General features: G+C 37.0%; 39 protein-coding genes and 2 pseudogenes (1 of these 41 running past the window's edge). 27 read left to right on the top strand and 14 right to left on the bottom strand.

What is annotated here, in order from left to right; translation table 11 throughout:
• The first annotated feature begins 236 nt into the window (after window positions 1-236).
• Window positions 237-656 (top strand): nucleoside-diphosphate kinase, encoded by a 420-nt coding sequence (locus tag AXA65_RS09410; protein ID WP_063969854.1) that lies wholly within the window; start codon window positions 237-239, stop codon window positions 654-656.
• Between the two features lie 91 nt (window positions 657-747).
• Here the strand turns inward: AXA65_RS09410 and AXA65_RS09405 are convergent, their stop codons facing one another.
• The 4 genes from AXA65_RS09405 to AXA65_RS09390 form a co-directional block, all read right to left on the bottom strand.
• Window positions 748-1,269 carry a class I SAM-dependent methyltransferase gene (locus AXA65_RS09405; protein ID WP_086048144.1) on the bottom strand — a complete coding sequence of 174 codons (522 nt, stop codon included), beginning with the start codon at window positions 1,267-1,269 and terminating at the stop codon, window positions 748-750.
• Between the two features lie 243 nt (window positions 1,270-1,512).
• On the bottom strand, window positions 1,513-2,163 hold the full coding sequence (gene rpe, locus AXA65_RS09400; protein ID WP_063969853.1) for a ribulose-phosphate 3-epimerase: 651 nt from the start codon (window positions 2,161-2,163) through the stop codon (window positions 1,513-1,515).
• 20 nt (window positions 2,164-2,183) lie between these two features.
• On the bottom strand, window positions 2,184-2,483 hold the full coding sequence (locus AXA65_RS09395) for a hypothetical protein (RefSeq protein ID WP_063969852.1): 300 nt from the start codon (window positions 2,481-2,483) through the stop codon (window positions 2,184-2,186).
• 1 nt (window position 2,484) lies between these two features.
• Entirely contained in the window at window positions 2,485-3,561 is a 1,077-nt protein-coding gene (locus AXA65_RS09390; protein WP_063969851.1) for a M42 family metallopeptidase, read from the bottom strand.
• A 57-nt stretch (window positions 3,562-3,618) separates the two neighbouring features.
• Here AXA65_RS09390 and AXA65_RS09385 point away from each other — a divergent pair, with 57 nt between their 5' ends.
• Window positions 3,619-4,323 (top strand): DUF4294 domain-containing protein, encoded by a 705-nt coding sequence (locus tag AXA65_RS09385; RefSeq protein ID WP_063969850.1) that lies wholly within the window; start codon window positions 3,619-3,621, stop codon window positions 4,321-4,323.
• 66 nt (window positions 4,324-4,389) lie between these two features.
• On the opposite strand, the gene AXA65_RS09380 is transcribed toward AXA65_RS09385, so the two are convergent.
• The 4 genes and pseudogenes from AXA65_RS09380 to AXA65_RS09365 form a co-directional block, all read right to left on the bottom strand.
• A complete protein-coding gene (locus AXA65_RS09380; protein WP_063969849.1) occupies window positions 4,390-4,872 on the bottom strand; it encodes a SixA phosphatase family protein in 483 nt (160 codons plus the stop codon).
• A gap of 133 nt (window positions 4,873-5,005) precedes the next feature.
• A pseudogene (locus tag AXA65_RS09375) lies at window positions 5,006-7,267 on the bottom strand (GH92 family glycosyl hydrolase).
• Window positions 7,268-7,443: 176 nt separating this feature from the next.
• Window positions 7,444-8,898 carry a sigma 54-interacting transcriptional regulator gene (locus tag AXA65_RS09370; RefSeq protein ID WP_063969848.1) on the bottom strand — a complete coding sequence of 485 codons (1,455 nt, stop codon included), beginning with the start codon at window positions 8,896-8,898 and terminating at the stop codon, window positions 7,444-7,446.
• A 9-nt stretch (window positions 8,899-8,907) separates the two neighbouring features.
• Window positions 8,908-10,050, bottom strand: a complete 1,143-nt coding sequence (locus AXA65_RS09365) for a vWA domain-containing protein (protein ID WP_063969847.1) — start codon at window positions 10,048-10,050, stop codon at window positions 8,908-8,910.
• A 126-nt stretch (window positions 10,051-10,176) separates the two neighbouring features.
• On the opposite strand from AXA65_RS09365, the gene AXA65_RS09360 reads away from it, so the two are divergent.
• The 4 genes from AXA65_RS09360 to AXA65_RS09345 all read left to right on the top strand — a co-directional run bounded on the left by AXA65_RS09360 (window position 10,177) and on the right by AXA65_RS09345 (window position 13,458).
• Window positions 10,177-10,410 (top strand): hypothetical protein, encoded by a 234-nt coding sequence (locus AXA65_RS09360; protein WP_063969846.1) that lies wholly within the window; start codon window positions 10,177-10,179, stop codon window positions 10,408-10,410.
• A 24-nt stretch (window positions 10,411-10,434) separates the two neighbouring features.
• On the top strand, window positions 10,435-11,733 hold the full coding sequence (locus tag AXA65_RS09355) for a cryptochrome/photolyase family protein (protein WP_063969845.1): 1,299 nt from the start codon (window positions 10,435-10,437) through the stop codon (window positions 11,731-11,733).
• Window positions 11,734-11,743: 10 nt separating this feature from the next.
• Complete coding sequence (locus AXA65_RS09350; RefSeq protein ID WP_063969844.1) at window positions 11,744-13,177, top strand: SDR family oxidoreductase; 1,434 nt, start codon at window positions 11,744-11,746, stop codon at window positions 13,175-13,177.
• A gap of 104 nt (window positions 13,178-13,281) precedes the next feature.
• The gene (locus AXA65_RS09345; RefSeq protein ID WP_063969843.1) at window positions 13,282-13,458 is read left to right on the top strand and encodes a histone H1; all 177 of its coding nucleotides are present in this window, start codon (window positions 13,282-13,284) and stop codon (window positions 13,456-13,458) included.
• Between the two features lie 57 nt (window positions 13,459-13,515).
• On the opposite strand, the gene AXA65_RS09340 is transcribed toward AXA65_RS09345, so the two are convergent.
• Together AXA65_RS09340 and AXA65_RS09335 are read right to left on the bottom strand one after the other, a co-directional pair.
• A complete protein-coding gene (locus AXA65_RS09340; protein ID WP_063969842.1) occupies window positions 13,516-14,583 on the bottom strand; it encodes an SDR family oxidoreductase in 1,068 nt (355 codons plus the stop codon).
• A 109-nt stretch (window positions 14,584-14,692) separates the two neighbouring features.
• Window positions 14,693-15,271 carry a Crp/Fnr family transcriptional regulator gene (locus AXA65_RS09335; protein WP_063969841.1) on the bottom strand — a complete coding sequence of 193 codons (579 nt, stop codon included), beginning with the start codon at window positions 15,269-15,271 and terminating at the stop codon, window positions 14,693-14,695.
• A gap of 411 nt (window positions 15,272-15,682) precedes the next feature.
• Here AXA65_RS09335 and gndA point away from each other — a divergent pair, with 411 nt between their 5' ends.
• The 4 genes from gndA (at window position 15,683) to tssD (ending at window position 20,089) form a co-directional block, all read left to right on the top strand.
• On the top strand, window positions 15,683-17,104 hold the full coding sequence (gndA, locus tag AXA65_RS09330; RefSeq protein ID WP_063969840.1) for an NADP-dependent phosphogluconate dehydrogenase: 1,422 nt from the start codon (window positions 15,683-15,685) through the stop codon (window positions 17,102-17,104).
• Window positions 17,105-17,112: 8 nt separating this feature from the next.
• A complete protein-coding gene (zwf, locus tag AXA65_RS09325; protein ID WP_063969860.1) occupies window positions 17,113-18,597 on the top strand; it encodes a glucose-6-phosphate dehydrogenase in 1,485 nt (494 codons plus the stop codon).
• Window positions 18,598-18,622: 25 nt separating this feature from the next.
• Complete coding sequence (gene pgl / locus AXA65_RS09320; RefSeq protein ID WP_063969839.1) at window positions 18,623-19,342, top strand: 6-phosphogluconolactonase; 720 nt, start codon at window positions 18,623-18,625, stop codon at window positions 19,340-19,342.
• A gap of 339 nt (window positions 19,343-19,681) precedes the next feature.
• Complete coding sequence (tssD, locus tag AXA65_RS09315; protein ID WP_063969838.1) at window positions 19,682-20,089, top strand: type VI secretion system tube protein TssD; 408 nt, start codon at window positions 19,682-19,684, stop codon at window positions 20,087-20,089.
• 90 nt (window positions 20,090-20,179) lie between these two features.
• Here the strand turns inward: tssD and AXA65_RS09310 are convergent, their stop codons facing one another.
• Together AXA65_RS09310 and AXA65_RS09305 are read right to left on the bottom strand one after the other, a co-directional pair.
• Window positions 20,180-21,049 (bottom strand): tetratricopeptide repeat protein, encoded by an 870-nt coding sequence (locus tag AXA65_RS09310; RefSeq protein ID WP_063969837.1) that lies wholly within the window; start codon window positions 21,047-21,049, stop codon window positions 20,180-20,182.
• A gap of 8 nt (window positions 21,050-21,057) precedes the next feature.
• Window positions 21,058-21,546 carry a DUF3828 domain-containing protein gene (locus tag AXA65_RS09305; protein ID WP_063969836.1) on the bottom strand — a complete coding sequence of 163 codons (489 nt, stop codon included), beginning with the start codon at window positions 21,544-21,546 and terminating at the stop codon, window positions 21,058-21,060.
• 686 nt (window positions 21,547-22,232) lie between these two features.
• On the opposite strand from AXA65_RS09305, the gene AXA65_RS09300 reads away from it, so the two are divergent.
• Window positions 22,233-22,877: an AraC family ligand binding domain-containing protein gene (locus AXA65_RS09300; RefSeq protein WP_063969835.1), complete on the top strand. Its 645-nt coding sequence runs from the start codon at window positions 22,233-22,235 to the stop codon at window positions 22,875-22,877.
• A gap of 375 nt (window positions 22,878-23,252) precedes the next feature.
• Here AXA65_RS09300 and AXA65_RS19895 read toward each other — a convergent pair whose 3' ends face one another.
• Both AXA65_RS19895 and AXA65_RS19890 read right to left on the bottom strand, forming a co-directional pair.
• Window positions 23,253-23,672, bottom strand: coding sequence for a T9SS type A sorting domain-containing protein (locus AXA65_RS19895; protein WP_063969834.1), 420 nt, complete (start codon window positions 23,670-23,672; stop codon window positions 23,253-23,255).
• A gap of 14 nt (window positions 23,673-23,686) precedes the next feature.
• Window positions 23,687-24,505, bottom strand: a complete 819-nt coding sequence (locus AXA65_RS19890; RefSeq protein ID WP_063969833.1) for a hypothetical protein — start codon at window positions 24,503-24,505, stop codon at window positions 23,687-23,689.
• A 335-nt stretch (window positions 24,506-24,840) separates the two neighbouring features.
• Here AXA65_RS19890 and AXA65_RS09285 point away from each other — a divergent pair, with 335 nt between their 5' ends.
• The 16 genes and pseudogenes from AXA65_RS09285 to AXA65_RS09220 form a co-directional block, all read left to right on the top strand.
• The gene (locus AXA65_RS09285; protein WP_228391658.1) at window positions 24,841-27,606 is read left to right on the top strand and encodes a substrate-binding domain-containing protein; all 2,766 of its coding nucleotides are present in this window, start codon (window positions 24,841-24,843) and stop codon (window positions 27,604-27,606) included.
• A 688-nt stretch (window positions 27,607-28,294) separates the two neighbouring features.
• Entirely contained in the window at window positions 28,295-29,608 is a 1,314-nt protein-coding gene (locus tag AXA65_RS09280; protein ID WP_063969832.1) for a sugar porter family MFS transporter, read from the top strand.
• A 295-nt stretch (window positions 29,609-29,903) separates the two neighbouring features.
• The gene (locus tag AXA65_RS09275; protein WP_063969831.1) at window positions 29,904-31,460 is read left to right on the top strand and encodes a glycoside hydrolase family 32 protein; all 1,557 of its coding nucleotides are present in this window, start codon (window positions 29,904-29,906) and stop codon (window positions 31,458-31,460) included.
• A 12-nt stretch (window positions 31,461-31,472) separates the two neighbouring features.
• Window positions 31,473-34,580 (top strand): SusC/RagA family TonB-linked outer membrane protein, encoded by a 3,108-nt coding sequence (locus AXA65_RS09270; RefSeq protein WP_063969830.1) that lies wholly within the window; start codon window positions 31,473-31,475, stop codon window positions 34,578-34,580.
• 18 nt (window positions 34,581-34,598) lie between these two features.
• Window positions 34,599-36,296, top strand: a complete 1,698-nt coding sequence (locus AXA65_RS09265; protein ID WP_063969829.1) for a RagB/SusD family nutrient uptake outer membrane protein — start codon at window positions 34,599-34,601, stop codon at window positions 36,294-36,296.
• 12 nt (window positions 36,297-36,308) lie between these two features.
• On the top strand, window positions 36,309-36,638 hold the full coding sequence (locus tag AXA65_RS09260; protein ID WP_063969828.1) for a DUF4975 domain-containing protein: 330 nt from the start codon (window positions 36,309-36,311) through the stop codon (window positions 36,636-36,638).
• A gap of 4 nt (window positions 36,639-36,642) precedes the next feature.
• Window positions 36,643-37,551: a carbohydrate kinase family protein gene (locus tag AXA65_RS09255; protein WP_063969827.1), complete on the top strand. Its 909-nt coding sequence runs from the start codon at window positions 36,643-36,645 to the stop codon at window positions 37,549-37,551.
• A 254-nt stretch (window positions 37,552-37,805) separates the two neighbouring features.
• Window positions 37,806-38,513: a hypothetical protein gene (locus tag AXA65_RS09250; protein WP_063969826.1), complete on the top strand. Its 708-nt coding sequence runs from the start codon at window positions 37,806-37,808 to the stop codon at window positions 38,511-38,513.
• Window positions 38,514-38,635: 122 nt separating this feature from the next.
• Entirely contained in the window at window positions 38,636-39,037 is a 402-nt protein-coding gene (locus AXA65_RS20190) for a hypothetical protein (protein ID WP_228391657.1), read from the top strand.
• Window positions 39,028-39,378: pseudogene (locus AXA65_RS20185) on the top strand (DUF4280 domain-containing protein); the annotation flags it as partial. The gene AXA65_RS20190 and the pseudogene AXA65_RS20185, both read left to right, overlap by 10 nt.
• Before the next feature lie 15 nt (window positions 39,379-39,393).
• Window positions 39,394-41,688: a M23 family metallopeptidase gene (locus AXA65_RS09240; protein ID WP_063969825.1), complete on the top strand. Its 2,295-nt coding sequence runs from the start codon at window positions 39,394-39,396 to the stop codon at window positions 41,686-41,688.
• A 2-nt stretch (window positions 41,689-41,690) separates the two neighbouring features.
• Window positions 41,691-42,455, top strand: coding sequence for a hypothetical protein (locus tag AXA65_RS09235; protein WP_063969824.1), 765 nt, complete (start codon window positions 41,691-41,693; stop codon window positions 42,453-42,455).
• 57 nt (window positions 42,456-42,512) lie between these two features.
• Window positions 42,513-42,734, top strand: coding sequence for a hypothetical protein (locus AXA65_RS09230; protein ID WP_063969823.1), 222 nt, complete (start codon window positions 42,513-42,515; stop codon window positions 42,732-42,734).
• Window positions 42,731-42,907 carry a hypothetical protein gene (locus AXA65_RS19885; protein ID WP_165596589.1) on the top strand — a complete coding sequence of 59 codons (177 nt, stop codon included), beginning with the start codon at window positions 42,731-42,733 and terminating at the stop codon, window positions 42,905-42,907. Before AXA65_RS09230 ends, AXA65_RS19885 begins: the two co-directional genes overlap by 4 nt.
• A gap of 9 nt (window positions 42,908-42,916) precedes the next feature.
• Window positions 42,917-43,783, top strand: a complete 867-nt coding sequence (locus AXA65_RS09225) for a hypothetical protein (protein WP_063969822.1) — start codon at window positions 42,917-42,919, stop codon at window positions 43,781-43,783.
• A gap of 14 nt (window positions 43,784-43,797) precedes the next feature.
• A protein-coding gene (locus tag AXA65_RS09220) for an N-acetylmuramoyl-L-alanine amidase (RefSeq protein ID WP_063969821.1) crosses the window boundary here: on the top strand, window positions 43,798-44,042 show its start. 487 nt of this gene lie beyond the right edge of the window; only the first 245 of its 732 coding nucleotides appear in the window; its start codon is at window positions 43,798-43,800; its stop codon lies beyond the right edge, outside the window.

Raw genomic sequence — 44,042 nt, 5'->3', positions numbered from 1 at the left:
GGTTTTGATCTTGATCCGTTTTTTTATTTCAAAATATTGAGGTACAAAAACAAAAAACCCTGCCGAAGCAGGGTAAAAACTAATAACCATGAAAACTCAAATTAAACATGAGAATCGAATATTAAGTAGCAAACTGTGTGCCAAAAAATATCTTTTCCCAGAAAAGAATTTCCGAGAGCAAATGTAACAAAAAAATATTGTAAATTTGCACTTCTTTAAAAATAAAATTAAAAATAATGTCAGGAAAAATCACATTTACCATGATCAAGCCAGATGCAGTTGCAGACGGACACATTGGGGCGATCCTTGGAAAGATCAGTGAAGCTGGTTTTAAAATCAAAGCTTTGAAATTGACGCAACTTACTGTTGCTGATGCCAAAAAATTCTACGAAGTACATTCTGAAAGACCTTTCTATGGAGAGTTGGTTGACTTCATGTCTTCTGGTCCGATCGTAGCTGCGGTTTTGGAGAAAGATAATGCAGTTGCAGATTTCAGAACTACAATTGGAGCTACAAATCCTGCTGAAGCGGCTGAAGGTACTATCAGAAAGCTTTTCGCAAAAAGTATCGGAGAAAATGCAGTTCACGGTTCTGATTCAGACGAGAACGCCTTGATCGAAGCACAATTCCATTTTTCTGGAAGAGAGATCTTCTAATTTCTTCTGAAAATTAAATAAAAAATAGGCTATCACTTTTGATAGCCTATTTTTATTTGTATAAATAATAGATTTCGGGATTTTGAACCGTTCATTTTTTTCTCGCAATAAAAATCATATCGGTCAAAAACGTTCCGTCAGGTTCTGGATAATCTTTTCGGTCAATTTTTAATATCTTAAATCCGTTATTTATTAATTCAGTCTTTATATGATCTTCCTGATGGTAATACACATATACTTCCTTTCCATCGTTGAAGCTTGTTGTTTCATAACCCGATTTGCTGTAGTCATCCTCCATTGTACTGATATAAATGATCCCGTTGCTATTCAGTTTTTCACTTGATGATCTGATTAATTTTGAGCTGTCTTCTCTGTTCAAATAAGGCATACAAAACCCAATGACTACACCGTCGAATGTATTTGTAAGTTCATCGATCTTCAGCGCATCTTTGACGATGAAGTGTGCGTTTGGAACATTGAGCTTTGCTCTTTCTATCATATTGGGAGCTAAGTCAATTCCTGTTATTTTTAAATCCTTTCTGATCTTTAAAAAATATTTGGTTATGTTTCCTGGTCTGCAACCAATATCTAAAACTTCGCTATTTGCGTTCAATAATGAGCAGAAAAGATCGTACGTATCATTAAATCCATTTCCATAAACTTGTTCTCGTAGTTCAGGGCCACTTCATTGTAGGTTTTTATGGTTTTGTTGTAATTTTCCATTGGGTTATTTTCTGTATCAAATATTTTCTAAACTGTCAATAGCCCCGATAGTAGCGGCATCCTTTTTTTTGCTGAGGGAAAAGCCTTGGAAAAAAAAGATATAGCGGATAGCGGGATCAAGCTCCAAATAATTTTATAACTTCAATAACTCGATTGTTCTTTCTGGATCTGGGGAAGAAAAAACGGCATTTCCTGCAACCAGAACGTCTGCGCCAGCGTCAAATAACTTGGAAGCATTGTCAAGATTCACGCCGCCATCAACTTCGATCAAAGCGGTGGAATTGTTGCTTAGGATCAGATCTTTGGTCTCGCTGATCTTTTTGTACGTGTTCTCGATGAATTTCTGTCCGCCGAATCCTGGGTTGACGCTCATCAATAAAACCAAATCTACGTCTGCAATAATGTCTTCCAACATCAAAACCGGAGTTGCAGGATTGAGGACAACGCCCGCTTTTGCGCCTTTGCTTTGGATCAGATTGATAGTTCTGTGAAGGTGAACGCAGGCTTCGTAATGCACGGAAACGAGATCTGCTCCCAAATCGATGAATTCCTCGACATATTTTTCCGGTTCGACAATCATCAAATGAACATCTACGAATTTCTTCGCATGTTGCTGAACGGTTTTCATCACCGGGAATCCGAACGAGATGTTTGGGACAAATCTGCCGTCCATCACATCTACGTGAAGCCAGTCTGCCTGGGAATTGTTGAGCATCTCGATGTCTCTCTGGAGATTTCCAAAATCTGCGGAAAGTAGGGATGGTGCAATAAGTTTTGTTTTCATTTTTACTTTTCTTTTTATTTCTAGAATGGATCTGCAACCAAGAAATAATAAAGGAATATGCTTCCAAATATTATCACTTCTAGGATTGTTAATTTTATATTGTTTATCAGTCTAACTAATAATCTGTCAATTAGAAGTAATCCTAATGGAACGATACTGAAAATTGCCAGCATTTCAATGATCATATTATCTGCAGAACCAACCTTTGGCGGAATTACTAATTTATAAACACTTAAAACGATTAAAAAAATAAAAAATAATGCGGTTGAAGTGGATATGAAAGTTGGTTTGCGGGTCAAATGATATATTAAACTGTCCATCTTAATGATACTTAAGCTTCATATCTGGTTTGATCTTTTGCAAGGTTTCGTAGATCAGTTTGATGACGTTGCTCACGTCTTCTTTTGAAACCATTTCTACGGTTGTGTGCATGTATCTCAAAGGCAATGAGATCAAAGCACTTGGAACCCCACCGTTGGAATGCGCAAATGCATCTGTGTCAGTTCCTGTTGCTCTGCTGGCTGCTGCTCTTTGGAAAGGGATCTCTTTGGTTTTAGCGGTGTCGATGATCAATTCACGGATGGTGTGATGCACGCTTGGTGCAAAGAAAACAACTGGTCCGTCGCCGCATTTTTGATCGCCTTCTTTTTTCTTTTCGATCATTGGTGTTGTGGTGTCGTGGGTCACGTCTGTCACAATGGCAATGTTCGGTTTGATGGTGTCAGCGATCATGTCTGCACCGTAAAGTCCCACTTCTTCCTGTACAGAATTGGTGATGTACAGTCCAAACGGTAATTTCTTTTTGCTCTCTTTCAATAATCTTGCAACTTCGGCAATCATAAAGCCACCGATTCTGTTGTCCAAAGCGCGGCAAACGAAATATCGGTCATTCAGTTCAAAAAACTCGTCTGGATAAGTGATCATGCAGCCAACGAAAATTCCCAATTCTTCAACTTCCTTTTTGGTAGTTGCACCACAATCGATGAAGATATTTTCGATCTTTGGAACTGGTTCATTTGCATTGGCGCTTCTGGTATGAATTGCCGGCCATCCGAATACGCCTTTTATTATACCTTTTTCACCATGGATATTCACCACTTTGGAAGGCGCGATGGTCTGGTCTGATCCACCGTTTCTGATCACGTAGATCAACCCATCATCTGTAATATAGTTGACATACCATGAGATCTCATCGGCGTGAGCTTCTATCACCACTTTGAAGTCAGCTTCTGGATTGATGATGCCGTAAGCCGTTCCATAGTGATCGACCTCGATTTTGTCAACATAAGGTTTGATGTAATCCATCCAGACTTTTTGTCCGTTGTGTTCATAACCTGTTGGCGAAGCGGTGTTTAAATATTGTTCTAAAAACTTAATTGATTTCTTTTCGAATTTCATATCTATTGGGAATGATTTTTGATATTAATCTTTGTTAATTTTGATGACGTAAAAGTAATGATTTTTCATAAATTGGTGCCGATTGTTTTCCTGTTTGTAAGCGGATTTTGTTTTTCGCAACAAGACACTTTGCAGGTAAAATCCTTCGATGAGATTCCTAAGAGCAAATTACAAAAAGATGAATTTGGAAACGAGTATTTCTATGATGAAGCTCAAAAAGCCAAAATTTATAAGATCAATGGTGAACAGGTCATCGTGATGGACGAGTTGACTTTGCGAGCCAATCCACATTTTAACAATCAGCTGGATAGAAATTTTTATTTTTTCCTTAATAAAAAACTGAACAGAGTGTATCCTCTTTTTTTAGATGCATTAGAACAATATCGTGACATTCAAAAAGAAAGTGCGAACATGAAAGGTGCTGACAGAAGCCGATACATGAAGCAGAGACAGACCGAGCTGGCTGCCAGTTACGAAAAGCAACTTCGTCAACTTACGACAACAGAAGGGCAGGTCTTTGCAAAACTGATGAGTCGTGCTACCGGAAAGACGGTCTATGAGATCATCAAAGAATTGCGAGGTGGCTGGAGCGCTTTTTGGTGGAATGTGAAAGGAAATATTGCGGATGTCAGTCTGAAAACCCCTTATGATCCACACAAATTCAGGGATGACCTTTTTATAGAATCTTTGTTACAATCTAACTGGAATCTTGGTTATCTAAAACCTTACGAAGGAGCAAGCGAGTTTAAGATTAAAAAATAAGATCACAATAAAAAAAAGCCTCCTAGATATCTGGGAGGTTTTACATTTTCAATTAAAATAGCAAATCTATTTAGCAAAATTTTTTGGGGAATAGAAATATAGAAACTTCTTGTTTGCTGTGGCAAAATCACTCCAATTATCACAGTCTATTTCGTACCCTACAACGCCTGACGTTGGTAAGTTAACAATTTCGTCTGTCAATGAGTTTGCAAAATTGGAGATTCCATTGTTATGGGAAAATAGAGCAACAGAATTGATAGCGTTATCCAACCCGAAAATAAGATTCTCGAAGTTGCGTTCTCTTGGATTGTACAAGCCAGCGTCTGTCGAATATGGTCTTTCAAAAACCTCCGAAAACAATTCACAAGTATGCAAAGCCCGTCTGGCCGGACTGGAAATGAAATTTTCTATCACAATCGATTTATCCTTTAACAAACGTGCCATCTTAGGAGCGTTGATCAATCCCAACTCATTGAGTGGACGGTCGAAATCCTCCACATCCACTGGCCAATCGCTCTTGGCATGTCTCACAAGTAAAAGTGTTTTCATTTGTTTTTTTTTAATTATTTTTTATGTTCAGATGGAACACCAAAGAAAGTGTTTCATTAACAAATGATTAATAATAAATTAAAATTAGTAAAAAAAAATTACTTCGTATCTCTTATTGATATAAATTTATATGTCATTTCTCATAAGTGCTGATGGAGAAGGGCGCATCAGAATCCGATATTCCTCTTTTGAGATTGGGTTTTTCTGTCATTTCAAACTTTAGTTTTGCACCTCTTAGCAGCTCAAAATGATCTAACCAATTTTTTGAATGATCTTTCCCATTCAGCTTCAGCTGGTCAACATAAATGTTTTTGTCAGAATTTTTTGGAGCATCAATGGTAATTGAATTGTTATTCTCTAAATTAATTTTAATCGATTTGAAAAGTGGTGCGCCCAAAACATATTGCGTACTAGCAGGTGTCACAGGATAAAAACCCAACGCTGAGAAAACATACCAAGCGGATGTTTGCCCATTGTCCTCATCGCCACAATAACCGTCTGGAGTAGGTTTGTATAGCTTGTCCATCACTTGTCTTACCCAATATTGGGATTTCCAAGGTTGTCCCGCATAGTTATACAAATAGAGCATGTGTTGTATCGGTTGATTCCCGTGCGCATATTGTCCCATGCCTACGATCTGCATTTCTCGCATCTCATGGATCACTTCCTTATAATAATTGGTGTTGAAGGTCGGAGGCATTACAAAAACAGAATCCAACATTTTAACGAAGTTGTTTTTGCCACCCATTAATTCTTTGAGTCCATTGATATCTTGAAAAACGCTCCAGGTGTAATGCCAGCTGTTGCCTTCTGTAAAGGCATTTCCCCATTCGAACGGGTCAAAGTTATCCTGAAACTCCCCATTTTTCTTTTTTCCACGCATCAAGTTATACTTTGGATCAAAGAGCTTTTTGTAGTTCATCGCCCGCGTTTTGTAAAGCTGAAGTTCGGCTTCTGGTTTTTTGAGTGCTCTCCCAAATTCATAGATCGCGTAATCATCATAAGCATATTCGAGAGTTCTGGCAGCACTTTCATCGATTCCTGTATCCGTTGGAACATAGCCTAATTTATTATAATCCTCAACGCCTTTTCTTCCGACTGCACTGACAGGGCCTTCGTTGTTGGCACCGTGTTTCAAAGCCTGCCAGAGCGTTTCCGCATCATAACCTCGCAAGCCTTTGAGGTAAGCTTCTGAAACAACTGAGGCAGAATTGTTGCCGATCATAATGTCTGCATAACCCGGACTGCTCCATTCCGGTAAAAATCCACCTTCCTGATAAGCGGAGATCAAACCTTTCTGCATTTCTACATTGATGGATGGATAAACCAGATTCAAAAGCGGGTAGAGCGCACGGAATGTATCCCAAAAACCTGTTCCTGCGAATAAATATCCAGGTAAAACTTTGCCGTTGTAAGGACTGTAATGTTGGATATTTCCCATTTTGTCTTTTTCATATAGTTTTTGAGGAAACAGGACGCTTCGATAGAGGCAACTGTAGAATGTTTTCGCCTGATCCGTAGTTGCACCTTTGATCTGAATTTTGTTCAAAGTCTTGTTCCATATTTCTTTAGCTTCTGATTTTACCTGGTCAAAATTTTTGTCTTTAACTTCATTAAGATTGATCTCAGCTTGTTCTTGGCTGATGAATGATGATGCAACTTTGACCGTGACCTGCTCGCCTTTTTTCAAATGATTGAACCTGACCAATGCACCAACGTGATCAGCTTTGATCTCTACATTTGAAGCTAAGATTTCTTTATCATTCCAGATATTTTGAGAATTAAAGTCCTTATCAAATTGAAGAATAAAATAGTTTTTGAAGTTCTCCATTTTTCCCCTTGCATATCTCGTGGAGTAACCAATTATTTTTCGCTCGGAAGGAATAATTTTCACGTAAGAACCTTTGTCAAAAGCATCGAGAATGACATTCGCTTTATCGGTCTCAGGAAAAGTGAATCGCATAATTGCTGCTCGTTGTGTGGGTGCAATCTCTGTCCAGACGTCGTAATCTGCTAGATAAACTTTATAGAAATATGGTTTGACCTCTTCTGTTTTATGAGAAAACCAACTTGCTCTTTTCTCTTGGTCTATTTCTGGTTTGCCAACCGTCGGAAGAATCGAGAACTGCCCGTAATCATTCATCCACGGTGAAGGTTGATGTGTTTGTTTAAATCCTTGAATCTTATTGGAAGTATAAGTGTATTGCCAACCATTCCCATTTTTTCCTGTCTAGGGTGTCCAGTAATTCATTCCCCAAGGCAGGCCAATGATCGGATAAGTATTACCGTTGGACAATTCGTAGGAAGATTGTGTTCCCATCAACGGATTCACATATTCTACAGGGTCTGTGATCCAGTCTTTGATCTCCTGAGATTTTAATCCAATTGAAATCATAGAGCAGAGTAGAACTAGTTTTAAACTTCTCATTCAGAATTTATTTATATCAAAAATAAAGTTTTATGATCAAAGAATTCCACTCTCAAAATTTTTTTTAATTGAATATTTTAAAAAAAAAAAAGCAACAATCTTTAAATTGCTGCTTCTAATAATTATTTGAGCCTTTTCAGAACTTAGTCTCGGAAAAACTGACCAATTCCTGCGGAATCAAATGTATAGGTGCTGGAGTTTTCGGACTTGTCTAATTTTTTGCTAATTGTCAATGCCCACAAAACCAATTCTTTGCAGAATTTTTGGTCTTCGGCACTTAGTTCAGAAGCATTTTCTTCAACAATGGTTACCAATGGGTTGATACTGTTGAGTTTTGTGTAAAATTCTTCGTCTGTATCAGTATAATTTAATTCCAAATGATTTTTGTTGAACCATTTGATCAAATCCGTGTAAGGTGTTTTGATGCCTTCTTTTTCTAATTTTGAAATGCGTGGAAAAATACTTTCAAATTGCGTCATCACAGCTTTGTCAATCAGGATCTTTGCAACATAGTCAGCGCCTTCCTGTTCGCCTTCATAAACCAATTCTATTTTTCCAGTGATTGACGGAATGATGGACATAAAATCCAACAAACGAACTGAGGTTTTTTCAGAATCATTCTCAATCAAACGTAGTTTTGCAGCAGCAATTAGATTTTCCATCGCGCTGATGGTCAATCTTGCACTCACGCCACTTTTTGCATCCACATATTCGCTGTCACGGGCTGCAAAAGCAACTTCTTCCAAAAGGTTTTTTGCCAAATCAGGAATTTGAATCTGTGATTTGTCTTCCGCTGAAATCTGAGCTTCCTGTTCGGTAATATGTTTTGCCAATTCAATCGTTTTCGGGTAATGCGTGAAGATCTGCGACCCTATTCGATCTTTCAATGGCGTCACGATACTGCCACGATTCGTATAATCTTCCGGATTGGCTGTAAACACAAACTGAATATCCAAAGGCATTCTCAACTGAAATCCACGGATCTGAATATCGCCTTCCTGTAAGATATTAAACAAAGAAACCTGAATTCTCGCCTGTAGATCGGGCAATTCATTCAACACAAAAATCGAACGGTTCGCTCTCGGGATCATCCCGTAATGCAAAACGCGCTCGTCGGAGTAGGGAAGTTTCAAAGTGGCCGCTTTTATGGGATCTATGTCGCCAATTAGATCGGCAACATTCACGTCGGGCGTTGCTAGTTTTTCAAAGAAACGATTGGAACGGTGAATCCAAGAAATTGGAGTTTCGTCACCTAATTCTGTAATTAGATCTCTTGCGAATTTTGAAATCGGCTGGAACGGACTGTCATTGATCTCGGAACCTTTTACAATCGGCATATATTCGTCCAAAAGATTGACCATGCTTCTTGCGATTCGGGTTTTTGCCTGTCCTCTCAATCCCAATAAATTAATGTGATGACCAGCCAAAATCGCCTTTTTCAATTGCGGAACTACAGAATCTTCGTAACCCCAAAGTCCTTCAAATACTGGTTCTTTCGCTTTTATTTTCGCAATCAGATTGGCCTGGATCTCTTGATTGATGGTTTTATCAGTATATCCTGATTGTTTTAATTCTTTGAATGTAATATCGTTTTTCATTTCTATCTTTTAAATTCTTTTAATTCTATTTTTTTCGTAATCTTCGAAGATCATTTGGCCTAATCCTGAAAGTCCTGTCAGAAAAGCTTTACCTTTGTTTTGTGCTGTGAATGCTTCCACAAATCTTCTCAAATAAGGATCTTGTGCGATCATAAAAGTGGTGATTGGGATTTTTAGTTTTCTTGCCTGTGCCGCTTTGTTGAGGCATTGCCCGACAATCATCTCATCCAAGCCGACACTGTTCATATAAAATTCGCCGTTCGGCAATTTCACACAACTTGGTTTTCCGTCGGTGATCATAAAGATCTGCTTGTTGGTATTTCTCTTTCTACGGAGAATATCCATCGCCAATTCCAGTCCTGCGACCGTATTCGTGTGATATGGACCGACTTGGAGATAGGGAAGGTCCTTGATTTTAATCGGCCAAGCCTCATTTCCGAAAACAATGATGTCGATGGAGTCTTTTGGATATTTTCTGTTGATGAGTTCTACCAAAGCCATCGCCACTTTTTTTGCTGGTGTGATCCTGTCTTCGCCGTAAAGGATCATCGAGTGGCTGATGTCGATCATCAAAACGGTGCTCATCTGGGCTTTGTGCTTGGTCTCTTCTACGATGAGGTCGTCCTCTGTCATTCGAAGATCAGCAATTCCGTTGTTGATCTGGGCATTTTTCAGACTTTCGGTCATGTTGACTGTAGAAAGGTCATCGCCGTATTGGAAGTTTCGGTTTTCGCCGTCACGCTCGTCACCTACACCAGATCTGTTGGTTCTGTGATTTCCGATACCACTTTTTTTGAGTTTTCCGAAAATTTGGTCTAATGCATATTCGCGCAGAGCCGCTTCCAGTTTGGCGGTGAGGATATTTTTGCCTTTGCCTGTTCCCGTACTTCCATCTTCAGAATCGTCTTCTTTTTTGATGTAACCTCGCTTGATCAAGTCTTTTTCAAAATCTTCAAGTGTATAGTCATCAGTAAAAATATCGTATTCTTTATCGAGCATATCGAGCCAGTCAAAGGCTTCCTCAATATCGCCGGAAGTGTGGGTGAGCAAGTCTTTGAACACATCAAAAACCCGGTCAAAATGTGATATTTCTTCCGGAATATGTTTGCTGAAGGTAAAACCCTGTTGAAAATTAAGTTGTTTATTTGTCATGAGAAAGATCTCGTTTTTATAAAGTACAAGTTATGGAAATATTAGACCAATCCTCTTCCATCGAAAATAGAAAATCCTAATGATCATCATATGAAATCAGAATTACGTTATGATTAATTTTTTAAAATGAGTATAGGTTTTTTGTTTAAAAATACTCAAGATGAAAACATTGAAATGGATTCGGACAAAATCAAAAAAATATCAAATAATGAAAATGAAATTTTATTTTTATTGTTTAAAAATACTCAAGATGAAAACATTGAAATGGATTCGGACAAAATCAAAAAAATATCAAATAATGAAAATGAAATTTTATTTTTAAACTTTGGCAGAAACGGCTTTAAAATTGAAAGTAGATAAATTGTTAAAAAAGATAATCATTTAATGAAAATTAAAGTCTCGATATTTTGGTTCAGAAGGGATCTTAGAATAAAAGATAATGCGGGTTTGCATTATGCATTGGAATCAGGTTTTCCTGTTGTTCCGATTTTTATTTTTGATACTGATATTCTGGAAAATCTAGATGACAAAAGAGATAAAAGAGTAGACTACATCCATCAGGCTTTGGAAAATATCAATTCTGAACTGCGGAAATATAAGTCTAGATTGAGGACATTTCATGGAAAACCGTTTGAAATATCAATGTCTTTGTCCGAAGAATTTGATATTCAAGGTGTGTTTTGCAATCGGGATTATGAACCGCAGGCCATCCAACGTGATAAGGAATTATATGAGTATTTTCAGGATAAGAATGTTCCTTTCAAAGCTTTTAAGGATCAAGTGATATTTGATAAAAATGAGATCGTTAAAAAAGATGGACTTCCCTATACGGTCTACACACCGTTCTCGAAAAAGTGGAGAGAAAGTCTAACGCCACAGCATTATAAAATTTTCGATTTAAATCTCAAGAATCTCCTTCCATCGGAATACTCAGATATTATATCGCTTGAAAAGATAGGTTTTATAAAGTCTGACATCAAGTTCATAGTTCCAAAATTGGATCCCGAAATCATTAAAGAATATGGCAAATACCGTGATTTTCCGGCATTGCAGCGTACGACGCAATTGGGGATTGCCCTTCGTTTCGGAACGGTCAGTATTCGGGAGTGTGTTGCCTTTGCGTTGAAACATAACCAAGTATGGCTTTCAGAGTTGATCTGGCGCGAATTTTTTATGCAGATCCTTTATCATTTTCCAAAAGTGGTCCATCATTCATTCAAAGAAAAATATGATGCCATCAAGTGGCGAAATGATGAGAAAGAATTCAAGATTTGGTGCGAAGGAAAAACTGGGTATCCCATTGTAGACGCAGGAATGCGACAACTTAATGAGACAGGATATATGCACAACAGAGTACGGATGATCGTCGCTAGTTTTCTCTGCAAACATCTGCTGATCGATTGGCGATGGGGCGAGTCTTATTTTGCCATAAAACTAAATGATTATGATCTCTCTGCAAACAATGGGAACTGGCAATGGGCAGCAGGTTGCGGATGTGATGCGGCACCATATTTTCGGGTTTTCAATCCGACCACTCAGACAGAAAAGTTTGACAAAGATTTGTCTTACATTAGAAAATGGGTGAAAGAATTTGATACGCCAAATTATCCAAAACCTATGGTAGAACACAAATTTGCGAGAGAAAGGGTTTTAACAGAATATTCTCGGGCATTGAACAATTAAAGAAGATCTCATGAAAAAGATACTACTCACGGGTGCAACAGGTTATATTGGCAAAAGAATGATCAGCGTGATCACGGCACAAGGTTACAAAGTGGTTTGTTGTTGTCGGGATAAAGATCGATTTTCAAAACCGTCAGGGATAGACAGTTCTTTGATCGATGTCATAGAAATCGATTTTCTGAAGCCAGACACCTTGAAAAACATTCCTGAGGACATTTCTGGTGCTTATTATCTCATGCATTCTATGAGCAATACCGAGGATTATGAAGATGTGGAAAAAGAATGTGCACGCAATTTTGTTTCTGAGATTGAAAAAACACAGTGTGAGCACATCATCTACTTGTCAGGCTTGGTCAATCAAACCGAGCTATCGAAGCATTTGAATTCCAGATATCAGGTAGAGCAGATATTAATGGAAAGTCAAATCGCTACGACAGTTTTGCGGGCAGGAATCATCATTGGTTCAGGTAGTGCATCTTTTGAGATCATCCGTGACCTTGTAGAGAAGCTACCTGTGATGGTGACTCCAAAATGGCTGGATACCAAATGTCAGCCGATCGGTATAGCTAACGTTCTAGATTTTCTGATTTTCACCTTATTTAAAAAAGAAGCCTATCACAAAAGTTTTGACATAGGATGTGATGATGTTCTCACTTACAAAGAGATTCTTCTAGGATATGCCAAGGTCAGAGGTCTGAAAAGAAAGATCTTTACGCTACCTGTCATGACCCCAAAATTGTCTTCTTACTGGCTGTATTTCATCACTTCTACTTCCTATAATTTAGCGTCATCTTTGGTTGGGAGCATGAAAATTGAAGTCATTTGTAAGCCGGAAAGCTTAGCTGAAATAAAACAGATAACAGGAATAACACCTTTTTCTTACGTTGAAGCATTAAAGAGAACCTTGGCAAAGATCCAATCCAATGAGATCAGCTCCAGCTGGAAGGACAGTTTCATCAGCAGTAGGCATGACTCGACACTCAAAGAATATCTGGATGTTCCAAAATTTGGCTGTTTTACCGATCTGAGAAGTGCAACTTACGATGACCGCGAAAAATGTATTGATAGATTCTTCAGTCTCGGAGGTAAAAATGGCTGGTACGTGCAGAATCTTTGGAAACTTCGTGGTTTTCTGGACGTTTTGGTCGGAGGTCCTGGATTGCGTAGAGGAAGAACCCATCCCTCGAATCTTCACGAAGGTGACGCATTGGATTTTTGGAGAGTTCTTTATGCCAATCGGAAAGAGGGAAAACTCATCCTTTTTGCTGAAATGAAATTGCCGGGAGAGGCTTGGCTGATGTTCAAATTATACAAAGGAAAACTATGGCAGAAGGCAGTTTTCCGTCCACATGGACTTGTCGGAAGATTGTATTGGTATTCTGTTTTGCCGTTTCACGGAATTATTTTTAAAGGTATGGTGAAAAAACTGGCTGCACCAAAATAGAGTATATCATCCAAAAAGTTAAAAAAAGCGTTTGTTTATAATGTAAAAGTTATTTGATTTCATTTATATTTGCAACCCAATTTAACATTAAAATTATAAACTTTATGAAAGAACTTATTGAAAAGATCAGTGCAGAATTTGAAGCATTTGCTAGCGAAGCTAACCAACAATCCGAAAAAGGAAACAAGGCAGCAGGAACTAGAGCTAGAAAATCTGCTTTGGAACTGAGCAAATTGTTCAAAGAATTCAGAAAAATTTCAGTCGAAGAATCTAAGAAATAAGCGACTGTCACAAAAAATCCCTGCCATCTGAGCAGGTTTTTTTTTGTAATAGAGATGTTAAGGAATTATTTTTTCGAGCCTTAATTTTTCGAATAGATTCAAGAATGAATCTTCAGTGCTTTCAAAAACAGCGAAACCGGCCTTTCTGCTTTTAGACATATCGGTCATCACCTCGATCGGCCTTCCTAGGTCCAGGTCTGTATGCCAAGCTGAGGACAATTTTGAAAGGTCTGCTTCCTTCAATTCGTAACGTTCTGCAATCGATTTCCAAACTTGCTCTTTTCCGTTCAAGACATTTTCAAGCGGCCTGATGGACTTATCAAAGCCTTCTGCCTCGATATTAAAATGATCGGCTATCTTTTGCCATAACCATTTCCAGCGAAAGATATCTCCATTGGTCACATTATAAGCTTCATTTTTAGCAGCTTCGGTTGTTGAGGCCCATATGAGCTGTTTGGCCAGGACTTTTGCATCTGTGACATCGGAAAGACCATTCCATTGCGCTTCCGAACCCGGCCAGATAAATTTGGACCCGGTTTCTTTGCAGATCGTTGCATAGACTGCTAATGTGATTCCCATGTTCATCAGGTTGCCGATGGCATATCCGATGACGGTATGTGGTCTGTGGATGCTCCATGTAAAATGGTCTCTTTTTGAAGCTTCATAAACGACGTCTTCCTGAGCGTAGTAAAAATTGGGATATTCCAATCGTGGTTGTTCTTCTCTCAGCGGCGTTTCGGGCAAAGTTCCTTTCTTTGCATAGGCTTCGAAGGGACCTAGATAATGTTTCAGACCAGTTACGAGAGCAACATGCTGTACGGATCTCTTTGGAGACAGGACGTTCAGGAGATTTCTTACCAGAGAACTGTTGATACGAATATTTTCTTCCTCCGTATCGTTTCTCATCCAGGTATTGAAGAAAACGTGTGTCGGTGCGATATTTTCCAAGGCAATACTTAAATTCTGCTCATCCAGCAGATCTGCCTTTATGGTTCGTAGACCAGGGATGTCATTGTTCGGATTTCTTGCCAGACCGTAAGTTACCCAGCCTTTTGAGATCAATTCCTGCGCAAGATTGCTACCTGTAATTCCTGTAGAACCAACGACCAATGCAATGTTTTCCATAAGATAAATTTTAGTTGTTTAACATCTTCTTTAATGAACAACAAAGGTATAGATGCTATGAAGCTAAAATACTTGACACAGATCATGAGTTTTTCTTGATAAAGGTCAATTAGCGGAACAGTAGTTTTTTCCGGATCCGGCTGATGGTTTCGGGACTTAGTCCAAGATAGGATGCGATCAGGTTATGCGACAGTTTCTGTATCATTTCCGGATTGTTTTTTACCAGTTGAAGGTATTTTTCTTCTGCAGTAAAGTTATTGGAGACAATTAGTCTATGGTCTTTTGTAACTAAGCTGTTTTGGTACAGTATTCGGAAATAACGGTCCATTTTAGGAATTGTCAATGTGAGATTTTCATAATCTTCGTAACTGATCATCAGAAGGTCAGAGTCTTCTACAGCATCGATGGCTAGAACCGATTTTTCTTGGTTGATGAAGCTGTTGAAATCGGAGATCCACCAACCTTCGAATGCGAATAGGCTAATGCGCTCATGGCCTTTTTCATCTGTAATATAAGATTTCAAGATCCCTTTGCTCACAAAAGAAAGATGTCTGCACACTTCACCATCCCGCAATAAAAACTGTTTTTTACGAAGTTTTTTCTCAATGAAAAAGGACTTCAAAGTTTCAATTTGATTTTGGTCCAACTCAATTTTGTGGTTGATGTGAGAAATTAAGACATCGAACATGGAAAGTAATTTAATTTCAAAGACGTCGAAGGTGCGTTTTCAATAAGCTAAGATAGCATTATTAATCATATTTGGTTTACTGTATTTCATTCAAAAATTTATGAGATTGTTACTGTGAAAATATTGATTGATTCAAATTGATCTATAGACAAATGAAATATTTGGATGTAAAATCGATGATAAGGCCATTTTTTCAATACAAATTATCAAATCGTTTGTCTATCTGATAGTTAAAACTGATTTTTTTCTATGGTAAATAAAATTTAATATCAAACGAGATCACGTAACAGTAATTTCACATATTATTATGAAAAGGTCATCGGTCTCTTTTTCGCAATCTTCGTATCTTTGGTTGAGAAAAATCGGAACTGATTTTTTGAACAGAATAAATATAGTAATTTATAAGTAAAAATGGAAAAGTATAATTATGGGATTGTCGGTCTTGGTGTGATGGGAAGAAACCTCCTTTACAACATTGCTGATAACGGATTCTCGATTGCAGGTTTCGACCTTGACAAACAGAAGGTCAAAGAACTGGAAGAAGGTGCAACTTCAGGAACAACCGTTGCAGGAACAGATTCTCTAGAGGAATTTGTATCCAAGCTGGAAACGCCAAGAAAAATCGTTCTAATGGTGCCTGCAGGAAAACCTGTAGACGCCGTTCTAGAAAACATAAAACCACTTCTGAGCAAAGGCGATATCGTCATAGATGCCGGAAATTCATATTTCAAAGATACCAACAGGAGAGTGGCCGATCTGGTGACCTTAGGTCTTCATTTTATGGGAATGGGTGTTTCGGGAGGAGAGAAAGGAGCGAGGTTTGGACCTAGTATTATGCCAGGCGGAGATCTGGAAGCTTTCCACTCTGTACGTCCGATGTTGGAAGCCATTTCAGCAAAAGTGAACGGCGAGGCTTGTACTGCTTACATGGGCAAAGATGCGGCCGGACATTACGTGAAAATGGTGCACAACGGAATCGAGTATGCGATCATGCAACTCATCAGTGAGTCCTACGATCTGCTTCGCAGAGGAGCTGATTTGACCAATGAGCAGCTTTACGAAGTTTTCAAAGACTGGAACAATGGCGAGCTGAATTCATTTTTGATTGAGATCACAAGAGATATCTTCCAACAGAAAGATGAGATTACAGGCGGATTTTTAGTAGATCAGATCTTAGATAAAGCTGGATCGAAAGGAACAGGTAAATGGACCTCCGAGGAAGCTCTGGAAACTGGTGTTGCCATTCCTACCATCGATGCAGCCGTGGCATCCAGAACATTGTCTTCTTATAAGGATGAGAGAGTCCAGGCATCCAAATTATATTCGAAAGGGGAGATCACAAAACCAGAAAATACAGAATTATTCGTTCAGGAAGTTGGCGATGCACTTTTCCTTGCTACCTTAATCAGTTATACACAGGGTCTGTCATTGCTGGTTAAAGCTTCTGAGGAGTATCAATTCCACATTCCATTGAAAGATGTAGTGAAGATCTGGCGAGGTGGATGTATCATCCGTTCTTCTTTATTGGAAAAATTCTATGAGGTGTACACGGAAGATCCAAATCTGTCCAACATCTTATTAAGTAAAACTATAGCAGAGATCGTCAACTCAAAAGTAAGTTCATTGAGAAAAACAATAGCTTTTGCAACGGCCAATGGAATCTCAACACTTGGACTGCAAACTGTTTTGGCTTATTTTGATGCTTACACGACCGAAAATTTACCGGTCAATTTGATCCAGGCTCAAAGAGATTACTTTGGTGCCCACACTTATCAGAGGAAAGATCAGGAAGGTGTTTTTCATGCCCAATGGGGAAGTACAAACAATCAATAGTCGAACGGATGAATGAAAACAAAGCGTTGCAGCCAACCAGTATCATTATATTTGGTGCAACAGGAGATCTTGCAAAAAGAAAACTTTTTCCTGCATTCTATAATTTGTTCATAGAAGGAAGAATGCCGGAGAAATTCAATATTGTGGCGTTGGGACGAGCGGATAAGGAAAATGAAGACTTCAAGAATTATGTCAAAGAGAATTTGGTTCTTTTTTCTCGTAACCAAACATCGATTGAGACAGAATGGGACAAATTCTCGTCACATATCATCTATTTCAGACATCAGATCGACGAAGAGAATTCTTACAAGGAACTTGATGAAAAATTAAAAACACTTGATAATGATTATGGTGTGAGAGCGAACAGATTGTTCTATCTATCGATTGCACCAAATTTCGTTTCGGTCATTTCTGGACATCTCAAAAATGCAGTTTTAGCTCCCAATCCTGCTCAAGATCGTATCATCATCGAGAAACCTTTTGGACACGACAAGAGTTCCGCAATCGAGCTGAACAGTTTGTTGTCAAGAACTTTTGAAGAAGAGCAAATTTACCGCATCGATCACTATTTGGGTAAAGAAACCGTTCAGAATATTCTGGCATTCCGTTTTGGAAATTCGATCTTCGAACCTATTTGGAACTGCAAATATGTGGAATCTGTACAGATCACGGTTGCAGAGGAAGTTGGCGTAGAATCCAGAGGTGGATTTTACGAAGGCACGGGAGCTTTGAAAGATATGATCCAAAACCATTTGCTTCAAGTACTCTGCATGGTAGCGATGGAGCAGCCGGCTTCTTTAGACGCAGGCGAGATCCGAGACCGAAAAGTAGATGTTCTGAGATCGATCAGAAGAATACCATTGGATCGCGTCAGCCATTATGCCGTGCGAGGTCAATATGGAGAAGGCGTTGTAAAAGGTGTTAAGGTCAAAGGTTATCGTGAGGAAGAAGGTGTAGCTGCTGACTCTAACACAGAGACTTTTGCCGCTATCAAATTCTATCTGGACAATGAGCGTTGGGAAGGTGTTCCTTTCTACGTCCGTACAGGCAAACGTATGAAGGAGAAGCATTCTTATATTACAATCCAGTTCAAACCGCTTCCGCAATCCACCTTTATAGCTGGAAAACATCCACTTTCTCAGAACAAGCTGATTATCAATATCCAACCTTTGATGGATATCCGATTGCAGTTTATGACAAAAAAACCGGGATTGACCGTGGAACTGAAACCTGTGGAAATGATTTTCGATTATTTTTCCTGCAAAGAAGATACGCCGGAAGCTTATGAGACATTATTATTAGATGCCTTGGAAGGTGACCTTACCTTGTTTATGCGTTCCGACCAGGTAGAAGAGGCGTGGGATGTTGTGAAGACGATCCAGGAATATTGGGAAAACAATCCTGACCCAAGCTTTCCAAACTACAGTGCCGGAAGCAGCGGACCGGAGCAGTGCGAACTTCTGCTTCAAAGGGAAGAACATGCTTGGGAATAATTTAATTGAAATTGAAGTATAAAATATGGGCGTTACGATAGTAGATAATTTAGATCAACTTTATAAAGAGGCTGCAGATCAATTTGTTGATCTTGCCAAAGAAGCCATTCAGGAAAGAGGAAAATTTGTGGTGGCATTGAGTGGTGGAAGTTCACCAAAGGCTATTTTCAAATTGCTTGCAACTAGAGACTATGCAGAAAAAATAGATTGGAAAAATATCTATTTCTTTTGGGTGGATGAGCGTTGGGTTCCGTTGGATGATGACAAGAGCAATGCAAAGATGACCTTCGAAACACTTCTGAATGAAGTTCCAGTCAATAAAAATCAGATATTTCCAATGTTCAAAGAAGGGATTTCTCCAGAAGATTATGCTGTGGAATATGAAAATGAGATCAGAAATATCCTAGGCGAAGAAGGACGGTTTGATTTTATACTTTTAGGAATGGGTGATGATGGGCACACAGCCTCATTGTTTCCAGGAGAACAGGTCCTTAATGAAAATAAAAAATGGGTAGATGCGTACTATCTTGCACCACAAGAAATGTACAGGATCACATTGACGGCGCCGATCATCAACAAAGCTGAACACGTTTTGGTGATTACCTTTGGAGCGTCAAAAAAACACGCTTTGAATGAAGTTTTGAATGGCGAGTACAATCCTAAGTTATATCCTTTACAACTCATCAAACCTGAAAAAAGAGAATTGCAGTTTCTGACAGATTCTGAAACAGTAACATCAATTTAAATTCACTTTTTGAAATTTGAATTGATTAGCAATAATAATCTCAAAAGAAGCAACATTATAAAAGTGTTGCTTCTTTTTTTTAACAATCCTAAAGAGATTAATTTTAATAATATTGAGCTTAATTAAATCTTTAATAATCTAAAATACCAAGAACTTATTTCGATGTAGATGGCTTTGTTTGTTTGCTAATTGCCAGTTGATTATGTGTGAGGTTGGCTTTTTTAAATTTTATAAAAGTGTAGTAATTTTACTATTGAAAAAATAAATTGGTGGTTCTATCTTTGGTTTATCAAAAACAAGAAAACAAATCATTTATTAACAAATAAAATTTTAGAAATCATGGCAAACAATTCAAGAGCCGTTTTAAAATTCAACGGCGGAGCAGAGCAAAAGATCCTTAAACTTAATTATGGTGTATCAAGAACCACTGATGTATCGGGTAGAGTAGCATCGGACCCATCAAATGCGTTGATCAAGATCACCGTGGAAGCCACAGAAGATTCAGGCATCTTGGAAAGCTTACTGAACGGAAAATACAAACCTACAAATGGTGAAGTGACGTTCAACAAATCTCATGAAGAAGGTACTTTGACAACTTTGAAATGGGAAAATGGATATGTGATTCAACATGAAGTTGACTATGATGCTTTGAATGAAGATAATATGTTCATCAGTTTCGTAGTAAGTGCAGAGAAGATCGACTACGGTAACTCTGCTTACGATGGCGTTTGGCCGGGAGCAAAATAATCTCAAAATCATTACTGCTTCTTAGAAAAATAAAAGTTAATAGTCCTGATAAAGATTTCCGTTAGGTAATTTTCATCAGGACTTTTTGTTTTAATTAGTTCTATCATAAACCCGTTTTGGAATTTTTGACAGATCCTTTTTCTGAGTTTTAATCAATGAAATATATTGAATGTAATTTTCCTTCGCCTTATCTTTTTCATTAAGTTTCCAATAGACATCTCCTAAATTAAGGTAAGCCACAATTCTGTTTGGAAATTGACGGGTGATTTCCTCAAGTAAAGTTTTCGATTCTTCATTAGCGCCAATCTTCTCCAGAGCAAAAGCCTGATTGTTAGCTGATTCTACATTTATTATTTTGATCTCACTTTGTCCTACGTCTGGATATTCGATAAAAATATTTTCTATAGTCGACTGGAAATCCTGGGTTGCGAAAAGTGTCTTTTTGGAGTCATAAATGGACATGGAAGATTTGGTCAATTCAAAATTATCAGGAAGTTCTGAGCCCAATGACTGCAGATCGTCATAGGTTTTGTTGGACATGTCAAAATCTTCGACATAAATTCGATTGATCATCAATCCTTCTTGCCCAAATTTCATGATTTCCTTATCCACCAAAGTGATTCCTTGATCGGAGTAGATAAAGTCATATTTTTCCTTCATCTTCGTTGCAGACGCATTTAGTTCATACAATAATGAGAAAGAATGGTTTTCATTTTGAATCAATTCTGTAGAAATTGACATCTCATTTACGATGAGGTTTTTATAAACAATTTGTTTTCTTCCGCAGTTCAATATCAGGTCTTTGTCTTTGGTCAGAACTTTACAATTTTGATTTGATCCGTCAGCATCTGGAATGATACTTTTCGATTGTTGTTCGGAACTTACAGTGGATTTTTCTTTTTCTGATTTTTCGCAAGAGTTTAGAATAAGACCAAGAAGTACAATTATCAAATATTTCATATCAAACTTTATTTAAAATTCAGATGCTCATCGTTTAGAATAGCATCTATCAAAAATTTCCCAGCACCGTTTTTCCTAACTACAAGATCAATGTTTGTTCTTAACTCATCTTTTTCACCAAATTGTAAAAAACTTACCCTGTATTCATCATCATTTTTCAGAGCTTCGATTTTCAATGATCTTTTGATCACTTCACCATTGTAATCCTGACCTTTTATAAATGGGTCATAATCCAGAATTAGGCTTTCGGGGTCACTGCTTAAACTATCGATGCGTTTCAAAACTCTATCAGAAACAAAATCCTTCATCTGTTTATTTTGATTGAGAGGCTCATCAGCACTATAAAAATTGAGATAAAAATCTTTGAGCATCTTGACAGCCTCTTCACGATTGTCATTTTTCTCTACAGTTTGTATTTTAGGCGTTGGAACTGTTTTGTTTTCCTGTACGCAACTGTTCAAGATGATAATTGTAATTAAAAAAAATATTCTTTTCATAAATCTAGTACTAATTTGATTGATCATTCCAACGGTATAGCATATTTTTTCTCAATCGAATATTGATTTGCCTGCCAAAAGGAATTCTGTTTAAAATCCGAAACCTATTGTGTGTCATTCAAATTTGTTTAATATTAAGCTCGTTACTTTATAAAGATTGGTTTTATAAGTTGTGAGCTTTAAAAAAGTCTCTACAATTTCAATGCCTTTGTAATCGTATCCTGCCCGTAATTAATGTTTTAGTTTATGTGAAAATTGGTTAGATAAATTGGCCTTGTCAATATCTACCTCGGCTATACTTTGTGCACCTTTCGTATCATATCGTTTTCTCATTTTGATCTTTCTTTTCTGAAATCTCTTTAATTTTGAATGCAAAAATCCACTAAATTTTCACTAGTAGTATATTTGCTTCCACAAACATTTTTTTTGAAATTAAGCGTTTTTTCTATTATAAATTTTAAAAACTCAATTCTCCTAATTGTTCGGTAATTAATTATTTTAATTAGTGTAGTAATTCTACGATGTTTCGTTTTTTTATACTCAGTCGTAAATGTTTGATATTAGCATTCCTTTTTATTTTGAGTTTTGCTTGAGAATAAAATCTTGTGTACAGCTTACAAGCCATTTAATAAAAATTTATACAATGTATATTATAATTAGTCAAGATAGTTCTACATTTATCGATCTTGAAAAATCAAAGCCATCTCATCAAACAATTTGAACTTTCGTCGCAGGCAAAAGCAGGAATCGTCATTGTAAATATGGAAGGTAGGGAAGCGGAAGAACACGATGTTTCCAAGCCGCACCGTGATGATCATTGTCAATTGATGCTAGCTGTAAGTGGAGAATTTAAATTGAATATCGATTTCGAAACGATTGAATTTGTAGCGCCAGCGTTACTTTTTGTATTTCCAGAGCAGGTTCATCACGTGACAGAAGTCCAAGATCCGAAAGGATGGATGATCAGCTTTGATCCTTCATTGATTGATAAAGAAGTGCTTCAGGTTTTAGAAAATAAGTTTAACAATCCGTCTTTGATTCAGCGGGATTCTGTTTTTTTTCAGCAAATGATCATCCTAATGGATTTCATTGAAAAAGTACAATTACAAAATACCAATCACTATCTTCAAAAGAGCATTCATTCTTTGTTAAATGCACTCTTGAGTCTCATTGCTGGAGAACTGGTTTCCAATTTACCTACCATAAAAGGGAAGGAAAGACGCAGTGTCCTCATTAAGGAAAACTTCATCAAGCTGACCTCGACAGGACTTTATTCAAACCATTTATTGCAAGATATTGATAATGTTTTGAGGGTTTTAAATGATATTTAACTTTACTGAAACCAAATCAATCTTAAAAAATAATAATTGTTGAAACAACATCATATCCAATGAATGATTGTTTGCTTGCATTTGCTCATTTAGACAAAAATCCCAGCGAAATTGATGGTAATATTGATGCATTAAAAGGTTGGATTTCATTGGATTCTTAAAGAAATTGAAGACTATTAATTTGAATAATTCTGTTTTTCAAATAAATAAAAATGGCGCCACATGTTCTAAAGTGACGCCATTGTCTTATAGTGACCAACACGGCTTTGCTGGCACTTAACTGATTATAAAATTAGTTTTTTAAATATAAACACCTATTTTCAGCTCTTTTTTTATTTTAAAAATATTGACTGAACGGTAGGGTAGAGCATCAACCTATCTTTTGATGAATTTTAGAATTTTAAAAGAAGAACCTTCCTTGATCTTTATAGAGTAATTTCCAGGTACTAATTTTTCAACGTCAATGGATTTCGAATCAGAAATAATAACAATTCTTCCACTCATATCATAAATCTCACTGGATACTTGGTGTGCTGCCTCGATATTCAGAACCGATGAAACAGGATTTGGAAAAATACTGACTTTCACTCCTTTTATTTCCTTTGTGGCAAGCAGCGATTCTTTGTCTGCTAAATAAAGCAACGTGTTTTCGGTAAGTTTTTTTACATTTTCATTGTTACCTCCGGGAGCGTACCAGTCATAGATGCCTGCGCCATACCAGACAACGGTTCCGTCACTGGAATTTCTTGGGTTGAATTTTGCCCATTGAATCTCTGTTCCGTCACAGTTTTGCAAAAGCACTTCTGCATTTAAAGTAGTCTGGAACTGCTGCCTTCTTTGTGCGAGACTTGAAGTGCTTCCTCCTGCATCATCGAAAATCCTGCCCCATTTAAGATTGTACTGTAAAGCCCTGTTTTTCTTTTCAGTTCCTGCACCAAGAAATTCGATGTTAATTGAAGAGTTAGTGCAGGTTGCGGAAGTTGTGCTAATTCCTGATAGTAAGATTGATAATCCCTGACTGCCCCAATTCGTCCCCAAGCTCCTGATGAATTGGAAGGATTTGCTGCCGTGTCGCCAAATGACTGATTGGGTCTGTACTCCCAAGGATTGGAAAGTCCATCAAAAACGCCTAAAACTTCAAGCCCTTTTCCTACAAAATTACCCAGAAATAGTTTTTTTCCCGATTTGTAAAATTGTTTGATTTTCCAGATAAAGTCATCTTCCAGCTGGGTGCACTGGCCATTCCATTCGAATCCGTTTTCTCTGAGAATACAATGTTTGTCTCCATTGCCTTCTACTGTTCCACGTGGCCACTCATTCAGGCGTTCGGTAAATGTTGCGCCGTCACTTTGTATCCAGACGACGTCATAACTGCTGATGTCCGCACCTTCCGCCACATCCTGGAAGGAAAAATAACTGCCCGATACGTTTCCGGAATATTTAGGAATAAAGGTGTCCATAAACCATACGGCTGCAGCTCTGTCATCATCATATACCAATCCGTCATTTGCAGTCGGAATGTTATTGCTGTAAACATCTGCCTGTCCGATAAAAGCAATTTTTTTTGTTTGCGCATTAAAATTCGCAATGACAAGTCCTGCTAAAAGACCAAGATAAAGTTTTCTCATAATTTTGATTAGTTAAGTAATTGTTCAGATTTCTTTCAGATCATTTCGTGTCTGATCGTAACAAATGTATCTTCAAAGCCAAATCTTGTGTTTCAATTATTAATCAAAATGATGTGTTTTTGTTATCGTTGTCATAAACTCGCATCTACATTCATTTTATTGCAGTTTTAATTGTTATGAAATTGAATTTTTACAGGATTTGTACGCTTATGCTACACAATGTTTAAAATTGTAACAAGCTGATTCTGTTATTAAAAAAATACTTGGGTAGTTGTTACAAAATACCATGACCAAAAATTGTGTGTTTAAAACATCTTTATTAATATTGCGTTAATATGGACAAAGACAAAAATTATAACAAGCTTGGAATGAGGAATGTTTCCATAGTATTATTTATTTTGCTGATCTTGGTGACAGCTTGTAAAGATTCGTCCAAAAAGTCTGATAAGATTGTGATAGGATTTTCACAAGGACTGGGCAATCATCCTTGGCGACAGGCAATGAACCACTCGATGGAAATTCAGGCTTCTCTGCATTCTAATGTACAATTGACAATATCCAAAGCAGAAGGTTCTGTGAAAAAACAGATCGCTGACATCCATAAGATGATCGATCAGAATATAGATGTGATCATTATTTCTCCCATAGAACCGAATTCAATTGTTCCCATAGTGAAAAAAGCTTACAGTAGAAAAATACCGGTAATTTTGGTCGACAGAAAAATAAACTCTTCAGATTATGTTACTTATATAGGTTCTGACAATGAGGAAATTGGAAAAGAGGCGGCAAGTTATATTCTGTCAGATTCGAAAAGTTTTAAAAAAGTTATTGAAATCAAAGGTGATGACAATTCTTCTCCTACAATAGAAAGAAGTCTTGGTTTTGAAACATTAATAAGAGAAACGCCTGATGCCGCAATTGTAAAAGTTTTTAAAGGACTTCCTGTTGAGGCATTCAGAAAGACGATAGATTCAATGGGATCTCAAAATTTTTATGTCTTTGCATTTAATGATGAACTGGCTGCCAAAGCATGGCAGGTCGCCAGAAATGCAGGCTTGGAAAATCAGATCAAATTTATCGGAGTCGACGGTCTTAATACGAAAGACGGTGGTATCCAAATGGTTTTGGACGGAAAACTCAATGCTACGTTATTGTATCCAACAGGTGGGACAGAAGCAATTGAAACTGCAATTAAAATTTATGGTGGACAAGTGCCACCCAAAAGAATCAAACTTAATACAACCATCATCGACAGGCTGAATGCTGAGATCATGCGCAATCAGTTTGATAAAATTATTGAACAACAAGGTGTTATCGAAAACCAAGTTCACGCTGTTAAAAAACAGACAGACCTTTATTCCTCGCAAAGAGAATTATTCCGGTGGTCGGTGGTTTTATTGATTTTGATGTTTTGTCTTATCGCTTATGCGATCTACCTGATCTACGCCATTAAAATAAAAAATAAACAGCTGACACTTACCAATGAGAGAGTGACAATACAACGGAATCAGATTGAAACGATCGCAAACGAACTCAAAGAAAGTAATGAGACAAGGGTCAATTTTTTTACAGGGATGTCTCACGAATTCAAAACGCCCCTTACACTCATCCTGAGTTCTTTGGAATCATTAAAGGAGTGCATTATACAGAAAGGAGCTAAACCGTCATATGAAATCGAACTCATTAGTAAAAATTCCAACAGACTACTTCGTTTAATAGATAATTTATTGGATTTTAGGAAGATAGAAAATAAGACATTCAATCTAAGAGTATCAAAAACAAACATATATGACTTCACTTTCGGTATTTTCAGGGACTTTGAGAATGAAGCCCGAAAGCGAAATATTAAATTTGAAATCAATGCAGCGAATAAAAATATTGAGCTTTTTATAGACAGAAATCTGATGGACAAGGTTTATTTCAATCTGTTGTCCAATGCCTTCAAATTCACACCAGACAATGGTAAAATTGAAATATCAATTCAGGAGAAGGGAAATCAGGTGGTGATAGGTTTTAAAGACAATGGCATCGGCATTCCGGAAAAAGAAATAGGCAATGTCTTCGAAGCTTATTTCAAAGGTTCCAACAACCGTAAAAACAGCTCTGGAATCGGATTGCATCTTAGCAGACAGTTCATTGAGCTGCATCTTGGCAGTGTTGAAGTTCACTCTTTCCAGGGAACCGAGTTTATCATCAGTCTTTTCAAAGGAAACAAACATTTCAATGAAGACCAAATGGTAAAAGAAGCTAGTCTTTTGAAGGCTGAGACCCTTTTAAATAATGACGTTATGACTGGAATAGAAGATGATGTTTTTGTGCCTGATCAAGCAATGGATGGCGAGCGTTATTCTTTGCTGTTAGTTGAGGACAATTCTGATTTATCCTTTTTCTTAAGCAATAAACTGAAATCTGAATTTGACGTGACAACATCCGACGGAACAGACGCCATTGACAAAGCCTTAAACGAAATTCCTGATATCATTGTCTGCGATGTCAATCTGCCCGACAAAAATGGTTTTGAAATCTGCGAAATCTTGAAAAATGACCTCAGAACATCGCATATTCCGGTCATTTTACTCACAGTTTTGGACAATAAAGAATCTTATCTTCAGGGACTGAAATCCGGCGTCGATCTTTATCTTACCAAACCATTCAGTTACCCGATTCTCATTCAATCTTTGCGCGCATTACTCTATAATCGGGAGAAACTTCGGTATTATTATACCAACAATATTGGCAGAATTGTGGACAGCAAATCGTTCGGAAGTATAGAGCAGACTTTTGTTAATAAATTGAATCAAATTATCCAGGCCAATATCGACAATGCCGAATTTTCCGTTGAAAATCTCGCTGACCTTCTTAACATCTCACGAATCCAGCTTTACAGAAAGATTAAAGCAATGTTTGATGTGAATGTGAGCGATTATATCAGCAACATCCGACTGGAACAGGCAAAATCGATGCTTCAAAACCCCGAACTCACCATTTCCGAAATCGCTTACAAAATAGGCTTCTCTTCCCCGAATTATTTCTCCACCGTTTTTAAAAACAAGTTTGGCGTTTCCCCAAATGTTTACAGGAAAAGTGCAGGAGAGGAGTGATACTTTTTTGGAATAAGTTTGGAATCTTATGTATATGATAAATGTAAACTCATTCCGATTGACAAAAATACTCTGAAATATCAATAGGAACTGGCTTCAGCCCGTTTTTAATTAAGAAAAATTAATTGACTTTAGCTAAAGCTTATAATAAATTTCGGCTAAAGCCAATTCTACATTACAAACTTCAAATCGGGCTGAAGCCCAACGCTATTCATATCCAATAATTTTTGAAATTAACGAATTGGTCGGCGTAGCCAAAATTAATTTCTAACATTGTAATATTATCGAACTTAGTTTAAAAGCAATAACCAAAGATGGGTTGTTGCTTTTTTATTTTGTCAGGTTCCGATTTCGGTCAATTCAACCACACCAACATCCGTTCAAACTCCTAAAAATTCCCAAAAACCACGTAACAATTCTGTAGATCGATGTTACATTTTTGATACGTTATTATAATTTATCAAAATTATTTAATTATAATATTCTGTTTTTCAGTATCTTATATTAAGTTAACAAATAATTAACCTTAACGTAATATTTTGTTACATAATTAGACCTTCCCATTACCATCTCAGGATATATTAGCCACAAACAAATTAATAATTCTATTGATGAAATCGCTCATCCGTAAATATAATTGATAAAGAGCGATTCCATCTTACTCATAAAAAATATTAAATATATACAGATGAACAAAATTGTATTGTGGTCCGTTACCGCTGCATTGGCAGGATTTCTTTTCGGATTCGATGTTGTGGTAATTTCTGGGGCCGACAAAAAACTGCAGGCGCTTTGGCAAAGTTCAGATGCTTTCCACGGAGCAGTCGTGATGGGGATGGCGTTATGGGGAACCGTTATCGGTGCCATCTTCGGCGGAATCCCGACCAACAAATTCGGACGCAAAAAAACACTCTTGGCGATAGGCGTCTTGTATGCCCTTTCCGCTATAGGTTCAGCATTATCGAATGACCCCTATATATTTGCATTCTTCAGATTTATGGGCGGGTTGGGCGTTGGAGCTTCAACCATCGCTGCGCCCGCATACATTTCCGAGATTGCGCCGGCAAAAGACCGTGGCAGATTGGTTTCCTTATATCAGTTCAACATCGTTTTAGGAATTTTAGTGGCGTTTTTATCCAATTATCTACTCAGCGGAATTGGCGATAACGATTGGCGTTGGATGTTGGGCGTGCAGGCTATTCCGGCAACAATTTACACACTATGCGTTTTCATCATTCCGGAAAGTCCGAGATGGCTCGTTTCACAAGGCAGAATAGAAGAAGCCAAAAAAGTGATGAAAATTGTGAGTCCAGATCAGGATTCCGAAGCTGTTATCGCTCAGATGGAAGACGACCACGCCGATGCACCAAAGGAAAATATTTTTATGAAAAAGTACCGTTTCCCATTGATGCTGGCTTTCCTGGTTGCATTTTTCAATCAAATGTCGGGAATTAATGCATTCTTATATTACGCTCCAAGAATTTTTGAAGAGGCTGGTTTAGGCGAGAAAACTGCCTTACTCAGCAGTATCGGAATCGGGATTGTAAATATGGTTTTCACACTTGTTGGTGTTAACCTCATCGACAAAGTAGGTAGAAAAACATTGATGTTCATTGGTTCCATTGGTTATATCATCTCACTCGGATTGGTTTCTTTGGCGTTCTATTTCCATTGGTCGGGTTTGGCAATTCCAATATTTTTATTTCTATTCATCGCTTCGCACGCCATTGGTCAGGGAACGGTAATCTGGGTTTTCATTTCCGAGATTTTCCCGAACCATCTCCGCGCATCCGGACAGGCATTCGGAAGTTCCACCCACTGGGTTTTAGCAGCAGTAATTCCGTCGTTGATACCAACCTTATTCTCTACCATTGGTGCAGGAACAGTCTTTTTGATTTTTACCATTGCAATGGTTTTCCAGTTGTTGTTCGTGATTTTTATGATGCCAGAAACCAAAGGCGTATCCTTAGAAAAATTGAGCAAAACCTTAACGAAAGAATAAAAAAAATCTGCAAAATCAGACAAATCTGCGAGAAATAATTTAAAGGAGAATTATTTGGGCAGCTATATCCGCCCTCCGTTCCCGCTTTTTTGCTCGTCGTGCCTCCTCACAAAAAGAGCTCCACTCAGGTCGGGCTGCGGGAGTCTGTATAAAACGAAGTTTTGTCATAAAAATACAATTTGGCTTCCTTATATATCTGATTGAAAACTATCTCAGGTAAAAAAAACGAAAAAATTCAACCTTTATAAAAAAAATAAAATCTGCTAAATACTCAGGAATCAATAAAATAATCGTAATGAGAAAAATAATATCAACCTTAATTATCGCTGCCACTTTCCAATCAGGACTCCACGCACAGTCGGATGCCACACCATCGGAAGAACAGCTGTACCGCCCCAATTTTCATTTCACACCAAAAAAAGGCTGGATGAATGACCCAAATGGGCTCTATTATAAAGACGGCGTTTACCATCTATTTTTCCAGTATTATCCTGATGGCAACAAATGGGGACCGATGCATTGGGGACACGCAACCAGTAAAGACTTGGTGAGATGGGAAGAACAGCCGATTGCACTTTATCCTGATGATTTGGGATACATCTTCTCAGGAAGTGCGGTGGTGGACAAAAACAACACTTCCGGTTTTGGAGATTCTAAAAATAATCCTGTGGTTGCCATTTACACATACCACAATCCAAACCGTGCAAAAGACGGCAAAATTGATGTAGAATCTCAGGGAATAGCTTATTCTCTCGACAACAGCAAAACCTGGACAAAATACAGCTCAAACCCGGTATTGAAAAACCCTGGAATCCGTGATTTCCGTGATCCGAAAGTCATCTGGGATACCAAGAGAAAACAATGGGTAATGGCTTTAGCAGCGCAGGACAGAGCGCATTTCTACACCTCCAAAAATCTCAAAGACTGGACTTTTCAATCCGAATTCGGTAAAGAGCTGGGTGGTCACGGTGGTGTTTGGGAGTGTCCTGATTTATTTCCGTTAAAAGTGGAAGGTTGGAAAGAAGAAAAATGGGTGCTGATTGTGAATATCAATCCGGGTGGTCCGAATAAAGGTTCTGCAGGACAGTATTTTGTTGGTGATTTTGATGGCAAAACATTTAAAATAGATGAGCATTTTACTAAACAACTTCAGCGAGAAAAAGCTGTGTGGCTGGATTGGGGCAAAGACAATTATGCCAGCGTTTCATTTGATAATGTTCCTCAGGATAAAAGAATCATCATTGGTTGGATGAGCAATTGGGAATATGCGCAGGAAGTGCCCACCGAGCTTTGGCGAAGCAGTACGACTGTTGCAAGAGAAGTTTCGCTCAAGAAAACAAAAGACGGCTATATTCTCAAAAATGTGCCGGTTACGCAGCTGAAAAAATATCAGGGAAAGCCAATAACTAAAAAAATTAGTTTAAAATCCGAGAATCGGTTGATTACCAAATCTGACATTAATTTATCCAAAGCGGTTATTGATTTAGATTTAAAAAAGATGAATGCAGGAAAATACACTTTCTCTTTGAAAAATACTTTGGGAGAAGAAGTTCTTTTCGGGATTGATAACAAAACAAAAGAACTTTTTATAGACCGTTCAAAATCTGGTAAAACAGATTTCGGGAAAAATTATGCAACGCCAATTACCAAAGCTCCTTTGAACGAAATTTATGTGAACGCCAAAATGAAACTGGTCATCGACAAAACTTCCATAGAAATCTTCTTCAACGACGGCGAAAAAGTTCTGACAGAAATCTTCTTTCCGAACGAAAATTTCTCAGAACTGACTTTAAATACAAATACGAATGGAGCTTCTCTAGAATTCAATGCTTATCAGATTAACACCAAATAAAAACTATATTATATGAAGAAATCTAAAATGGCAATCGCTCTTTGTCTTCTTCCGTTTTCCTACATTTTTGCCCAGGAAATTGTGAAGGGTAAAGTGCTTTCACCAACTCAAAAACCTTTGAGCGGGGTTACGGTTACTGTTTCCGAAACAGGAACTATGACAACCACCGACAGTAATGGTGCATTTCAAATCAATGATTTGCAGAAAGGAAATACACTTGTTTTCAGCTATCCCGATTATTCCACTCAGGAAGTAGTTTTAGATGAAAAAACGGTGCTTAACATCGTTCTGGCTGCGGAAAAAGTAAAAAACATTGACGAAGTTGTAGTAACCGGCTATACCAAGCAGAAAAAAGCTGACATCACAGGCGCTGTTTCCATCGTCGATATGAAAGACCTGAACAAACAAGGCGAACCGAATCCCATCAAATCTCTTCAAGGAAGAGTGGCAGGATTAAACATCTCTACGGACGGTTCGCCTTCCGGAGGCAATACCAAAATCCTCATTCGTGGGATTAGTACCTTGGATGGTGGCAATACAGACCCGCTTTTCGTGATAGACGGCGTTCCTACAAAAGCGGGAATGCACGAGCTGAATCCTGCCGACATTGAAACAATGCAGGTGCTGAAAGATGCTTCATCCGCAAGTATCTACGGTTCCAGAGCTGGAAATGGTGTGATTATCATTACCACGAAAAAAGGGAAGAAAGGCAAGATGAGAATTGACCTGAATTATTACACCGCTTTTTCCCAATATGCGAAAAAAACACCTGTTCTAGATGCGAAACAATTTGGGCAGGTGCTTTGGCAGGCGAATATCAACGATGGACTGAACCCGAATTTAAATAATCTAAGCTATAACTTCGATTGGGGCGTTCAGAATGGTGTTCCAACTTTGTACAACAGCTTCGTTCCAGAATATCTGGATGCAGCGAAAACCATCAAATCTGCCAATACCAATTGGTACGATGAGGTTTCCCAAACCGGCGTTGCCAACTCTTTGGATGTTGCGGCCTCAAGTTCATCCGATAAAGGCTCCTATTATTTCTCGATGGGTTATTATAATAATGACGGCATAGTAAAACTGACCAATTTCAAAAGATTGTCTGCGCGTGTGAATACTTCGTACAATTTTTTCGATGGTAAATTGAAAATCGGGGAAAATTTTACCTATAACAAAACCAACGAACTGATGGACCCCGGCGTTTTGGACCCTGCTTTGAGAGCGTTGCCGATTATTCCTGTTCATACGGTGGACGGAATCGGGTGGGGCGGTCCGGTTGGCGGGATGAACGACCGTCAGAATCCTGTCCGTCTTTTGGAATACAACAAAGACAACGGTTACCGCTACCAACGATTTTTCGGAAATGTTTATGCGGAATTGCAACCGGTTAAAAACCTGACTTTGAAATCAAGCTTCGGGGTTGATTTTTCCAACTATTATAAAAGAATGCTGCAAAGAAGCTATGTTTCAGGTTATCTTAAAAATGACAAAAACGCTGTAAACATCGACCAGTCCGATACTGAAAAATGGACGTGGTCCAACACGGCACAATACACTGCAAAAGCTGGAAATCACCACTTCGATTTATTGGGCGGAATGGAAATGTACAAAGATACCTACAACAATACCTGGCTCAGAAAAGAAGGATTTCTGATAGAAACGCCAGATTATATGTATCCTGATGCCGGAACTGGCGATGCCTTCAATGGCGGTAGTTCTACTTATTACAGCTTATTGTCCTACTTCGGAAAGTTCAATTATGATTATGATAATCGATATTTATTTTCTGCAACGGTGCGTTATGACGGTTCATCAAGATTTGGAAAAAACAACCGTTTCGGAACATTCCCGGCATTTTCTGCGGGATGGAGAATTAACAAAGAAGATTTTGCGGAGAAAGTGATTCCGTTTTTCTCAGATTTAAGGTTGAGAGCCGGTTGGGGACAAACTGGAAATCAGGAAATCAGCAACTCTGCGGTGTATTCGCTTTACATTGTCAATTATGCAGGCGGCAATCCAACCTGGGCGACTTCTTACGGAACAGCTTATGATATTTCCGGTGTTGGAAGCGGTTTGTTGCCTTCAGGATTCATCGCCACACAAACTAAAAATGACGATTTGAGGTGGGAAACTACCACGCAAACCAATTTAGGTTTGGATTTTGGAGTTTTCAATCAGAAGCTGACGGGAAGTGTGGATATTTATAAAAAAGAAACCAAAGACCTTCTCGTATTGCCACCTTATATGGCCGTGATTGGCGAGGGCGGAAACCGATGGATAAATGGTGCTTCAATGGAAAACAAAGGTATTGAAGTGGCTTTGGGTTATGCCGATAAAACTGCGGGTGGATTTGGCTACGAGATTTCGGGGAATTTCTCTATGAACCGAAATGCAATTACCGAGTTACCACAATCGGTTATCAACAATTATGGTGGTAATGGTACAACAGATAATATCCTCGGAAGACCAATCAACTCAATGTACGGTTATGTAGCCGATGGACTTTTCAGAACACAGTCCGAAGTGGATAATTCTGCCACACAGCCGGGCAAAGGATTGGGAAGAATCCGATATGCTGATTTAAATAATGATGGAATCATCAACGACAAAGATAGAACGTGGATAGGCAATCCGAATCCGGGATTTATGTACGGGATCAATCTGAATTTCTCCTACAAAAACTTCGATTTATCAACATTCTGGCAAGGAATCAGCGATGTGGATGTCATCAATTCCAAAAAATATCAAACCGATTTCTGGAGTGTAGATGATGTAGGTTCCAACAAGGGAACTAGGTTGCTGGATGCCTGGTCGCCACAGAATCCAAACTCTGATATTCCGGCTCTTACGACAGTAGACAGTAATGCAGAATCCAGATTTTCATCTTATTACGTGGAGAATGGAAGTTATCTGAAATTGCGAGTGGTGCAGTTGGGTTACAGTATTCCGAAAAATGTATTGGAACAGTATAAAATCACCAATTTCAGAATTTATGTCAGCGCACAGAATCTTCTGACCCTCAAATCCAAAAGTTTCACAGGCATCGACCCGGAAACACCGGCCTTCGGTTATCCGCTTCCTTTGACCTTCAATTTTGGAGTTAATTTATCCCTTTAAATTTTAAAAATTATAGCAATGAAAAAATATATAGTTCTAACGGTTGCCTGCGCTTTTCTTTTGGGAACAGTTTCCTGCAACGATTTTTTGGATAATGAACCAAGAGGTGTACTTTCCGAAACCGATGTAGTAACTCCTCAAAACGTTGATGGTTTTGTTATAGCAGCTTATGCATCTTTGGGAAATGATCATTACGACACGCCTTTCAGCCTTTGGCCTTACGGCAATGTACGTTCGGACGATGCCTACAAAGGCGGAAGTGGAACGAATGATATTCAGGCATTTCACTTTTTTGAAATCTCCAATAATGTCCGTTCAGATTTTGGCGAATTGGATCGTCTTTGGTATCTGAATTATGTCGGAATCGGGCGTTGCAACAAGGCAATTGCAGCACTTAATCAGCTAACCGATGCGCAATATCCGAACAAACAGAAAAGAATCGCTGAAATGAAATTCGTGAGAGGTCATTTTTACTTTCTGTTGAAAACCCTTTTCAAATATGTGCCTTACGTAGATGAAAATACACCCATTGACGATTATCCTAAAATCTCCAACCGAGCGAAAACCGACCAGCAATTGTGGGATGCTATCGCTTCCGATTTTGAATTTGCCGCGGCAAATCTTCCATCAACACAATCCGAAGTTGGAAGACCTAAGAAAAGTGCTGCCTTTGCATATTTAGCAAAAGTGAGATTGTATCAGGCTTATGAGCAGGATGATAATTATACAGTAACTCAAATTAATCCGGCAACGCTTCAGAAATCTATTGATGCTGCAAATCAGGTGATTGGAAATTATACTTTGGAATCCGATTTTGGTTATAATTTTCTCCCAGGAACACACGAAAACGGTCCAGAATCTGTTTTCTCTATCCAGTATTCTGATAATGACGGAACACTTTTCGGAAGATTAAATTATGGAGATGTACTTTCTTTACCACAAGGTTTGGGATGCTGTGATTTCCATAAGCCGAGTCAAAACTTGGTCAATGCTTTCAAGACAACATCTCAAGGATTACCGATGTTCGATACATACAACGACACGGATTTTAATTACAATCAGCTCAGTAATTATAAAGTAGATCCAAGGCTTTACCATACCGTTGCTATGCCGGGATTGCCGTGGAAATATGAGGATAGCAAAATTTATCAAGAAAGCTGGGTGAGAAGTCCGGGAACTTATGGTTATTATGCCTCACTAAAGGAAAATGTTCCGGTTGGATGTGGCTGTACTGTGAATATTGACCCGTTCTATGGCAATTCCAAAAACAGGATTATCATCCGTTATTCCGATGTTTTGCTGATGAAAGCCGAAGCGCTAATAGAGCTTGGACAAATCAACGAAGCGTTACCACTTATTAATCAGGTGAGACAGCGTGCGTCGAACAGTACGATTTTGACAGGAAGTTATACATCGAACAATCTTATCAGCCAATATCAGCCGGGCGTGAACTGCACGTGGAATCAGGATTTTGCGAGAAAAGCGTTGCGCTGGGAACGCAGAATGGAATTTGCAATGGAAGGAAGCCGTTTCTTCGACCTTGTAAGATGGGGTGTTGCGACAACTACGATGAACAGCTATTATTCTGTAGAAAAAACGAAGAGGTCTTACTATTCTCAGGCAGGATTTGACCACGGCATTGAAGAATATTGCCCGATTCCATTGGCTCAGATTAATTTTAGCCAAGGTGTTTACAAACAGAATAATGGTTATTAAAATTCAATTGATATGAAAACAATTTTAAATAAATTTCAAACAATGCCTTATTATGAAAATAGATTCTTTCATCTTTTCTTCCTACATCATGCGAAAACAAAACCCAACCGAATTGCAAGTTATGTGATGAGCAATGGAAGTGAGGTTTTATCCAATACTTATCCTTTAAATGGGATTAGTGGAATTTATGAAGTAAACGATCAGATGAGTAATGATGTTTGCGTGGTTTATGTGAATGATAAAATTGCGTTTAGCAACCGTGTGTATGATGTTGTTAACAAAAAATGGAGTATTTTTGGTTCAGATAGTTCATTCAGTAATATTAATATCAAAAATCCTTAAATTGATGTTCCTTAACAAAAAAATAAATGCAGTAAGTTACGGAGAAGTGCTCTTCGATGTGTTTGGAGAAGAAAAAATAATTGGTGGAGCTCCACTTAATCTTGCACTCCGAACAGCCTCTTTCGGATTTCCCGTGGCGATGATAAGTGCCGTTGGCGATGATGAAGACGGAAAGATAATTTGTGATTACATCAAAGAAAATCAACTTGATACCAGAGGGATTATTACCACTCAGGATTATGAAACTGGAGTTGTTCAGGTAACATTGAACGACCGCGGTTCCGCAACCTACGAAATCAAATTTCCATCGGCTTGGGATTTTATAGAATTGAATGAAAATGTTCAAAATATTGTTCAAAATGCTGATGTTTTTTTCTTCGGAAGCCTGAGTTGTAGAAATGATATTTCTAAAAATACACTTTTCAGTTTGCTGAATTCTAATCCTAAAATGTTCAAAGTTTTTGATGTGAATCTGAGAAAGCCTCATTATAATATTGAAGTTTTACAACAATTGATGAACAAAGCAGATTTTATTAAATTCAATGATGAAGAAATCTTAGAAATAGCTTCGGAACTAGGTTTTCAATCTGACAATCTTGAAGATAATATTCAGTTTATCTCAAAAAAAACCAATACCAATTCCATCTGCGTGACTTTGGGAAAACACGGTTCCTTATTATTATGGAATGGCAAACTATACCAGCACGGGGGTTATACGGTGAAAGTGGCAGATACGGTAGGAGCTGGTGATTCCTTTCTTGCAAGTTTGATTGCTAAATTGTTATCCGATAAAAATCCTGAAACGGCATTGGATTTTGCAAGCGCTGTGGGAGCTTTGGTAGCGAGCTACAGTGGAGCAAATCCTAAACTGAGAAATGAAGAAATAGACAATTTTCTGAAAGAAAGAGTTTAATCAAATTTTCAATTTATTTATAGTCAATAAAAAATGGCGAAAACTGTATAGTCTTCGCCATTTTACTATTTGGGAACTGTGACTGATGAATAAATAAAAATATTGCCGGCTGTCAATGAGAATAAAATCGAAAATATTTATTTTGAAATTGTACAGAAAGCGCAGGAGCAAGGTTGTATAAAACGTGATCTCAAAATAAAATTTTCCCAGTACTTTTGTACGATGTTGGAGAGAAATCAAACAAAATATTTTGCGTGAAAAAAATTTTATACCATACAGGCCTGGTTTTGCTGTTGCTGTCAATTCCCATTGTTTCTTCTCCGGATTTTGACGGGACGTTGTCTGTATTCAAAGTTTCGCCGTTTCAGAGGGAATTTATAAGATTTGTGTTGGTGACTATTTTCTTCTATCTGAATCTGAATGTTTTTCTTCCCAAATTTTACAGCAAAAAAAGATTTTTAGTTTTTACGATCAAAGCGGTGAAGAGCGCAGACTTGGAAGATTTTTATACCGGTGAAATCTATCAATCCTATTTTAATAAATTTTCAGAAAGTTTAGAGAATGAAGATTACATCAACGCACAATTTCGTTCTTCCCTACTCCACCAGTTTCTTTTTCCAAAATTAGATTGGTTCCATAAAACACATGACTGGAACGAAAATTTGTATTTCGTACAGGGCTCGTTCGCAATTAACTGTCAGCTCAATGCCGAATACTTCGAAGATAATGAAGAAATTATGGAAACCAAAATTACTGGTAGGATCGATGAAAACTGCAGTCTCCATGAGGTTTTAAGGGGCGGCAGATTGGAAGATGAGGCTGAGGAACTGGTTGCAGGCAAGATAGAAATCATTTACCGTACATCAAAGAAAAGCAAACAACTGATTAGCTGCGATGTAAACACTGAACTACTTCAGGATGAAGAAGTTTTGCAAAAAAGAAATTTAAAGATCTCGATTTAGAGAATTTGCATTTTTTTGAAATTGTAGTAATTCTACTACATATTACTTCTAAACTTATATCTAATTTTCTTTCGAACAGATTGTAGTGCAGGATATTCCATTCAAAAAAACACCAAAAACACATGAAGGACATTAATAAACCAACAAACCCGTCCAACGAAAAACCTAATTTTTCGCAGTCGGCTCCACAAGTACAAGGCTCAGGTGCTATTCCTGAAAATTCAGATATCGGCGAAGACTTTTATGGTTCCGATGAAGAATACGATGAAGGAAAAGATACAAGGGATGAGTCAGCAGAAAATGAAAGTAGTAATTCTACTACATCGGATAAGAAAGATGAGGAAAAAAAAGAGGAAAAAAAATCATCGGAAAGCAGCTCTTCTGAACATGATGGTAAATATTTCGTGATACAAAAAGGAATGTGTCAATGTAATCAGGGTTTAAGTTCCCGAAATTTAAAGTCACTTCTCACCAAAAACATTACTGGAATGATGAAGAGGGAAATGCCGATTATCTCGCAGTAACCGAGGATGATCTCACGTTAGATCCACCTGCAATGCCTTTTGGAAATTGCAAATTAAAGCCCACTTCTGGTGGTTACCTACCTTGCGCTTATGCACCCGCAGGAAAATGGACCAAAACTTATGAAAAAGTAAAAGTAATGGGAAAATCCTGCGTTACCGAAATTTCTGAATTGATGTGCGCAATAGGTAAAATTACCATCCTAAAACATGGACAACAAAGCGAAGCCGGAAAATCCAACGTAATGAATGCCAACTCGCAAGAGCAACATACTTATAACCCAATTTTGGATTTTGAAGAGTTTAAGGATGAAATAAGTGATAAAAATCAAGACGCATATTAATTAAAAACACAAAAGATGGGAAAGAAAGGCGTTTCAAGATTATCTGGAAATATCACTCCTATAGTGGGTGAGAAAAATATTTATAATATTGTAGATTGGTACCCAGATACTCCAATTTCTCAAAGAAATCCGGCAAAAGTAACTTGGGAACTCTTCAAAAAAAGGAGAAACGGAAAATTTACCACTACCAAAATAAAAAAGCTCGGTAAAAGTGATTTTACTTTTGGTGAAATGGCTATTGGCGAAACTTATCGTTTAGAAGGTTATTTATACGGTCCAGAAGGTGGTGGACTCATCATTAATCCAAAGCCATCTAAAATACCAAAAATTGATAAAGTAGATTTGCTATATGTAGATGACACCAATGCAAAAGTTTTTAGTTTTACTGAATTTTTAAGAGCAAGAGCACATTGTACCAATATGTTTGGTAAAGAATTACTTTTCACTCTCTGGGAAGATGATGCCAAAGATGAAGGACATAATCAAAAAAATAGAATCATTGAAAGTAAGAAGAAAAAAGTAAATCAAAATGGTCTTGCAACCGTAGAATTTCACCTCACTAAAGTATTAATGAAGAAAGCTTTGGAAGGCGAAGCCGATACAAAACAGGTTGAATTTTATGTAACAGTAGAATACTATGCTCATAAAAAACATCCTACTAATAATGTAAATATAAACACTCCAGAAGGCGTTTATATTGGAAAACCTAAGTCACCTCCACCACCGCCAACTTCTCAACCCAAAGCAAAAGATTCTCCTGCTGAGAAAAAAGGTAAAAGTAAAAAAGAAGAAAAAGGAATTATTGAAACAGCAAGAGAAAAAGCTACTGATATCATAGGTGGTGTTGTAGATCGTGCTAAAGAAATTTTTGATTGGAAAGAAGGAACAGCAACAGTAAAAAGAGACCAACCAAAGACACAACCTAAACAAGACAATGGAAAGGCGGCTACAAATATTGGAAATCAGCCAAACACTAATACATCTACTTGTTTATGTAAAGAAATTTATAAAGATTTAATTTGGGGTGAAAAGGTAAGCTGTGATTTTAGGAAAAAAGTGGTAGAAATTTCCCAATTATTATGGCCTAATAACCATATGGCAATGGCAAATGGATTAATGGCTGTTATGAATGTTGAGACTGATGGCTCTTTTAAAGCTCATCAAATAATGGGAAAACCTTTAGGTGACGTTAATTCGATAACGAAAGATGATTTTTGGTTAATAAAAAAAGATGGAACAAAAACTTCAAGAGCAGTTGGTTTAATACAATTTACACAACCAGCCTTAGAACTTATTGGAGAATTTACCGCAGGAACAGGGTATGATAAACTACACGAAGTGAAGCTTAGATTTGCAAAAATGGGTGAAATAAACCAATTAAATTGTGTTAAAGACTATATTAAAAAACAACCTAAATATTCACAAAAAAATACTCCAGAAGATATTTATTTATTAATATTTGGACCAGAAGGAGTTGGAAAGTCTGATGGTTTTGTACTATATGAACAAGGAAAAGATGCAGAAAAATATAGACAAAACAAAAGTGTTGATGAAGAAAATAATAATGATAAAAAAATTCAAAGAAGTGAAATACTAGGAAGATACAATATAAGTTACACTCAAGGTTCAGGTAACAAACCTAAAACATTCAATTGTAAGAATATTCTATCGACTCCTCACATATCTTCACCCAAAAAAATTAAATGGCATGACCCTGTTGATAATCCAATGTTATGTCTTTATACTCAAAATGGTAATTATAGGCCACGATACAATGTTTTTGGAACTGTAAGAAAAGAAAGGAAAAACCACAACCATCAAGGAATTGATTTTCTTGCTCTACCCGATTCTAATGTTTATGCATGTGTTGATGCATATATTGAGTTTATTAGTGTTCAAACGGGATATGGAAATGTAGTTTGTCTTAAAGTTAAAGATCCAAAAGAATTTTTAAAAAGGAGAAGAGAGTTCAATTTACAATATTCTAACATGGGAGAAATTCAAACTGGAACTGGTTTTAGTTTTGATGGTGATTTCTATTTGTTTTATGCTCATTTGAAAGAAGTAGACAAATCATTACATGGAAAAAAAGAAGTAACTTGTGGAACAGTAATTGGGAAAAATGGTACAAGTGGATATGGCTCAACAAAAGACCCTCATTTACATTTTGAGATAAGAAGCTCTATAACTGGTGGTGGTTTGACTAATCGATGTCACCCAGGTATTTTTGTTTACTATAAAGATGAAAATACTATGTCACAAAAAGAAAAAGACTATCAAAAAGAAATTTCACAAAAATATTGGGATTAATTATGAAAAAAACATTAACAATTTTTATTATTCTGTTCCTTTTATCTTGCCAAGGGCAAAATAAAGAAAAAGAAAAAAAAATAGAGGTAGAAAATAAGACTTCAAATATCAATGTTCGAGATAAAAAAAATAAAACTTTAATTCCATTATCAAAACTTAGTTGCAAAACCGAAAGCTATGACTCACCTAATTACAATATAAAATGTGAAAGTTTTAGTATTTCGAATACAATTATCGAAGGAAGTGATAAAAATAGATATGAACTAATTACTTTTGATTTTAAAGATATTGACAAAGCTATAATTAGAAAAATAAATAATGAGGACATAGAAACATCACCGCCTTTACTTTACTTCTCAAATTCGTCTAAAATTCATTTAATATTTTTTCCTTTAAATAGTGAGAATCATTTTGGTTGGAAAATTTACTTGTATAAAGACAAAATATTATATCCCGTCGGACAAAGGGTCTTATATTGGAAGCCCGAATATGAAGAATCCTCTGTGAATTATGCTGATATATTAACTATATATGAATTAAAAGATAATATTATTATAGAAATCCCTAATAAATATGTTATTAAAAATGATGATGATTATAAAAATTATCCAAATTATTCAGATGGAAAATTTTATGAAAAGGGAGATAAATTAGTTTATGAATTTTCAATAAACAAAATTGAATATTACAAAAATTATACAAACGGTCTATATGAAGGTGATTATAACAAAATGATTAATAATAAAATCATTGATATCATAAAATAATAAATAACAACTAAATTTGATAAGGACAAGTTTTATACGTTCACTGATTATACTCAAATGTTTGAAACACCTGACATTCAATACAATTGGGCTATTTGGAAGAAAAAAACAGGAAAGTGGGTTAATATCACAGAAAGACCTCCAAAACCTGGCAAGTCAGTTTCTTTTAATTTTGGGCAAGGAGCAATTGGTGAGGAATTTAGATTAGAAGTTTATAAAGCTAAGAAAAAACTACTTTCAGATGAGTGGGAAGCTAAAAAAATGGGCAAAATCCAGTGACTGGATGGGAAAACTTAACAGATGTTCAAGCAAAATCTGTTGCTTGTCTTGTGAAAGGATTATTAAATTATTATAGTTTGGACAAAAGTAAAATAGATTGCCACGAGCATTTAGCAGCTAAAGAGGCTGGTGAAGGGCAAGTAGTGTTTAATGCAATTAAAGATTATCTATAAATAAACATTATGAAAAATATAATATTAGGGTTGTCATTCTTACTCGTTTTTTTTTATTCATGCAAAGGTCAAGATAAAGAATCAAAAAATGAAACTGCCAAAACCCAAAAGAGTGCTAAGCATATTGCAAATTGTAACGGTAACTATTCTACAGGAGAAAAACTCACAGATAAAGATAAGAAATGGAGTTTGACATCGAAAGACATCGATGCAATAATGAAATTATCTAATGAAATTACTGAAAATGAATGGCATTTTTCCTATCCAATTACTCCATGCAACATTGAGGTCAAAGATTATATTTATAATGGAAAAAAAATTGATTTACTAATTAACGGAGGATCATTTATCTCTTTTGTTGAAAATAATAAAAATATTATTCTTGGTTGTGCTTTACCTGAATGTTCTAAATACTTTCTCAAAGCAAAAGAAGATATGTCGGATGTAGAATCTGACAGTGAAATTACTAGCAATTCAGAAGAAGTTAAGAAATATAAAATTGATTTTAATGGAAACAACTTAGAAGATTTATTACTTATAAAAAATGATGACTCTGGAATAAACTTAGAAGCACAAACAGATAAAAGAACATTTCTAAAAATAAAATATAGTTGTGATTTTTTAGATGTAAATACTAAACCCAAAAATAATCAAACGTTCAATCTAATAATAGGATACTCTGATCAATATAAAAAAACATTTAGAAAAGTAGTGATCCCTGTTTTTTATAAAAAAAATGACTTATTCATTGATAAAATATTTATTTCAACTTTCGGAACAAATGCAAAAACAGGAAATGAAGAATGGCTTAGCAAAGAAATTACAAAGAGTACATCTTTGAGAAGCCTAGATTTAGACGCAATACTTTCGCAATAAATTATCTATATCTAATGAAATATATTTCTGTTTTATTTATGTTAATGCAGTTATTTTCTTGTCAAAAAGAGAGTAAGAAGACATCAATTTCTACTTCTAATAAAATAGATTTCAGAGAAGAAGAAATTATAAAAAAACAATTAGCATATGGAGCTGCACAATATTTTCAAGAAGCTGGGGTAGAAATGCCTAAACCTGAATTTTCAAATGATGAATTAAATGAAGTAACATTAGTTGCAAGCGATATTTTAATGAAAAA

The organism is Chryseobacterium sp. FP211-J200, from assembly GCF_001643375.1.
In the GTDB taxonomy this organism is placed as follows: Bacteria; Bacteroidota; Bacteroidia; order Flavobacteriales; family Weeksellaceae; genus Epilithonimonas; species Epilithonimonas ginsengisoli.
This window is presented reverse-complemented; position numbering and strand designations above follow the sequence as displayed.

Bases quoted from the DNA above. Each gene is read 5' to 3' on its own strand.
- AXA65_RS09410 (WP_063969854.1), top strand. From the start codon at position 237: ATGTCAGGAAAAATCACATTTACCATGATCAAGCCAGATGCAGTTGCA.
- rpe (WP_063969853.1), bottom strand. From the start codon at position 2,163: ATGAAAACAAAACTTATTGCACCATCCCTACTTTCCGCAGATTTTGGA.
- AXA65_RS09395 (WP_063969852.1), bottom strand. From the start codon at position 2,483: ATGGACAGTTTAATATATCATTTGACCCGCAAACCAACTTTCATATCC.
- AXA65_RS09390 (WP_063969851.1), bottom strand. From the start codon at position 3,561: ATGAAATTCGAAAAGAAATCAATTAAGTTTTTAGAACAATATTTAAAC.
- AXA65_RS09385 (WP_063969850.1), top strand. From the start codon at position 3,619: ATGATTTTTCATAAATTGGTGCCGATTGTTTTCCTGTTTGTAAGCGGA.
- AXA65_RS09380 (WP_063969849.1), bottom strand. From the start codon at position 4,872: ATGAAAACACTTTTACTTGTGAGACATGCCAAGAGCGATTGGCCAGTG.
- AXA65_RS09370 (WP_063969848.1), bottom strand. From the start codon at position 8,898: ATGAAAAACGATATTACATTCAAAGAATTAAAACAATCAGGATATACT.
- AXA65_RS09365 (WP_063969847.1), bottom strand. From the start codon at position 10,050: ATGACAAATAAACAACTTAATTTTCAACAGGGTTTTACCTTCAGCAAA.
- AXA65_RS09360 (WP_063969846.1), top strand. From the start codon at position 10,177: ATGAGTATAGGTTTTTTGTTTAAAAATACTCAAGATGAAAACATTGAA.
- AXA65_RS09355 (WP_063969845.1), top strand. From the start codon at position 10,435: ATGAAAATTAAAGTCTCGATATTTTGGTTCAGAAGGGATCTTAGAATA.
- AXA65_RS09350 (WP_063969844.1), top strand. From the start codon at position 11,744: ATGAAAAAGATACTACTCACGGGTGCAACAGGTTATATTGGCAAAAGA.
- AXA65_RS09345 (WP_063969843.1), top strand. From the start codon at position 13,282: ATGAAAGAACTTATTGAAAAGATCAGTGCAGAATTTGAAGCATTTGCT.
- AXA65_RS09340 (WP_063969842.1), bottom strand. From the start codon at position 14,583: ATGGAAAACATTGCATTGGTCGTTGGTTCTACAGGAATTACAGGTAGC.
- AXA65_RS09335 (WP_063969841.1), bottom strand. From the start codon at position 15,271: ATGTTCGATGTCTTAATTTCTCACATCAACCACAAAATTGAGTTGGAC.
- gndA (WP_063969840.1), top strand. From the start codon at position 15,683: ATGGAAAAGTATAATTATGGGATTGTCGGTCTTGGTGTGATGGGAAGA.
- zwf (WP_063969860.1), top strand. From the start codon at position 17,113: ATGAATGAAAACAAAGCGTTGCAGCCAACCAGTATCATTATATTTGGT.
- pgl (WP_063969839.1), top strand. From the start codon at position 18,623: ATGGGCGTTACGATAGTAGATAATTTAGATCAACTTTATAAAGAGGCT.
- tssD (WP_063969838.1), top strand. From the start codon at position 19,682: ATGGCAAACAATTCAAGAGCCGTTTTAAAATTCAACGGCGGAGCAGAG.
- AXA65_RS09310 (WP_063969837.1), bottom strand. From the start codon at position 21,049: ATGAAATATTTGATAATTGTACTTCTTGGTCTTATTCTAAACTCTTGC.
- AXA65_RS09305 (WP_063969836.1), bottom strand. From the start codon at position 21,546: ATGAAAAGAATATTTTTTTTAATTACAATTATCATCTTGAACAGTTGC.
- AXA65_RS19890 (WP_063969833.1), bottom strand. From the start codon at position 24,505: ATGAGAAAACTTTATCTTGGTCTTTTAGCAGGACTTGTCATTGCGAAT.
- AXA65_RS09285 (WP_228391658.1), top strand. From the start codon at position 24,841: ATGGACAAAGACAAAAATTATAACAAGCTTGGAATGAGGAATGTTTCC.
- AXA65_RS09280 (WP_063969832.1), top strand. From the start codon at position 28,295: ATGAACAAAATTGTATTGTGGTCCGTTACCGCTGCATTGGCAGGATTT.
- AXA65_RS09275 (WP_063969831.1), top strand. From the start codon at position 29,904: ATGAGAAAAATAATATCAACCTTAATTATCGCTGCCACTTTCCAATCA.
- AXA65_RS09270 (WP_063969830.1), top strand. From the start codon at position 31,473: ATGAAGAAATCTAAAATGGCAATCGCTCTTTGTCTTCTTCCGTTTTCC.
- AXA65_RS09265 (WP_063969829.1), top strand. From the start codon at position 34,599: ATGAAAAAATATATAGTTCTAACGGTTGCCTGCGCTTTTCTTTTGGGA.
- AXA65_RS09260 (WP_063969828.1), top strand. From the start codon at position 36,309: ATGAAAACAATTTTAAATAAATTTCAAACAATGCCTTATTATGAAAAT.
- AXA65_RS09255 (WP_063969827.1), top strand. From the start codon at position 36,643: ATGTTCCTTAACAAAAAAATAAATGCAGTAAGTTACGGAGAAGTGCTC.
- AXA65_RS20190 (WP_228391657.1), top strand. From the start codon at position 38,636: ATGAAGGACATTAATAAACCAACAAACCCGTCCAACGAAAAACCTAAT.
- AXA65_RS09240 (WP_063969825.1), top strand. From the start codon at position 39,394: ATGGGAAAGAAAGGCGTTTCAAGATTATCTGGAAATATCACTCCTATA.
- AXA65_RS09235 (WP_063969824.1), top strand. From the start codon at position 41,691: ATGAAAAAAACATTAACAATTTTTATTATTCTGTTCCTTTTATCTTGC.
- AXA65_RS09230 (WP_063969823.1), top strand. From the start codon at position 42,513: ATGTTTGAAACACCTGACATTCAATACAATTGGGCTATTTGGAAGAAA.
- AXA65_RS09225 (WP_063969822.1), top strand. From the start codon at position 42,917: ATGAAAAATATAATATTAGGGTTGTCATTCTTACTCGTTTTTTTTTAT.